The sequence below is a fragment of the Variovorax monticola genome (genome assembly GCF_051216855.1).
Lineage (GTDB): Bacteria > Pseudomonadota > Gammaproteobacteria > Burkholderiales > Burkholderiaceae_C > Variovorax.
Genome location: NZ_JBPJZP010000003.1, coordinates 444,989 through 498,693 on the forward strand (window position 1 = coordinate 444,989; position 53,705 = coordinate 498,693).

Below are 53,705 nucleotides of genomic sequence, written 5' to 3' on the forward strand. Positions count from 1 at the left end.
CCTGGCCAGCGGCGGTTCAGCCCTGGCCGCCGCGCGAGGGCATCAGCGTGTTCGACGGCAGCGTCTCGTCGAGCAGCTTGCGCGCCGTCTCGATGCCCGCCACCGGCAGCAGCTTCGCATCGAGCAGCCCGACCTGCACCAGCACGCTGGCCTGGTCCCAGTAGATGTGCTCGTGGTAGAGCTTGTCGCCGCGGAACTTGATGACTGCGAGCAGCGGCACTTCCACGCGCTTGCCCGTGGGCGCCACGCCCGGCAGCATCCACGGGATCTCGGTGGTGTGAGTGAAGCTGAACAGCATCTCGTCGACCACCTGCGTGGCGCCCACCGTGCGCGAGATCGGCACCAGCGCGGTGTCGGGCGGGTTGCTGTTGACGAAGTGGTTCGTATAGAACGCGTGCAGGTCCCTGTAGCCCACGCCGCCGGTCATGGTGGGGATGTGGTTGACGTAGGGCTCGGCCACCATGGTGCCCATGGTGTCGTCGACGTTGCGGGTGCCGAACTCGTATTCGCAGTGCTTGTCCCACAGCGCCGACAGGTCGTGGTACGGGCCGATGGCGCCCTTCAGCGTGGCGATGCTGCGCTCGTGCGCCATCAGCGCCGAGGGCTTGTGGAAGTGCTCGCCGCCGGTGCGTGCAAAGGCGTGGTCCATGCCGGGGTACACGTACAGCGACACCCCCGGGCGGCCCTTGAGCGTGGCGACGATGCGCTCGCGTGCCTCGCTCGGGCAGAACTTGTCGAGCTCGGCGACGTGCAGCGTCAGCGGGCACTTGATCTTGTCGGCCTCGTCCAGCGCGGCGTCGATGCCCACGCCGTAGTAGCCGACCGCGGCGTCCGCGTCGGTGCGGCAGGCGGCCAGGTAGGCCAGCTTGCCGCCGAGACAGAAGCCGAGCACGCCGACTTTCTTTTCAGGCACTTCGGCGCGGGCGCGCAGCACATCGATGGCGCTCTGCATGTCCTGCATGCCCCTGGCTTCGTCGAAGCCGCCGTAGAGCGCGAAGGCGCGCTGCCAGTCGGCTTCGCTGTAGCCGAGCTCCACGCCGGCCTGCTGGCGCCAGAACAGGTCGGGCACCAGCACCACGTAGCCTTCTTCGGCGTAGTAGTCGGCCACCTCGCGCATGGTGTGGTTCACGCCGAAGATTTCCTGCGCAATCACCAGTCCAGGGCCGCTGCCGCCGGCGGGCAAGGCGAGGTAGCCACTGAAACTGCCGCTGCCGTCCGCGGCTTCGATGAGGATGCGCTGTCCGTGGGCCGATGTCTTTTGCTGCATGGGGTGTTCTCCGGTCGATGGATTGAAACTGCGCGTCCGCGTTCTCACCGGGCGCATTCCGGGTGCCGTGTCGTCACCTGGTAGCAGCCCGAGTGAAAGACCAGCGGTTCGCCGTCGAAGCGGTCGTAGCGCTCGACCTCTCCGATGAAGATCAGGTGGTCGCCGCCATCGTACTGCTTCACGTTGCGGCACACGAACCGCGCGATGGCCCCGTTCAGCAGCGGCACGCCGGCCGCGCCGTCGCAGCAGTCCACGCCGTCGAACTTGTCGGGCTGCGGTGTGGCGAACTGGCGCGACAGGTGGTGCTGGTGCGCCGCCAGCACGTTGATCGCGAAGTGGCTCGCACCGGTGAAGTCTGCCGCGCTGGGCGCGTGGCGCGCAAGGCTCCACAGCACCAGCGGCGGCTCCAGCGAGACCGACGAGAACGAGTTGGCCGTCATGCCCACGCGCCGGCCGTCGGGGGCGCGCGTGGTGACGACCGTGACGCCGGTGCTGAACCGGCCCAGCGCCTTGCGGAAATCCTGCCGGTCGAAGCGCTCGGGCTCGGCCATGGCCATGCTGCGCGTCATGCGGCCTCGGCCCAGGTCTCGATGTAGCGGTCGGCCTCGACGGGGTCGGCGAACCACGGGAAGAAGGTGCGCGGGTCGTCGAAGCCGTTGGCAATGGCGCTGGCCAGCGGCGGCACCGCGCCCGCCGTGCCCAGCAGCTTGAGCATGTGCGCCGGGGGCGGCATGAGCAGCATGTTGGTCCACTGCGTGACCCATTGCGAATAGCCGAACCAGTAGCGGTCGAAGGTCTGCTGCATCCATGCGGTGTCGCCCTCGCCCTCGCCGCGCGCGACGATGCTCTGGAGGTACACGTCGGCGCACTTGGCCGCGTTGTTCGAGCCCTGGCCGGTGATGGGGTCGTTGAGCACCACCACGTCGGCCAGCCCCAGCACCTTGCGGCCCGACGGCAGCGTGGCCACGGGCTTGCGCACTGTCGGTGCGAAGCGCCCCGCAAGGATGCCGTTCTCGTCGGTGAGCGCGATGTCGCGGCAGCGCTCGGCCTCCCACGGCACGAAGGTGTCGAGCACCCACTTGCTGCGCGCCAGATACTCCTGCGGTGTCTTCACGTCGGCCCAGCAATCCATCGGACCGCCGGGCACGCCTTCGAACACCATGATCTCGCAAGGGCCCGAGGTGGTCAGCGCGGGAAACACGAAGTACTCGCCCACGCCGGGAATCAGGTTGAAGCTCACGCGCGAGAAAGGCTCGGCGGGCTTCATGCCCTTCACGTAGGTGAGCGCGAGCGCGCGCTGCGGCGCGTCGAAGCGCGACTTGTGCGCATCGCGCTCGAAGAGCTTCGAGATCTCGCCCTTGCCGCTCGCCACCAGCACGAGGTCGTGGCTGAGGGTGCAGGCCTCCAGCTCGTCGATGCCCGCGTCCTTGAACACCAGCTCGCCGCCCTTGCGCTGGAACTCGGCCATCCACGCCGGGATCTTCACGCGCTGGTCGACCGACTGCGCGCTCGAATGCAGCCGCGCCGCCCAGTCGATGGCCTTGGCGCCCTTCTGCTCGGGGTGCGGCACGGCCAGGCCGATGCCGTCCACCGTGGGGCATTCCTTCGCCCAATGGTCCAGCCCCAGGTCGCACTCGATCTGCAGCGCGGTGTGGAACATGCACTGGCTCGACATCACCTTGCCGCGGCGGATGTCTTCGCCCGTGCGGTTGCTGAATATCGTGACCTCGTAGCCCGCGCCCAGCAGTCCGAGTCCCAGTTGCAGGCCCGACTGGCCCGCGCCGACGATAGCGATACGTTTCATTGCCTTGCTCCTTTTGATCAGTCCATCAGTTGGGGAATGGCCGGTACGGCCTGCTCGGGACCCATGGCGGAGTAGCCGCCGTCCACCGCGTAGTCGGCGCCGGTCACGAAGCTCGCGTGGTCCGAGCACAGGAACAGCACCACCTGCGCCACCTCGTCCGGGTCGCCGACGCGCCCCAGCAGATGAAAGGGCGCGGCCACGCGGTCGGTCTTGGCGCGGTCGCCGCCGCTGAGCCGGTCCATCACGGCCGACCACGTCCAGCCCGGCGAGACGCTGTTCACGCGAATGCGGTCTGGGGCGAGGTCCATCGCCATGTTGCGCGTGAGCTGCGCCATGGCGGCCTTGCTGACCGGGTAGAGCCAGCGCCCCGTCTGCGCCACGCGCGACGAGATGCTCGTGAAATTGACCACCGCACCGCCGCCCGCGGCCACCATGTGCGGATGCACCGCCTGCAGCATGGCCACGGCGCTCGCGACGTTCACGTTGAACGAGCTGAGCCAGTCGGCGCGCGGCGACTTGAAGCCGTCGTCCACGTACGAGCAGGCGAGGTTCACCAGGAAGTGCACGCCGCCGTGGTGCTGCACCGCCTGCGCCACGCAGGCCTCGACCTGCGCGTCGTCGGTGATGTCGGTGCGCACGAAGCGCACGCCGGCGCCAAGGGCATCGGCGAGCGCCTGGCCGTTGGCCTCGTCGATGTCGGCCACGACAACCTTCACGCCGGCCGCGTGCAAGGCCCGCACCACGCCGGTGCCTATCAACGTGGCGCCGCCCGTGACGATGGCGCTCCTGCCTTCGAGTCCCTTGAACATGAGCTTGGCTCTCCTGGGTAGTGAACAGTGGGCTGCAGGCCGGGGCGGCCTGTGGGACGTACGGTAGGCGTGCAGGGGCGGCTGCCGCATCCCGCAAGCGCAGGCGATGTCCCTGCCGCGCAGGTTTTTGGCGAGGGGCGATCCGAATTGTGGGCAGGGATGGTTTTTGCTACGGTGAACCCGACCCACCGTCCGCCATGGAAACCGCTGCCACCATCTCAGGGCTGCCACTGCAGCGCTACCGCCTGTTCGAGAGCCACGACATGGACGAGGCGCGCGAGAGCGTGGCCCGCGTGTTCTGCCCGCACGGCCTGACCATGCTGCAGCCCCGCAGCGAACTCGACGCCTGCCACCACAGCGCACAGCTGCACAGGGACGTGAGCCTCAACTACGTGCAGTACGGCCCCGGCGTGCAGATCGACCCGGGCTACCTGCAGGACTTCTTCCTGTTGCAGATTCCGTTGCGCGGCGGCGCCAGCATCCGCTGCGGCGGCCAGCAGGTCGACGCCTCGTCCCGCCTGGCCTCGCTGCCCTCGCCCACCGAGCCGCTGTCGATGCGCTGGGCCGACGACAGCCCGCACCTCATCGTGCGGCTCGCACGTTCGGCGCTGCTCTCGCGGCTCGAATCGCTGCTGCAGGCGCCCGTGAAGCAGGCGCTGGTGTTCGAGCTGGGCGTGCCGCTCGACAACCCGGCGCTCGCACCGCTGGTGCACTTCATCGACTGCCTGCGGCTCACGCTCGACGCAGGGAATGCGCTGCACGCCGGCGGCCGCCTCGCTGAGCATGCCGAGGAATACCTGATGTCGAGCCTGCTGATGTCGGCGGGCCACAACCATTCGCGCGCGCTCGCGGGCGACACGCAGCGCAAGCTGCTGCCACGCGTGGTGCGCAAGGCGCAGGAGTACATGGCCGCGCACGCCGAGCAGCCGCTGTCGCTGGCCGACGTCTGCGGCGAGGTCGGGTGCAGTGCGCGCGCGCTGCAACTCGCATTTCGTCAGCACGCAGGCGAGGGGCCGATGGAATTCCTGCGCGAGCTGCGGCTGGACCGTGTGCGCGAAGAACTGAAGGCCTCGGCGCACGTGCCAGGCACGGGGGTGCGCGAAGTGGCGCAGAAATACGGCTTTCTGCACCTGGGGCACTTCGCGGCGCAGTACCGCGCACGCTTCGGCGAACGGCCTTCCGAGACACGCGAACGCCTGGTGCCAGGCGCCTGACCGGTCGCGACGGCGAGCGCGGCCGCCATTGCAGTAACACGGCCTCGGCAAAGCCCCGCATCAGCGGGTGACGGCCTACAACCGCCGCCGCAGCCCGATGACCCCACGCATTGGCCGCCCACGTAAGCTGAGCTACAACCACTCAGTAATCCCCGCAACCTGAACCCGAGGAGCGTACCCATGGCAGCCAATGCAAAAGTCACCGGAGATGTCGAATACAGAGCCGGTGACGGCCCCCTGATCCTCATTCCGCAAGGCCCGATCGAAGTGCAACTCGCGCCCGACAGCGCCGTGTTGAGCTGGGGCGATGCCGGCAACATCCAGACGACGGCCATCCCCATTTCGGAATACCAGCGCTATCTTGGCGAAGGCGCGATCCAGCCCGACTGAGGCGGCGCCTCGCGCAAGTCGCGCAAGTGCTGCGCCCATGAAAAAACGGCCCGAAAGGGCCGTTTTCATTGGGTGCATGCGCGGCCACGGGGGCCGCGGCGCATCGCTTACTTCTTCTTGGCAGCGGCCTTCTTGGCGGGTGCTGCTGCCTTCTTGGCAGGCACGGCCTTCTTGGCAGCCGGCTTGGCGGCCGGCTTCGCGACCACGGCCTTGTCGGCCTTGCGCTTGGCAGCCTTCGGGTCGACGGCGGCCTTGAAGGCGGCGCCCGGCACGAACTTCGGCACCTTCTGCGCGGCGATCTTGATCTTGGTACCGGCGCTGGGGTTGAAGCCCGAACGTGCGGCACGCGCGACTTGCTTGAAAGTGCCGAAGCCGACGATCTGCACGGGGTCACCCTTCTTCACTGCGGCAACGATCGAGCCGGTGATGGTCTCGAGGATGCGAGCGGCTTCTGCCTTGCTGACGTTGTGGGCGATTGCGATTTTTTCGACGAGTTCGATGCGGTTCAACTGAGTTCCTAATAGGTTTAATTTCGCCATGTTGCCTATGGCGGCGCAGCACGAATACAAGCTGCAAGCGGGGCGGAGTTTATTCGACTGCGAGAAGGCCTATGTAACGCAGCCACTTAAAGTGGTATCGATGAAGCATTCAGCGGGTGTTTCGTGGGCGTTTTCGGACACATGGCAAGGAGGGAAAGCTCCTTTGCACGCGGGGCCTTCGTGCGCGGTTCGTCTCGTCGGCGGTGCTTCGAGGGCATCGCCACAAGCATCGAGTTAAGGCGCCAACCAAAGTAGGCAAATGAATCGCGGACCGCCCGCGCCTCATCCAACGGCGGCCGCATTAATACGGCTGCTTGCGGACATGACGGTCAAAAGAAAATCAGGAGGATGCGTTGCCGATCGTCGCGATCGCCAACAGCCGATTCCGAAAAGACAAAAGGGTTAGCAGACGAATCTGCTAACCCTTGTCGGAACTGGCGGAGCGGACGGGACTCGAACCCGCGACCCCCGGCGTGACAGGCCGGTATTCTAACCAACTGAACTACCACTCCTGGTAGACAACTTTCACTCGTTTTACCGAGCCAAGTGTTGCCACTTGTGCCTGAATCACTTGCGTGAAACTGGCGACCCTACGGGGATTCGAACCCCGGTAGCCACCGTGAAAGGGTGGTGTCCTAGGCCTCTAGACGATAGGGTCAAAACCTTAGGAACCGTGCTGAGATCAGCACTTATCTTCTTCTCTCGACACTTTATGGTGGAGGTAAACGGGATCGAACCGATGACCTCTTGCATGCCATGCAAGCGCTCTCCCAGCTGAGCTATACCCCCTGTGGGTGTCGAGCCTCGAATTATAGCCCGCTTATCAGGCCTTTTTCAATCTTTCGATAACTTTTTCTTTGGAAAAAATCTCGAGGACTGCATCGAGGGACGGTGTCTGCGATGTTCCCATCACAAGCACACGTACTGGCATCGCAAGCATCGGCATTTTCATGCTGTGCGCTGCGAGCACTTCCTTGATCATAACTGCGATCGAGGCCTTATCCCAGGTCGCCGTCATCAATTTTTCTGTCAATGTTGCAATCGCAGGCTTAACGGCCTCGGTGATGTGCTGTGCGCGGTCGGCTTCGGACACCGTGATGTCTGCGTAGAACGATGCGGCCCAGTCGGCGATGGCCACGGTGGTGTCGCAACGGTCCTTGAAGAGCGTGCAAATCGCAGGCAGGCGCTCATCGGCCACGATGCCGCGCTTTTGCAGCTGCGCAGCCACCAGCGGCGCAAGCTCGTCGCCGCTCTTTGCCTTGATGTACTGCGCATTGACCCACGCCAGCTTTGCCGCGTCCCATTGCGCTGGGCTCTTAGAGAGGTGCGTGCCGTCGAACCAGCTCACCATCTGCTCGCGTGTGAAGAGCTCGTCGTCGCCGTGGCTCCAGCCCAGGCGCGCGAGGTAGTTCAGCATCGCTTCGGGCAGGTAGCCGTTTTCTTCGTAGGCAGTGACGCTCACGGCCCCGCGGCGCTTGGACAGCTTTTGTCCGTCGTCGCCAAGGATCACCGGCACATGGCCGAACTCGGGCAACGGCGCACCGAGCGCGCGGAAGATGTTGATCTGCCAGGGCGTGTTGTTGATGTGCTCGTCGCCGCGGAACACGTGCGTGATGTTCATGTCCCAGTCGTCGACCACCACTGCGAAGTTGTAGGTCGGCACACCGTCGGGCCGCAGGATGATGAGGTCGTCGATCTCGCGGTTGTTGATGGTGATCTCGCCCTTGACGAGGTCGTTCCACGTCACGTCGCCTTCGGGCGGATTGCAGAAGCGCACCACCGGCGGCACGCCTTCGGGCACGGGCGGCAGCACCTTGCCCGGCTGGGGGCGCCAGCGGCGGTCGTACAGGGTCTTCTCGCCGCGCTCGCGTTGCGCTTCGCGCATGGCGTCGAGCTCGGCGGGTGTGCAATAGCAGTGGTAGGCCGTGCCTGCCGCGAGCATCTGCGCAATCACTTCGCGGTAGCGCTCCAGGCGCTGCATCTGGTAGATCGGGCCTTCGTCGTAGTCCAGGCCGAGCCAGTGCATCGACGCCAGGATCTGGTCGGTCGAATCCTGCGTGGAGCGGGCCACGTCGGTGTCTTCGATGCGCAGCACGAACTCGCCGCCGTAGTGGCGTGCATAGGCCCACGAATAAAGCGCGGTGCGGGCCGTGCCCAGGTGGAGAAAACCGGTGGGTGACGGTGCGATGCGGGTTCTAACTTTGCCGGTCATGGGGTCGATTCAGGAATTCAGGGTGCTCAGGCCACGCGCGAGGTCGGCCGTGATGTCGTCGATGTACTCGAGGCCGACCGCGAAACGGATCAGCCCCTGGCCGATGCCCGCAGCCTGGCGCTGCGCTTCGGTGAGCCGCCCGTGCGACGTGGTGCCGGGGTGCGTGATGATGGACTTGGTGTCGCCGAGGTTGGTGGCGATGCTGACCACGCGCGTGCTGTTGATCACGTGGAAGGCATTGGCGCGCGCCGTCTCCGGGTCGTTGCCGACCACGTCGAAAGACACCACCGCCCCGCCCTGCCCCGACTGCTGGCGCATGGCCAGTTCGTGCTGCGGGTGCGAAGCCAGGCCCGGGTAGTGCACGCGTGCCACGCCGGGCTGCGTCTCCAGCCATTTCGCCACAGCCAGCGCATTCGCGCATTGGGCCTGCATGCGGATGCCCAGCGTTTCCATGCCCTTGAGCACGACCCATGCATTGAACGGCGACAGCGCCATGCCGGCGGTGCGCACCACGGGGCCGAACACGTCGACGATGAGCTTGGCCGGCCCGCAGATCGCGCCGGCCATCACGCGGCCCTGGCCGTCGAGGTACTTGGTGCCCGAATGAATGACGAGGTCGGCACCCAGTTCGGTGGGGCGCTGCAGGATCGGCGTGCAGAAGCAGTTGTCGACCGCCAGCAGCGCGCCCGCGCCATGCGCCAGGTCGGCCAGCGCCCGGATGTCGCACACCTCGGTGAGCGGATTGGTCGGCGTTTCGGCGAACAGCAGCCTGGTGTTGGGCTTCAGCGCGGCCTTCCATTCGGCCACGTCGGTCTGCGACACGAAAGTGGTCTCCACGCCGAACTTGGCGAACTCCTTGCCGAACAGGTTCAGCGTGGAGCCGAAGACCGAGCGCGAGCAGATCACGTGGTCGCCGGCCTTCAGCAGGCCCATGCACATCATGAGGATCGCGCCCATGCCGGTCGAGGCGCCGATGGCGGCCTCGGTGCCTTCGAGCGCCGCCAGGCGCTGCTCGAAGCTCGCCACCGTGGGGTTGGACGTGCGCGAATACGTGAAGCCCGCCTCGGTGCCCGCAAAGCGGCGCGCCGAGGTTTCGGCGTCGGGCTGCACGAAGCCGCTCGTGAGGAACAGCGCTTCGGAATGCTCACCGTACTGGCTGGGCGCCAGCCCGCTGCGCAGCGCGAGCGTGTCGCGGTGCAGGCCGGGCGGCAGGGTTCGTTCGTCGGTCACGTCGACATCACTCGCTGAAGTTGGGCAGCGCGAGGCGCGAAGAGTCTTCTTCGGTCTCTTCGATGCGGGGACGGTTGCCGTTCATGCGCGAGATGGCTTCGGTGTCGATGTCGCCGGTCACGTACACGCCGTCGAAGCAAGAGGCGTCGAAGCCGTCGAGCTTCGGGTTGAGCGAGCCGATGGCGCGCTTCATGGCGTCGACGTCCTGGTAGATCAGCGCGTCGCAACCGATCAGCTGGCGAATTTCTTCGATGGTGCGGTCGTGCGCCACCAGTTCGCCCTTGGTCGGCATGTCGATGCCGTAGACGTTGGGGTAGCGCACCGGCGGCGCGGCGCTGGCCAGGTAGACCTTGCGGGCGCCGGCGTCGCGCGCCATCTGCACGATTTCCTGGCTGGTGGTGCCGCGCACGATCGAGTCGTCGACCAGGAGCACGTTGCGGCCCTTGAACTCGCTGGCAATCACGTTGAGCTTCTGGCGCACCGATTTCTTGCGCACGCCCTGCCCCGGCATGATGAAGGTGCGGCCCACGTAGCGGTTCTTCACGAAGCCTTCGCGGTACGGCACGCCCAGCAGGTGCGCGAGTTGCGTGGCGCTCGGGCGGCTCGACTCGGGGATGGGAATGATCACATCGATCTGGTTCGGCGGCACGGTGGACACCACGCGCTTGGCCAGTGTTTCGCCCAGGTTCAGGCGCGCCTGGTAGACCGAGATGCCGTCGAGCACCGAGTCGGGCCGCGCGAGGTACACGAACTCGAAGATGCAGGGGTTGAGCGACGGCGATTCGGCGCACTGCATCGAATGCACCTTGCCCTCGAGGTCGATGAACACCGCCTCGCCCGGCGCGATGTCGCGCTCGAACACATGGCCCGAGCCTTCGAGCGCGACCGATTCGCTGGCCACCATCACGTTGCCGTCGGCGCTGCGCCCCATGCACAGCGGGCGAATGCCGTACGGGTCGCGAAAGGCGAGCAGGCCGTGGCCGGCGATCAGCGACACCACGGCGTACGAGCCGCGCAGGCGCTTGTACATGTTCTTGACCGCAGCGAACACCTCGGCCGGGTGCAGCGGCACGCCGCGCGAGGAGCGCTCCAGTTCGTGCGCCAGCACGTTGAGCAGCACTTCGGAGTCGCTCTCGGTGTTGGTGTGGCGGTGGTCGGTGGAGAACAGCTCCGCGCGCAGGCTGTGCGCGTTGGTCAGGTTGCCGTTGTGCACCAGCACGATGCCGAAGGGCGCGTTCACGTAGAAGGGCTGCGCCTCTTCCTCGCTGTACGCATTGCCGGCGGTCGGGTAGCGGACCTGGCCCAGTCCCACGTTGCCCGGCAAGCCGCGCATGTTGCGCGTGCGGAACACGTCGCGCACCATGCCCTTGGCCTTGTGCATGAAGAACTTGCGCTCGAGCAAGGTGACGATGCCAGCCGCATCCTGGCCGCGATGCTGCAGCAGCAGCAGTGCGTCATAGAGCAGTTGGTTGACGGGTGCGTTGCTGACAACGCCGACGATTCCACACATGAACGATTCCTCTCAGGGCAGGTAGCTTGCCAACTTTTCAGGCAGCGCGGGTTTCAGGCCCTGCAATGCCGCATCGAGAACAACGGCGCTGCGCGATTCGTGCCACCAGGCACTGTCGCTCAACACCAGCAAATGAACAACAACGGCCAGCACGAGCAGGGCTACCGCACCCCGCGCCGCGCCGAACGCCGCTCCCAAAATCCGGTCCACCGGCCGCAGACCCACGACCGTGATCAACTTGCGCGTCAGCGCAGCCACCAGGCCCACGCCGAACGCCACGGCCACGAACACCAGCACGAAGGCCAGCGGATAGCGCCATGCCGCCTGCGGATCGCCGAACGGCAACCATGCCGCCACACCGGAAGCCAGCCACTGGGCGGCGATGAAGGCGGCCACCCAGCCGATCAGCGAAATCACTTCGAACACCAGCCCGCGCATCAGGCCGAGGAGCATCGACACCCCGATGAGCGCGACGGCAATCCAGTCGAGCAAGGCCACGGCGACAGGCGGTGACGCTGGCTTACAACGTGAGGATCGCGGCCGCCAAAGACAAGCCCTTGACCTTCTCGGCGGCGCGGTCGGCTTCGGCACGCGAGGCGAACGGGCCGACACGCACACGCGTGCGCTCGCCGTCGGCCGTCTTGGCCACATGCACATAGGTCTTCAGGCCGGCCCGCTCGAGCTTCTGGCGCACTTCGCGCGCCTTGTCCGCATCGGCGAATGCGCCGACCTGCACCACGAAGCGGCCGGCGGCATCGTCGCTGGCCTTGGGTGCGGCGGCGGCAGCGGTAGCGGTAGCGGGCTTGCCTTCGAGCAGCGCACGGGCACGCGCGCCGTCGTCCGCAGTGGCCGCCGGCTTGGGCTTCGGTTCAGGCTTGGGCTTGGGCTCGGGTTTGGGGTCAGGCTTGTGTTCGGGCTTCGGTTCCGGTTTCGGTTCCGGCTTGGGGTCGGGCTTGCGTTCCACCGGGGCGGCCGGAGCGGGCGTGCTGGCGACCGGCTTGCCGGTGTCGATCACGGTGCCGTCGGCGGACTCGGTGATCATGCCGCCGGCCGACGCCACGCGCGATGCGTTGTCGGGCGCGGCCGGGGCAGTGCTCGTCGCGGGCGCAGGCGCGGCAGGCACGGGCAGCGGCTTGACCTTGTTGCGGTCGGGAATCTCGATCGGAATGTCGACCGACACGGGGCGCGGCTGGGTGTCGAACAGCAGCGGAAAGCCAATCACGCCAAGCAGCACCAGCACCGCGGCGCCAAGCAACCGGTGGCGCGCACGCCGACGCATGGATTCGACACTTTCCGCCGGCACGGCAGCCGGTGCGCTGCGTCCTTCGTTGCCTTGTGGGCCGCGCGTGCGGAACTTGAAAAACGCCATGAAGTTCGATCCCTGGAGGAGTGCAGCGAGGTGTGACCGATGGTGCCGGATGGGTGTGTGGACAGCCGGGCGATCAGCCGCCCGGCAGCAGGTGTTTGCCTTGCAGGCGGGGGGTGCCGTTTTCGAGCACGCCACCCACGGTGAAGAACGATCCGAAGACGACGATTCTATCAGCGGGGTCCGCGCGCTCGATGGCTGCGCGCAACGCGTCCATCGGGCCCGCATGCACGCTGCCGGAGGCATCCGCGCGCGTGTTCTGCGCCTGCCACGCGGCCAGCAGATCGGCGCCCGTGGCCGCGCGCGGCGTGGGCAGATCGGTGAAGTACCAGCGGTCGATCAGCGGCCCGATGCGCGCCAGGATCGGCGCGAGGTCTTTGTCCGCCATGACACCGAACACGCCGTGCGTGGTCGGGTAGAAACCCATGGCGTCGAGGTTCTCGGCCAGCGCGGCCACGGCATGTGCGTTGTGCGCCACGTCGAGCACCAGCGCGGGCTCGCCCGGCACGATCTGGAAGCGGCCCGGCAGCTCGACCATGGCCAGCCCGTTGCGCACGGCCTGTGCGGTGATCGGCAACTGGGGCCGCACCGCTTCGAGCGCCGCGAGCACGCCCGCCGCATTGATGAGCTGGTTGGCGCCGCGCAGCGCCGGATAGGCCAGCCCGCTGTAGCGCCGCCCGCGCCCCGACCAGCCCCACTGCTGCTTGTCGCCCGACACGTTGAAGTCCGTGCCGAAGCGCCACAGGTCGGCGCCGATGGCGTTGGCATGGTCGATCACGCTTTGCGGCGGCATCGGATCGCTCACGATGGCGGGCTTGCCGGCACGCAGGATGCCGGCCTTTTCGAAGCCGATGCTCTCGCGGTCGGGCCCGAGGTAGTCCATGTGGTCCAGGTCGATGCTGGTGATGACCGCGCAGTCGGCGTCGATGATGTTGACCGCGTCGAGCCGCCCGCCCAGGCCAACTTCGAGGATCGCCACGTCGGGCTTTTCCTCTATCATGCAGTGCAGGATGCCGAGCGTCGTGAACTCGAAATAGGTGAGGTTCAATTCGCCCCTTGCCCTTTCCACCACTTCGAAGCTTGCTATCAATTTGGCAGCGTCGACGGCCTCACCCTTGAGCCGCAGCCGCTCCTCGAAGCGCACCAGGTGGGGCGAGGTGAACACCGCCGTGCGGTAGCCCGCGTGCGTCAGGATCGAATCGAGCATGGCGCAGGTCGAGCCCTTGCCGTTGGTGCCCGCCACCGTGATGACGGGGCAGTCGAAGCGCAGGCCGAGGCGCTGGGCCATCTCTTTGGCGCGCTCGAGCCCGAGCTCGATGTTCTTGGGATGGAGTTGCTCGGCGCGAGCGAGCCAGTCGTTAAGGGTTTCCATGGAGGCCGGCATTGTCGCCGACCCGCCGATCGCGGCATCATGGCGTCCATGACAACCCTCTACGGCATCCCGAACTGCGACACCGTCAAGCGCGCCCGCACCTGGCTCGACGAACACGGCGTCGCCTACACCTTCCACGATTTCAAGAAACAGGGCGTGCCCGAGGCCGCGCTCGACCGGTGGCTGAAGCAGCCCGGCTGGGAGGCCTTGGTCAATCGCAAGGGCACCACCTGGCGCAAGCTGGACGAAGCGGCCCGCGAGGCCGTGGTCGACGCTGCGTCTGCCCGCCCGGTGCTGCTGGCCAATCCGAGCCTGATCAAGCGCCCCGTGGTCGACTGGGGCCCGAAAAAAGCCGTCACCACCGGATTCGACGCCGACGCCTGGGCTGTCAACGCCGTGTAAACCCCGGAACCCGCCCGGTCGAAGCGCCTCCAACCGCCATCCGCAGGAGAGACACACCATGAACAAACTCGCTTTTCGCACCCTCGCCGGCCTTTCCGTGGCCGGCGCACTCGCGGCGGGCACCGGCCTCGTGCATGCCCAGCAACAGGGCCAAGTCGCCCAGGCCCGGGTGATTTCGGCCACCCCGATCCGTGAAACCACCGGCAGCGACGTCAGCTACAACGTCACCTACGAATACAACGGGCAGCAGTACACCACCCGCATGAACAGCCGGCCCGGCGCCACCATCCCGATCCAGGCCAGCGGCTACGGCGTGACGACCTCGGCGGTGGCGCCGCAAGCGCAGGTGCAGACCTACCCGGTGGAAGCGAGCAACCGCGGCTATCCGCAGCAGTCCGGCGGTTCGCCTTGGGACAACGTGGTGCCCGAGCCTGGCGTGGTGGTCGGCGCGGGCGGCCCGCCTCCCGTCTATGTGCGCCCGGCGCCGGTGTACGCCCCCGCCCCGGTCTATGTGGACCCCGGCTATGCCTACGGCTACCCGTACGCTGCCCCTTACGCCTACGCACCGGTCGGCATTTCGCTGAACCTGGGCTACTCGCGCGGCTGGGGAGGTGGCGGCTATTACCGCGGAGGCTATGGCGGCTATCGCGGGTACGGCGGCTATCGCGGCGGCGGCTGGCACCGTTGAGCCAGCGGCCGGCCGCACTGGCCGGCCGAGCCCCTAAAATCGAGGACTTTCCAACCCTTGACGGGTGCGCCGCCGGTGCGGTGCGTCCTCGATATGCCGACCGCCATGGCGCCGGCACCACCCAATGACGACGACTACCGACTCAATCCACAGCGCCACAGTGGCCACCAAGGCCAATGTGTACTTCGACGGCAAGTGCGTAAGCCACAACCTCACGCTGGCGGACGGCACCAAGAAATCGGTCGGCGTGATCCTGCCGTCCACCCTCACCTTCAACACCGCCGCGCCTGAAATCATGGAAGGCGCCGGCGGCGCTTGCGAATACCAGCTCGCGGGCACCACCGAATGGGTCGCCTCCGGCCCCGGCCAGAAGTTCAGCATTCCCGGCAACTCCAGCTTCCAGATCCGCGTGAGCGGCGAGCCCTACAGCTACATCTGCCACTTCGGCTGAACCGCGAACCCGCGAACCGGAACCCCCGACATGTCGACCATCCTCCAAAACGTTCCCGCCGGCCAGAAGGTCGGCATCGCCTTCTCGGGCGGCCTGGACACCAGCGCGGCGCTCCACTGGATGCGCAACAAGGGCGCCATTCCCTACGCCTACACCGCCAACCTCGGCCAGCCCGACGAGCCCGACTACGACGAGATCCCGCGCAAGGCGATGCTCTACGGCGCCGAGAACGCCCGCCTGATCGACTGCCGCGTTCAGCTGGCCAACGAAGGCATCGCCGCGCTGCAGGCCGGCGCCTTCCACGTCACCACCGCCGGCGTGACCTACTTCAACACCACGCCGCTGGGCCGCGCGGTGACGGGCACCATGCTGGTGTCGGCCATGAAGGAAGACGACGTCCACATCTGGGGCGACGGCAGCACCTACAAGGGCAACGACATCGAGCGCTTCTATCGCTACGGCCTGCTGACCAACCCGAACCTGAAGATCTACAAGCCCTGGCTCGACCAGGTGTTCATCGACGAACTCGGCGGCCGCACCGAGATGTCCGAGTTCATGCAGAAGGCCGGCTTCGCCTACAAGATGTCGTCCGAGAAGGCCTACTCGACCGACTCGAACATGCTCGGCGCCACGCACGAAGCCAAGGACCTCGAGCACCTGAACAGCGGCATCCAGATCGTGCAGCCCATCATGGGCGTGGCCTTCTGGAAGGACGAGGTCGAAGTCAAGCGCGAAACGGTGTCGGTGCGCTTCGAAGAAGGCGTGCCCGTGGCGCTGAACGGCGTGCGCTACGCGAACCTGGTCGAGCTGATCCTCGAAGCCAACCGCATCGGCGGGCGCCACGGCCTGGGCATGAGCGACCAGATCGAAAACCGCATCATCGAGGCCAAGAGCCGCGGCATCTACGAGGCCCCGGGCCTGGCGCTGCTGTTCATCGCCTACGAGCGCCTGATCACGGGCATTCACAACGAAGACACGATCGAGCAGTACCGCGACAACGGCCGCAAGCTCGGCCGCCTGCTGTACCAGGGCCGCTGGTTCGACCCGCAGGCCATCATGCTGCGCGAGACGGCGCAACGCTGGGTGGCGCGCGCCATCACCGGCGAAGTGACGGTCGAACTGCGCCGCGGCAACGACTACTCGATCATGAACACCGAGTCGGCCAACCTCACGTACAAGCCCGAGCGCCTGAGCATGGAAAAGGTCGAAGGCGCGTTCACGCCGCTGGACCGCATCGGCCAGCTCACCATGCGCAACCTCGACATCGTCGATACGCGCGAGAAGCTGGCGATCTACACCCGCGTCGGCCTGCTGTCGTCGAGCGAAGGCGCCTCGCTGCCCAAGCTGACCAACGACGGCCAGGACAGCTGATCGAGCGCTGATTTCAGCGTCAACGACAACGGGCCCCGCGGGGCCCGTTTTCCATGGCGCCGGCGAAGATCAGTCTCCGCCACCCCCGCCGCCGCAACCACCGCCACAGCCGGAAGAATCGCCACTCGATCCACCGCCGTCGCTCGAACCGCCCCCGCCGTCGCTGCTGCTGCCCGACTCGCTGCCCCCGAAACCCCCCGCATCGCCCGAACTTCCCCCGTCGGACGACGACGATTCGCCGAAGCTGGTGCCGCACTGGGCGTCCGAGCCGATATAGCGCTCCACCGCGCGGCAGTCGGGCACGTAGTGAAAGCCGCCGGCAATCGCGAACTTGACGTCCAGCGCAAACAGCAGCGGCAGCCGCGCCGGGTTGCGCGGGTCGATGCTTTCTTCCTTGCAGGCCCAGTACCAGCTGCGGCGCAGGCCGTCGTTGCGCTTGGGGTCCTTGCCCAGCACCTCGGCCGGGCTGTGATGCAGCATGCCGCCGAAGGCCGCCTTGCACCAGTTCTGGTAGCCCTGCGTGTGCAGGATGAATTCGTGCCACGCCGTGTCGACCACCCTGGAAGGCATGGCGACGAACTTGCGGTCGCTGCGCAGGTGCGCCATGAAGAACTGGCGCAGGCCGCGCAGCACCAGTTCGGCGTCGCGCCGGCTGAGTTGCGGGTGCGCCTCGCGCAGCTTGCCGATGAGAAACGGCGGCAGGCGCGCCTCGCGGATGAACTGGCGCCGCAGGCTGGTCTCCAGGAACTTGAGCACCGCCGAGAACAGCACCGCCACCGCAATCACCGCCACCACCACGCCCAAGCGGTGCGAGCTCAGGAACACGGCCAGCAGCGCAAGGAATGGCACCGCGCGCCTGGCCCACACCAGTGCACCGATGCGCCGACGAAAGTTCAGCTGCAGGAAGTCGAAATCCATGCCGGCGGGATGATCAAGGAGAGGGCGTCAGACCACCACCGGCTCCGGCTCCAGCCGGATGCCGAAGCGCTCGTACACGCTGGTCTGGATGGCCTTGGCCAGGGTCATCACCTCGCCGCCTGTCACCGGGTTCTCGCGGCCGCCGCGGTTCACCAGCACCAGCGCCTGCCGCTCGTACACGCCGGCATTGCCCACCGACTTGCCCTTCCAGCCGCAGGCGTCGATGAGCCAGCCCGCTGCCAGCTTGATGCTGCCGTCGTCCATCGGGTAGTGCACGATCTTGGGGTCGCGCGCGATGATGTCGGCGCACTGCTCGGGCGTGACCGTAGGGTTCTTGAAGAAGCTGCCTGCGTTGCCCAGCACGCGCCAGTCGGGCAGCTTGGCGCGGCGGATGGCGCAGATCCAATCGAACACGTCCTGCGCGCTCGGCGTGAAGTTGCCGGCTTCTTCCATCTTGCGTTCCAGGTCGAAGTAGCCGACCACGGCCTTCCACGGCTTGGGCAGGCGAAAGCGCACTCGGGTGATGACCGCGCGGCCGGCCAGGCCGAAGTCGTTCGGCCCGCTGCGCACGTGCTTGAACACCGAATCGCGGTAGCCGAAGGCGCACTGCGCGGCGTCGAGCGTGAAGCTGCGGCCCGTTTCCAGGTCGTAGGCGTCGAGCGACTCGAAGCGGTCCTGCAGTTCGACCCCGTAGGCGCCGATGTTCTGCACCGGTGCACCGCCCACCGTGCCGGGAATGAGCGCCAGGTTTTCGAGGCCGCTATAGCCGTTGCGCACCATCCATTCGACCGCGTCGTGCCAGACTTCGCCGGCACCGGCCTCGACGATCCAGGCGCGATCGGTCTCCTCGACCAGCCGCAGACCCTTGATCTCGACCTTCAGCACCAGTTGCTTGACGTCCCCGGTAATGACGATGTTGCTGCCGCCTCCCAGCACGAAACGCGGCACTGCACGCCACTGCGCGTCGGCGCGCAACGCGGCCAGGTCGGCCTCTTCGGCAATGCGCACCAGGTGCTGCGCACGCGCGACGATGCCGAAGCTGTTGTAGGGCTGCAGCGGGACATTGGACTCCACGATCATGGGAGAATTGTCGCATCCAGCACCAGTGAATTCAGGAGAGAGTCCATGCCGTCTTTCGATACCGTCTGCGAGCCCAACCTGCCCGAAGTGAAGAACGCGGTCGAGAACACCGCCAAGGAAATCGGCACGCGCTTCGATTTCAAGGGCACCGCCGCCGCGGTCGATCTCAAGGACAAGGAGATCACCATGATCGGTGACGCCGAGTTCCAGCTCGTGCAGGTCGAAGACATCCTGCGCGCCAAGCTCATCAAGCGCAGCGTCGACGTGCGCTTTCTCGACAAGGGCGACGTCCAGAAGATGGGCGGCGACAAGGTCAAGCAGGTCATCAAGGTCAAGAGCGGCATCGAGAGCGAGCAGGCCAAGAAGATCACCCGCATCGTCAAGGACAGCAAGCTCAAGGTGCAGGCCGCGATCCAGGGCGACGCGGTGCGCATCACCGGCGCCAAGCGCGACGACCTGCAGGCCGCCATGGCCCTCATCAAGAAGGACGTGCCCGACATGCCACTGTCCTTCAACAACTTCCGCGACTGAATCCCGCTACATGAAGACACACGCTGCGGCAAAGCGGCTGCTGCTTGCGGCAGTTGCAGCGCAGCTGATGGCTGCCGCCGCCGTGGCGCACGCCGCCGGCTCGGTCACCCTGACCGGCACCATCGGCAGCCGCGCGATCCTGATCGTGAACGGCAAGCCGCCCAAGACCGTGGCGGTCGGCGAGAGCTACCAGGGCGTGAAGCTCGTGTCGCTGCAGGCCGAACAGGCGGTGGTCGAGCTCGAAGGCAAGCGAGTGAACCTGCGCATGGACACGCCCGTCAGCATCGGCGGCGGGGCTGCCACGGGCGGCGGCGGCAGCCGCGTGGTGCTGTCGGCCGACAGCCGCGGTCACTTCATGACGCAGGGCGCCATCAACGGCCGGCCCGTGACCTTCATGCTCGACACGGGTGCGACCACCGTCGCGCTGTCGATGGCCGATGCCCAGCGCATCGGGCTCGACTACAGCAAGGGCCAGCGCGTGCAGATCAACACCGCCAATGGCGTCGCGCCGGGCTTCATGCTGCGGCTGAACTCGGTGCGGGTGGGCGACGTCGAGGTCTACGACATCGACGCCATCGTGTCGCAGCAGGGCATGCCCTACATCCTGCTGGGCAACAGCTTCATCAACCGCTTCTCGATGCGCCGCGACGCGGACCAGATGGTCCTCGAAAAGCGGTTCTGAAGCCCCGGTTTCAGGCCTGCGCGGCCGTCACCACGATCTCGATCTTGTAAGCCGCATTGGCCATCTTGGCCTGCACCGTCGCGCGCGGCGGCGTGTTGCCGGCCGGAATCCAAGCGTCCCACACCTCGTTCATGGCCGTGATGTCGCCGATGTCGGCCAGGAAGATCTGCGTCGAGAGAATGCGCGACTTGTCGCTGCCGGCCTCGGCCAGCAGGCGCTCGACCATGGCGAGCACCTGCGCGGTCTGGCCGCGGATGTCTTGCGCGGTGTCGTCGGGCACCTGGCCTGCAAGATAGACGGTGCCGTTGTGCACGGCGGTTTCGGACAGGCGGGGGCCGACGTGGTGGCGGGTGATGGTGGCCATGGTGTGTTCCTTCAGTTCGATTTTTTCTTGGCGCCGAGCTTCGACTCCGTGCCGGCCGCGAGCCGGCGGATGTTTTCGCGGTGCCGCCAGAACAGCAGCAAGCTCATGATGATGAGCGCAATCAGCACGGTGCGGTCGAGTGGCCATGCGATGTTGCCGCCAATCAGGTAGTAGGCCGGCGCGAAGAAGGCGGCCGCCAGCGACGACAGCGACGAGTAGCGGAAGAACACCGCAATGATCAGCCAGGTTGCGCCGGTCGCCAGCCCCAGCCAGGGCGCGATGCCCACCAGCACCCCCGCCGCAGTCGCCACGCCCTTGCCGCCCTGGAAGCCGAAGAACACCGGGTACAGGTGCCCCAGGAAGGCTGCCAGGCCCGCGAGCGCGGCCACGCCGGCCCCCAGGCCCCACTGCGCGCCGAACTGGTGAACGAGGAACACCGGCACCCAGCCCTTGAGCGCGTCGAGCAGCAGCGTGGCCAGCGCCGCGCCCTTGTTGCCCGAGCGCAGCACGTTGGTGGCGCCGGGGTTCTTGCTGCCGTAGCTGCGCGGGTCGGCCATGCCGAGCGCCTTGCTCACGATGACCGCGAAAGACAGCGAACCGATCAGGTAGGACGCCACGATGGCGATGAGGGAAGGCAAGGTCAAGCTCAAGTCGGCACTCCGCGGGCAGAAAGATGGTTCGTGTCAGGCGCCGGCTATTCTGCCAGCGCACATTGCACGGGCGTGGCGCCCAGCAGCGCCACGCACACCCGCGGATCGATGCCGATCAGGTAGCCGCGCCGCCCGCCGTTGAGCACGATCCGCGGCAGCTCGAGCACTGTCGCCTCTAGGTACACGGGCATCTCGCGCCGCGTGCCGAAGGGCGAGGTGCCGCCCACCATGTAGCCGCTGTGGCGCTGCGCCACCTCGGGCTTGCACGGCTCGACCGACTTGGCGCCGATCTGCCGTGCCAGGTTCTTGGTCGACACGGTGCGGTTGCCGTGCATCAGCACGATGAGCGGCTTGGCGTCCTGGTCCTGCATGACCAGCGTCTTGATGACGGTGAACGGGTCGAGCCCCAGCATCTCGGCGCCACGCTGCGCGCCGCCGTGCTCCACGTACTCGTAGGGATGCTCGGTGAAAGCGACCTTGTGCGCCCGCAACAGCTGCGTTGCGGGCGTTTCGGAAACGTGCGTCTTTTTGCTCACGCCGCCGGGTCGCGGATTTCCAGGCGGATTTTGTCGATCTCGGCCAGGACTTCCGGCGCCAGCGTGGTGCCGTACGCGTCCAGGTCTTCCTCCAGCTGCGCCACCGAGGTCACCCCGATGATGGTGCTCGCGACCTGCCACTTCGTGTAGCAGAAGGCCAGCGCCAGTTGCGTGGGCGTCAGGCCGTTGTCGCGGGCCAGCTGGTTGTAGCGCCTGGCGGCACGCAGCGAATCGGGCTTGCCCCAGCGCTGCTTGCGCACCGACTCGTAGCTCGAGATGCGCGCGCCCTTCGGGGCGTCCGGCCCGTCGATGCCGCTCTGGTCGTACTTGCCCGTGAGCAGGCCGAAGGCCAGCGGCGAGTAGGCCAGCAGCGACACGTTCAGGCGGTGCATGGTCTCGTCCAGGCCGTTTTCGTGGGCTCGGCTCACCAGGCTGTACACGTTCTGCACCGTGGCCACGCGCGGCAGGCCGTGCTGCTCGGCCACGCGCACGAACTCGTGCACGCCGTACGGGGTTTCGTTCGACAGGCCGATGGCGCGCACCTTGCCCGCCTTCACCAGCTTGCCCAGCGCCTCGAGCTGGTCGTGGATCGGGGTCTTGGAGCTTTCCTTCGCCGGTTCGTAGTACATGGCGCCGAACACCGGCACATGGCGCTCGGGCCAGTGGATCTGGTACAGGTCAATGACGTCGGTCTTCAGGCGCTTCAGGCTCGCGTTGCACGAGGCCTCGATGTCGGCGGGCGTCATGCCAGTGCCTTCGCGCACCCAGGGCATGTTGCGCGAGGGGCCGGCCACCTTGGTGGCCAGCACCAGCTTCTCGCGCGCGCCGGGGTTGGCGGCGAACCAGTTGCCGATGATGGTCTCGGTGACGCTGTAGGTTTCCTTGCGGGTGGGCACCGAATACATCTCGGCGGTGTCGATGAAATCGACGCCGCGCTCGAGCGAGCGGCTCAAAATGGCATGGGAGGTGGGCTCGTCCACCTGTTCGCCGAAGGTCATCGTGCCGAGGCAGATCGGGGTGACGTGCAGGTCGCTTTGACCGAGTTGGATCTTTTTCATGCGCGGGATGCTACCGCCCTCCCCGGCAAGCTGCTGGCCGCCGGCGCTAAACCCGAGCGACTCGCCCCCGCGGCTGTCGTGTGGCGGACTGCGCCGGCACAAAGGCCTCCTTATCATCGGTCGCCATGTACCAAGCCATCCGCCCCTCCCGCAGTGAATTCGTGCCCGTGCGCAACCTCAGCTACCACGTGCGCCTCTGGGGGCAGCCCTCCGATGCGCGCCCGCCACTGGTTCTCGTGCACGGCTGGATGGACGTGGCCGCGTCGTGGCAGTTCGTGGTCGACGCCATGGAAGAAGACCGCTTCATCATCGCCCCCGACTGGCGCGGCTTCGGCCTGACCGAGGGCGGCGGCGTCGACAACTACTGGCTCGCCGACTACCTGGCCGACCTCGAATGGCTGCTCGACCACTACGTCGGCGAGGCCGGCGAAGGCGACAACGCACGCCAGATCGACCTCGTCGGCCACAGCATGGGCGGCAACGTCGCCATGCACTACGCCGGCGTGCGCCCCGGGCGCATCCGCCGCCTCGTCAACCTCGAAGGCTTCGGCATGCCCGCGCGCAAGCCCGAGGAAGCGCCCACGCGCTACGGCCAGTGGATCGACGAGCTCAAGCGCCTGCACCGCGGCGAAATGGCGCTGGCCGGCTACCCGGCCGTGGACGGTGTGGCGCGCCGCCTCATGAAGACCAACCCGCGCCTTACGCCCGACAAGGCCAACTGGCTGGCCAGCCACTGGTCGGTGAACCACGGGCAGCCCGGCGGCGGCGAGCGCTGGCAGATCCTGGGCGACGCGGCGCACAAGATCGTCAACGCCCACATCTTCCGCGTCGACGAGACGCTCGCGCTCTATGCACGCATCACCGCGCCGCTGCTGATGGTGGAGGCCTCCGACGACAGCCTGCACGGCTGGTGGAAGAACCGCTACACGCTCGACGAATTCCACGAGCGGCTGAAGTCCGTGCCCACCGCGCGCATCGAGCGGCTGGAAGACGCGGGCCACATGCTGCACCACGACCAGCCGCAGCGCGTGGCGCGGATGATCGAGGACTTCATCGCGGGCTGAAGCGGCTCGGCCGGTTCAGCCGCGGGCCGCCTCGCTGTCGAGGCTCGCCATCTGCGCGGCCGCATAGCGGTCGCCGGCGGCGGCGCCCTTCGGAACCGCGCGTTCGATGGCGGCCAGGTCGTCGGCACCGAGCTTCACGTCGAGCGAGCCCAGCGCTTCTTCGAGCCGCGAGCGCTGCCGCGCACCCACCAGCGGCACGATGTCGTCGCCCTGCGCCGCCACCCATGCAATGGCAATCTGCGCCACCGTCACGCCCCTGGCGTCGGCAATCTTGCGCAGCGCGTCGACCAGCGCCAGGTTGCGGTCCACGTTCTCGCCCTGGAAGCGCGGGCTGTGCGCGCGGAAGTCGGTCGCGCCCGAGCCTTCTTTCTTCCAGTGTCCGCTGATGAGCCCGCGCGACAGCACGCCGTAGGCGGTGATGCCGATACCGAGTTCGCGGCAGGTCGAGAGGATGTCGTCCTCTATGCCGCGCGAGATCAGCGAGTACTCGATCTGCAGGTCGCTGATCGGGTGCACGGCAGCCGCCTTGCGGATGGTCTGCGAGCCCACTTCCGACAGGCCGATGTGGCGCACGTAGCCCGCCTTCACCAGATCGGCGATGGCGCCGACGGTGTCCTCGATCGGCACGTTCGGGTCGAGCCGCGCGGGGCGATAGATGTCCAGGTGGTCCACGCCCAGGCGCTGCAGCGAATAGGTCGCGAAATTCTTCACCGCCGCGGGCCGCGCGTCGTAGCCGATCCAGCCGCCGGCCGGGTCGCGCAGGGCGCCGAACTTCACGCTCACCAGCGCCGCGTCGCGCTGCGAACCCTTCAGGCCCTTGAGCGCCTCGCCGATCAGCATCTCGTTGTGCCCGTTGCCGTAGAAGTCGCCGGTGTCGAGCAGCGTGATGCCCGCGTCCATCGCGGCGTGCAGGGTGGCGATGCTTTCCGCGCGGTCCGACGGGCCGTACATGCCCGACATGCCCATGCAGCCGAGACCGATGGCGGAAACCTTGGGGCCGTTCATGCCCTTGGTGCCGAGTTGACGTGTGTTCATGGCTGGAGTCCTTCAGCAAAGTTCGGTGGGAGCCGCAGGCGTTCTGCTCGCGGCATGGCTGTAGTCTGGAAGGAAGTAGTGCGTTCGATAATCCGTCCAGCACCGCACAGGTTGTGCAACGAACCGCACAATCCGGCCATGACCGATCCCGATCTTTCCGACCTCGGCGCCTTCGTGGCCGTGACGCGGGCGCGCGGCTTCCGCGGTGCGGCCGCCCTGCGCGGCGTGTCGCCCTCCTCGCTCAGCGAGGCCATGCGCCGGCTCGAGGCGCAGCTGGGCATGCGCCTGCTGAACCGCACCACGCGCAGCGTCACGCCCACCGAGGCCGGCCAGCGCCTGCTCGACCGCATCTCGCCGGCGCTGGACGACATCGCGGGCGCGCTGGACACCCTCAACAGCTTTCGCGACAGCCCCACCGGCACGCTGCGGCTGAACGTGCCGACCATCGTCGCGCAGCGCGTGCTGCCGCCGCTGGCCAGCCGCTTTTTAGCGGAGCACCCGGGCATCACGCTCGACATCACGACCAACGACACCTTCATCGACGTGCTCGCGGCGGGCTTCGACGCGGGCATTCGCTACGACGAGAGCATTGCGCGCGACATGATCGCCGTGCCGCTGGGCCCGCGCACGCAGCGCTTCGTGGCCGCGGCGTCGCCCGCCTACCTCGCGAAGCACGGAACGCCCAAGCACCCGACCGACCTGCTGCGGCACGCCTGCATCGGCCACCGCTTTCCGAGCGGCGTGCTCGCGGCCTGGGGCTTCGTGCGCAAGGGCAAGGTCGTGAAGATCACGCCGGTGGGCCCGCTGGTGGCGTCGATGTTCGACCTGGAGCTGCACGCGGCCGAATCAGGCCTGGGCCTGATCTACACCTTCGACGACTACCTGCGCCCCTCCATCGACCGCGGTGTGCTGGTGCCCGTGCTCGAAGACTGGTGGCAAAGCTTTTCGGGCCCGTTCGTGTACTACCCGAGTCGCACGCACATGCCCGCGCCGCTGCGCGCGTTCGTCGACTTTCTGAAGCGCGAAGGTTAGGGCGGCCCGATATTCGGCGAGCGGATATCCAAGCGCGCGAATCTTCGTTCGCGGCGCAGGCACCGCGCCCTAGAGTGCGCAGCTCCCCTGCCTCCCCGGAGTTGCCTGTCATGCGTATTTCTTCGCGCGCGCCCTTGCTGGCGCGCTGGTCCGTGCCTTTGCTGGGCGGCCTTGCCCTCGGCCTGCTGCTCCACGTGTCCGCCCAGGCCGCCGACCTGCGCGTGGGCTTCATGCCCGGCCCCTACCGCGACGCCTTCACCAACGGCATCGAGCCCCAGCTGAAGAAGCTGGGCTACACCGTCAAGTACGTCGAGTTCAGCCAGGGCGTGCAGCCCAACGACGCGGTGGAGCGCGGGCAGATCGACGCCAACATCTTCCAGCACACGCTGTACCTCAACGCCACCAACAAGCAGCAAGGCTTCGACCTGGTGCCTGTGGTGCAGGTGCCCACGCCGCCCATGGGCCTGTACTCGCAGCGCCACAAGTCGCTCGACGCGGTGCCCGACGGCGCCACCGTCACGCTGCCCGCCGACCCGGTGAACGCGGCGCGCGCGCTCAACATCCTGGCGGCCGTCGGCTGGGTCACGCTCAAGCAGGGGGTGAGCCCGCTCGCCGTGTCGGAGCGCGACGTGGTCAACAACCCCAAGCGCCTGAAGCTGGTGCCGCTGGACGCCGCGCAGGCACCGCGTTCGCTGGCCGACAGCGACATCGCCGCCGTGCAAGGCAACTTTGCCGTGGCCTCGGGCCTGAAGCTCACCGAAGCGCTGAAGCTCGAAGACATGACCCTGCCCTACGTGAACGTGGTGGCCGTCAAGCGCGGCAACGAGAACGCGAAGTTCGCCAAAGACATCGCCGCCGCCTACCAGTCGCCCGAGTTCCAGCGCTTCTTCAAGGCCAACCCGACCTGGGCCGGCTACCGCCTGCCCGACTACTTCGCCCAATGAGCGCTTCGAACCACAATCCCAAGCCGCGCCAGCTGCACCTGAACGTCAACATCCTGCATTCGGGCTTCGTGCCCTCGGCCTGGCGCCTGCCCGAGAGCGACCCGTGGGCCTTTGCCGACATCCAGCACTACATCCGCACGGCGCAGATCGCCGAGGCGGGCAAGCTCGACGCGGTGTTCCTCGCGGACAACGCGGCCATCGTCGACCAGGTCCACTTCCGCCCGATCACCGCGCTGGAGCCGACCATCCTGCTGGCCTGCGTGGCCGCGGCCACGACGCACATCGGCCTGATCGCGACCGCGTCGACCAGCTACAACGAGCCCTACAACATCGCCCGCCGCTTCGCCACGCTCGACCATGTGAGCGGCGGCCGCGCGGGCTGGAACGTGGTGACCACGGCCGACCTGCCCTCGGCGCGCAACTTCGGGCTGGACGCCACGCCCGACCATGCGAAGCGCTACGCGCGCGCCTCGGAGTTCACCGACATCGTGAAGGCGCTGTGGGACAGCTGGGAAGACGACGCCTTCATCGGCGACAAGGCCACGGGCCGCTTCATCGACCCGGCCAAGGTGCACGCCATTGCGCACCGCGGCGAGCACTTCGCGGTGCAGGGCCCGCTGAACCTGCCGCGCGCGCCGCAGGGCCATCCGGTGCTGGTGCAGGCCGGCGCCTCGGCCGACGGGCGCGAATTGGCCTCGCGCCATGCGGAGGCGGTGTTCTCGGCCTCGCAGTCGTTCGAGGAATCGCTGGCGTACGCGCGCGCGCTGAAGACCCGCGCGGCCGAACTGGGCCGCGGCCCCGACGCGGTGAAGGTGCTTGCGGGCCTGACCACCATCGTCGGCAGCACGGAGGCTGAAGCGCGCCGCCGCCGCGACGAGCTGGTCGACCTGATTCCGTGGGAATACAGCCTCACGCGCATCGCCGGCACGCTGGGCATCACGCCCGACCGGCTGAAGCTCGACGAACGCCTGCCTGACGACCTGCCCTTGCCCGGCAATGGCAACGGCAACCACACGTTTTTCAACGCGGTGGTGGCGGCAGGCCGTACCCATGGCTACACGGTGCGGCAACTGATTCGCGAACTGGCGGGCGGCGGCGGACACCGCGTGATCGTGGGCACGCCGGAGCAGATCGCGGACGACATCGAACACTGGTTCAAGGCCGGTGCGGCGGACGGGTTCAACCTGATGCCCGATGCGCTGCCGCATGGGCTGCAGGACTTTGTCGACGGCGTGGTGCCGATCCTGCAGAAGCGCGGGCTCTTCCGCACGGAGTACGAAGGGCGCACGTTGCGCGATCACCTCGGGCTGGCACGGCCCGGTGGGCGAGTGGCGCATCGGCTGGCGGCTTGACTTGTGTTTCTCCCTCCCCCGCTGGGGGAGGGCCGGGGTGGGGGCATGCGGCCTTCACGCATGCACGGCTTTTGCAAGCGCCGTCGTGCCCCCATCCCAGCCTTCCCCCGGAAGGGGAAGGAGCAACACGGGGTCCGGAGCGCTGGTTTTTGTCTTTCTCCCTCCCCCGCTGGGGGAGGGTCGGGGTGGGGGCTCGCGGCCTTCGCGCATGCACGGCTTATGCAGGTGCCGTCGTGCCCCCATCCCAGCCTTCCCCCGGAAGGGGAAGGAGCAACACGGGGCCTGGAGCGCCGGTTTTTGTCTTTCTCCCTCCCCTCCCGGGGGAGGGTTGGGGTGGGGGCACGCGGCCTTCGCGAACGCAGGGCTTTTGCAAGCGCCGCTAGCCCCCATCCCAGCCTTCCCCCACAGGGGGAAGGAGCAATACATACGAAGGGCGGCCCTGCTTCAATCGTCGTCGGCGTCGTTCCCAGTCATGGACAGAACTTCCTCGACAAAGGCTCCGAACAGAGGCAACGAAGCAGGCAAGGCGTCGAAAGACTGCGCCTCACCGGCATCGAAGAAATGCGGCTTGCCAGACGGCACCGACACCCACTCGCCGGCCTCCACCAACAGCCCCAGATAGCCATCAGTCACCGGCAGATAGAACAGGCCGGCGCTGTCGAGCACCTGCTGCCCCTTCTTCTTGCCTCGCCCCCAGCTCACGCCCTGCCCGGCCAGATGTTCGGTGATCCAGCCGTCGCACACGTGGGTGTCGCGCCAGCTTCCTTGGGCATCGAATACGGCCAGAACGGGCATGGGGAGCATCCTTTGTCAGGAAAAGAGAAAGAAAGCGTTATTGCAGGAAGCTGGGCTTGGCGTAGCCCTGGAACTTGCTGTCGACCACGGCCTTGAATTCCTTCGAACGGTAGGCCTCGGTGATGTCCTTGGCCCACTGCGTGTTCTTGTCGGCCGTCTTCACGGCGACCACATTCAGGTAGTAGTCGGGCGTCTTCTCGAGCACCACGGCGTCGGTGAGCTTCAGGCCCGACGAGATCGCGAAGTTGCCGTTGACGATGGCGTACTCGGTGTCGCCCAGCGAGCGCGGCAGCTGCGCGGCTTCCAGCGGGATGAACTTCAGCTTCTTCGGGTTCTCGGCCACGTCCTTTTCAGACGCACGGATCGGGTCCACGCCGGCCTTGATGGTGACCAGCTTGTTCTGCTCCAGCAGCACCAGCGCGCGCGCCAGGTTGCTCGGATCGTTCGGCAGCGTCACGCGGTCGCCTTCCTTGGCTTCGGCCAGCGTCTTGCGCTTGGTCGAGTACACGCCCATGGGCGCGATCGGGCCCTGCACCAGCTCGGTGATGTCCAGCTTCTGGTCGGCGGCGAACTTCTTCAGGTAGACCTGGTGCTGGAAGAAATTGGCGTCGAGCGAGCCCTGGGCCAGCGCCAGGTTGGGCTGCACGTAGTCGTTGAACTCGACCACCTTCACGGTGTAGCCCTTCTTCTCGAGCAGGGGCACGATGCCTTGCTTGAGTTGGTCGGTGTTGGAGCCGGCGGTGCCGCCGATCACCAGGTTCTTCTTGGCGGGGTCTTGCGCATGGGCCTGCAGCGAGAGGCCGCCGAACGACAACGCAGCCAGCGAGAGGGCAAGAACGGAACGGCGCAGGAAAACGGTCTTCATGAGATGGAGAGAAATATCTAGAGAGGAAAAAAGATCAACGCTTGTCCAGCCTGCGTGCCGTGGTGTTGCCCACGAACTGCAGGATCTGTACCAGCACCACCAGCAGCGCCACGGTGAGCACCATCACATCGGTCTGGAAACGGTAGTAGCCGTAGCGGATGGCCAGGTCGCCGATGCCACCGCCGCCCACCACGCCGGCCACCGCCGAGTAAGACAGAAAGCTCACGGCCAGCACCGTCAGCGCCAGCACCAGGCCCGAGCGGGCCTCCACCAGCAGCACGCGCCAGACGATCTGCAGCTCCGAGGCGCCCATGGCATGCGCCGCCTCGATCACGCCGCGCGGCACTTCGCGCAGGCACTGGTCGACCAGGCGCGCCAGGTACGGAATGGCGGCGAACGACAGCGGCACCGCCGCGGCTAGCGGCCCGATCGAGGTGCCCGCGATCACCCGCGTGAACGGCACCAGCGCCACCAGCAGGATGATGAAAGGAAAGGAACGCACCGTGTTCACGATCCAGTTGAGCACCAGGAACGCGGGCTTGTTCTCCAGCGACTGGCCTGGGCCCAGCAGGAACAGCAGGATGCCCAGCGGCCCGCCGATGAGCACCGCGGCCGTCAGGCCGATGGCCAGCATCATGAAAGTCTGGCCGGTGGCGATCCACAGCTCGGGGAGGATGGGGGCGATGTTCTCAAACATAAGCGGGCTCCTTGGCCTGAAGGTCCGGCGCGCCGCGCAGGGCCGCAGCTTCGCGCGACTCGCGCGCATCTCTTTCACGGCGGCGCACCAGCTCGTCGATTTCGCGGCCCAGCGCGGTCTGGCGCTCGGCCTTGGGCGCGTCTTCGACGGCGAACTGCTCCACCAGCCGGCCCTTCTCCAGAATGGCCACGTTGCGGCACAGCACCTCGACCACCGACAGCTCGTGCGTGACGATGACGATGGTCACGCCGATCTTCTGGTTGATGTCGCGCAGCGTTTCCAGCAGCGAGCGCGTGGTTTCGGAGTCGAGCGCCGAGGTGGGCTCGTCGCACAGCAGCACCTGCGGGCGCGGCGCCAGCGCGCGGGCAATGGCCACGCGCTGCTTCTGCCCACCCGAGAGTTGCGCCGGGTAGGTGTCGATCTTCTCGGCCAGGCCGACCAGGTCGAGGCACTCGCGCACCCGTGTGTCGATCTCGGCCTTGGAATGGCGGCCGTGGATCTTCAGCGGAAAGGCCACGTTGTCGAACACCGTGGCGTTCTGCAGCAGGTTGAACTGCTGAAAGATCATGCCGATGTTCTGGCGCGTGTCGCGCAGTTCGCGGCGCGAGAGCGTGGTCAGGTCGCGCCCGCCCACCAGCACCTGGCCCGAATCGGGCCGCTCCAGCAGGTTGATGAGGCGCAGCAGCGTCGACTTGCCCGCGCCGCTCTTGCCGATCAGGCCGAACACGTCGCCCTGGTGGATCTCGAGCGACAGCGACTGCACGGCGTCGAACACCTCGCCGCTGGGCAGTGCGAATGACTTCTGCACGGATTGAAGACGGATGACGGGCGCCGCGCTGTCGCGGCCCGCGTCGGACGAAGGATGGCTCATTGGGAAGAAGCGCGTCCGGCGAGAAAGCCGTACGCGAAGGTTCGCGAAAAAGGTGCCGAGTATGAAAACAAAAGCGGCAAAAGGGAACGACGAAAAAGGAGGGTGTTTATATCGCAATGTGCATATCGAAACCCGAGCGCGGACCATGCACGCCATATCGATATGCCTATTCGTTCGTTCCCAAACGCGTCACGCCCTGTCACATTCGCGCCTTCATTTTTTGCTTTCTGTTTTTTCAGCGCCACCATGCACACCACTTTCCGTCGCCGCACCGCCCTTGTCGCCACCCTGGCGGCCGCTCTTTTCTCCGGCAGCGCCGCCTTTGCGCAAGACAAGAACACCCTGAAGGTCGGCGTGTCCGTCGGCAGCGGCGAGCAGATCTTCGAAGTGGTCAAGAAGGTTGCCGCCAAGGACGGCCTGACCATCCAGCTCGTGGTGTTCAACGACTACCAGCTGCCCAACGCGGCCCTGGCTTCGGGCGACCTGGACGCCAACGCCTTCCAGCACCAGCCCTTCCTGGACAACCAGAACAAGTCGCGCGGCTTCGACATCGTGCCCGTGGGCCTGACCATCACCGCGCCGCTGGGCTTCTATTCGCGCAAGCTCAAGTCGATCGACCAACTGCCCGACGGCGCCGCCGTCGGCATCCAGAACGACCCGTCGAACGGCAACCGCGCCTTGCTGCTGCTGCAGCAGGCCGGCCTGATCACGCTGAAGCCCGAGGCCGTGAAGAACAACACCGCCACCCCGCTGGACGTGGTGAGCAACCCCAAGAAGCTGAAGCTGGTGGCGCTGGACGCCGCCCAGCTGCCGCGCTCGCTGGACGACCTGACCATTGCCGCCATCAACAACGACTACGCCGGAAAAGCCGGCCTCACACTCGAGAAGGACGCCGTGATCAAGGAAGCCCCCAAGGGCCCCTACGCCAACATCATCGCCGTGCGCCGCGCCGACAAGGACAAGCCCTGGGCCAAGCGCATGGTCGCGGCTTACCAGTCGCCCGAGGTGAAGAGCTTCATCGAGACGCAGTTCAAGGGGTCGCTGGTTCCGGCGTTCTGAGTCCGGTCTTTGGCTTTCTCCTTCCTCCAGAGGGGGAAGGAACAATAAAGGGGCGCTTCCAGGCGGGTTCGCGGACCGTGAGAAAATGTCGGGTTCCCCCGAACACCAACCTCCACAGTCAGGACACCCCATGGACGCAGAACAAATCAACCAAATCGGCGCAATGCTCGCGGACCTGAGCGTCCGCACGGTCGATTTACGGAGGTATCTTTGACTACGATGCCAAAGCTGAACGACTGAGGACAGTCAACGCATCGCTCGAAGATCCGAACGTCTGGAACGACCCCAAGAAGGCCCAGGAACTAGGTAAAGAGAAGAAGTCGCTCGACGACGTGGTCGTCACGCTCGACAAGCTCACCAACGGCCTGTCCGACAACACCGAGCTCTTCGAAATGTCGAAGGCCGACGGCGACATGGACGGCCTGCAGGCCATTTCCGACGACGCCGACACGCTCGAAGCCGACATCAAGCAGCTCGAATTCCGCCGGATGTTCAACAACCCGGCCGACCCGCTCAACGCTTTTGTCGACATCCAGGCCGGCGCCGGTGGCACCGAGGCTTGCGACTGGGCCAGCATGCTGCTGCGCCAGTACCTGAAGTACGCCGAGCGCAAGGGCTTCAAGACGCAGATCGAAGACGAAACCCCGGGCGACACCGCCGGCATCAAGGGCGCGACCATCAAGGTCGAGGGCGACTATGCCTTCGGCTTGCTGCGCACCGAGACCGGCGTGCACCGCCTGGTGCGCAAGTCGCCGTTCGACTCGTCGGGCGGGCGCCACACCAGCTTTGCCAGCATCTTCGTGTACCCGGAAATCGACGATTCGATCGAGATCGACATCAACCCTTCCGACGTGCGCACCGACACCTTCCGTGCCAGCGGCGCGGGCGGCCAGCACATCAACAAGACCGACTCGGCCGTGCGCCTCACGCACATTCCGACCGGCATCGTCGTGCAGTGCCAGGACGGCCGAAGCCAGCACAGCAACCGCGACGTGGCGTGGAAGCGCCTGCGCTCGCGGCTGTACGACTTCGAGATGCGCAAGCGCCAGGAAGAGCAGCAAAAGCTCGAGGACAGCAAGACCGACGTGGGCTGGGGCCACCAGATCCGCAGCTACGTGCTGGACAACAGCCGCATCAAGGACCTGCGGACCAACGTCGAAGTCTCGGCCACGCAGAAGGTGCTGGACGGCGACCTCGATGTGTTCATCGAAGCCTCTTTGAAGCAAGGCGTGTAAACCGAATGAGCCTCACGAGCCCGAAACACGGCAAGGTCGAAGCCTTCATCTTCGACATGGACGGCACCATGATCGACTCCATGCCCTGGCATGCGCGCTCGTGGGTCGAGTTCGTGGAACGCCACGGCCTGAAACTCGACGTGAGCGACATCCTCGCGCGCACCACGGGCCGCACCGGCACCGAGTGCATGCGCGAGCTGTTCGAGCGAGAACTTTCCGACGACGAGTGCCAGGCCCTGGTGCACGAGAAGGAAGAAATCTACCGCGCCATGTTCAGCGACAACTTCACCGAAGTGGCGGGCTTCACCGCCTTTGCCAGGGCGGCCGTTGCGCGCGGGCTCAAGGTGGCGGTGGGCACGGCCGGCGACAGGCACAACATCGAGTTCGCCATGTCGCGCCTGAAGATGGAGCCGTTGCCGCTGGCCATCGTGGGCGGCGACGAAGGCTTCAGCGGCAAGCCCACACCCGCCATCTTCCTGGAAGCCGCGCGGCGCATCGGCATTGCGCCCCAACGCTGCATCGTCTTCGAGGACGCCCCCTTCGGCATCGAGGCCGCGCGCCGCGGCGGCATGCGTGCCGTGGCCGTGTGCAGCACCCATACCGCCGCCGAGCTTGCCGGCCCCCATGTGATTGCCGCGGTTCGCGACTACGACGAACTCGCCCACTCGAAATTTCTGGAGACACTCGATGATGCTGCGTGACGCTCAAGGGCAACCGATTGCCATTCGCCGCGAAGACTATGCCGCCCCGGCGTACTGGATCGACACCGTCGACCTCACCTTCGACCTCGACCCCGCCAAGACCCGCGTGCTCAACCGCATGCAGATGCGCCGCAACCCCGAGGTGCCGGCGCAGCCGCTGCGCCTGGACGGCGACGAGCTGAACCTGGCGCGCGTGCTGGTCAACGGCCAGGGCGCGTCGTTCCGCATGGAAGGCGACCAGCTCGTCCTGGACGGCCTGCCGTCCGCGGAAGAAGGAGCCTTCGAGCTCGAGATCTTCACCACCTGCTGCCCCGTCAAGAACACCAAGCTGATGGGCCTGTTCGTGAGCGAGGACACCTTCTTCACGCAGTGCGAGGCCGAGGGCTTCCGCCGCATCACCTATTTCCTGGACCGCCCGGACGTGATGGCGATGTACACCGTCACGCTGCGCGCCGCCAAGGCCGCGTACCCGGTGCTGCTGTCCAACGGCAACCTGGTCGACCAGGGTGAGCTGCCCGAGGGCCGCCACTTCGCCAAGTGGGTCGACCCCTTCAAGAAACCCGCCTACCTGTTCGCCCTGGTGGCGGGCAAGCTGGTGGCGCGCGAGCAGCGCATCAAGGCGCGCAACGGCCGCGACCACCTGCTGCAGGTGTACGTGCGCGCCGGCGACCTCGACAAGACCGAGCACGCGATGAATTCGCTCATCAACTCCGTGCTGTGGGACGAGGCCCGCTTCGGCCTGCCGCTGGACCTGGACCGCTTCATGATCGTGGCGACCAGCGACTTCAACATGGGCGCCATGGAGAACAAGGGCCTGAACATCTTCAACACGAAGTACGTTCTGGCCAACCAGGCCACCGCCACCGACGCCGACTACAGCAACATCGAAAGCGTGGTCGGCCACGAGTACTTCCACAACTGGAGCGGCGACCGCGTGACCTGCCGCGACTGGTTCCAGCTGTCGCTGAAAGAAGGCCTCACCGTCTTCCGCGACCAGGAGTTCAGCCAGGACCTGTGCGCCGACGCCTCGGCCCGCGCCGTGAAGCGCATCGAAGACGTGCGCGTGTTGCGCACGTCCCAGTTCCCCGAAGACGCGGGCCCCATGGCCCACCCGGTGCGGCCCGACAGCTACATCGAGATCAGCAACTTCTACACCGTCACCATCTACGAAAAGGGCGCCGAAGTCGTCCGCATGATGCAGACGCTGGTCGGGCGCAAGGGCTTCGAGAAGGGCATCACGCTCTACTTCGAACGCTTCGACGGTCAGGCCGTGACCTGCGACGACTTCGCGCAGGCCATTGCCGACGCCAACCCCGAATCGGAACTGGCCCGCCTGCTGCCCCAGTTCAAGCGCTGGTACAGCCAGGCCGGCACGCCCCGCCTGGCCGCGCACGGCGTGTACGACGCGCAGAACCGCAGCTACACCCTGAGCGTGGTGCAAAGCTGCCCGCCCACCCCCGGCCAGCCGACCAAGGAACCCTTCGTCATTCCGCTGAACGTGGGCCTGCTCGACGCAGCCGGCCGCGAGCTGCCGCTGCAGCTCGAAGGCGAAAGCGAAGTCACCCGCGGCACACGCACCCTGGTGCTGTCGCGCGCCGGTGAACAGATTACCTTCGTCGGCCTGGACGCCGAGCCCGTGCCTTCCATCCTGCGTGGCTTCAGCGCGCCGGTGGTGCTCGACTTTGCGTACACCGACGCCCAGCTGCTGACCCTGCTGGCCAACGACCCCGACCCGTTCAACCGCTGGGAAGCCGGCCAGCGCCTGGGCCTGCGCGCCGCGCTGCAAGGCATTGCCGCCCCGGCCACCGACACCGCCCCGGTGCTGAACGACGCCTACATCGGCGCCATGCGCAGCGTGCTGGCCAACCCGCAGCTCGACGCCGCCTTCAAGGAACTGGTGCTCACGCTGCCGTCGGAGACCTACATTGCCGAGCAGCTCGACGTGGTCGACCCGCAGCGCGTGCACGGGGTACGCGAAGCCATGCGCGCCCAGCTGGCCACCGCCCTCTTCGCCGACTGGGAGCAGGTGTACGAAGACAACAAGGACACCGGCGCCTACAGCCCCGACCCCAAGTCGTCGGGCCGCCGCGCGCTGGCCGGCATGGCGCTGAACTTCCTGTGCCTGGCGGCGCGCGCCTCTGGCGACGCGGTGTGGCCGGGCAAGACGCTGCAGCGCTTCAAGGACGCGGGCAACATGACCGACCGCTTCAACGCGCTCAACGCGCTCGTGTCGTCGGGCCACAGCCTGGCGGCACCGGCGCTCGCGCGCTTTCATGCCATCTTCAAGGACGAGGCGCTGGTCATCGACAAGTGGTTCTCGCTGCAGGCCGGCGCCAGCGACCGGGGCGGCGACATCCTGCCGCTGGTGAAGCAGCTGATGAAGCACCCCGACTTTTCGCTGAAAAACCCCAACCGCGCGCGCAGCGTGATCTTCGCGTTCTGCAGCGCCAACCCCGGTGCGTTCCACCGCCCCGACGCGGCCGGCTACGTGTTCTGGAGCGAGCGCGTGATAGAGCTGGACGCCATCAACCCCCAGGTGGCGGCCCGCCTTGCGCGCGCGCTCGACCGCTGGAGCAAGCTGGCCGAGCCCTACCGCAGCGCCGCACGCGAAGCCATCGCACGCATTGCTGCCAAGCCCGACCTGAGCAAGGACACGCATGAAGTCGTGACCCGCGCCCTGGCCGGCAACTAAGCAAGAGACTGAAGAACAGAAAGCATATGGCTCAACAAAAGATTTCCCTCACCCGCTACCTCGTCGAACAACAGCGCGCCGGCGGCCTCATTCCGGGCCAGCTGCGCCTGCTGCTCGAAGTGGTGGCCCGCGCCTGCAAGAGCATCAGCCAGGCCGTGAACAAGGGCGCGCTGGGCGGCGTGCTGGGCACGGCCGAAAGCGAGAACGTGCAGGGCGAGATCCAGAAGAAGCTGGACATCATTGCCAACGAAGTGCTCATCGAGGCCAACGAATGGGGCGGCCACCTGGCGGCCATGGCCAGCGAGGAGATGGAAACCATCCACGTGGTGCCCAACCGCTACCCGCAGGGCGAATACCTGTTGATGTTCGACCCGCTGGACGGCAGCAGCAACATCGACGTGAACGTGAGCATCGGCACCATCTTCAGCGTGCTGAAGAAGCCCGACGACCATCCCGGCGTGCGGGAAAGCGACTTTCTGCAGCCCGGCACCCAGCAGGTGGCCGCCGGCTACTGCATCTACGGCCCGCAGACCACCCTGGTGCTGACCGTGGGCAACGGCGTGGCCATGTTCACGCTCGACCGCGAGCAAGGCAGCTTCGTGCTCACGCAGGAAGACATCCAGATTCCGGCCGACACCAAGGAATTTGCCATCAACATGAGCAACATGCGCCACTGGGACGAGCCCGTGAAGCGCTACATCGACGAGTGCCTGGCCGGCAAGGAAGGCCCGCGCGGCAAGGACTTCAACATGCGCTGGATTGCCAGCATGGTGGCCGACGTGCACCGCATCCTGATGCGCGGCGGCGTGTTCATGTACCCGTGGGACAAGCGCGAGCCCGAGAAGGCCGGCAAGCTGCGCCTGATGTACGAGGCCAACCCCATGAGCTGGCTGGTCGAGCAGGCCGGCGGCGCCGCCACCAACGGCAAGCAGCGCATTCTTGACCTGCAGCCCACGAAACTGCACGAGCGCGTGAGCGTGCTGTTAGGTTCGCGTAACGAAGTTGAGCGTTTGACGCAGTACCACGCCGAGAAGGCGTGATTTGTTGGCTATAATCTGAGGCTTCGCCGGTGTAGCTCAGTCGGTAGAGCAGCTCATTCGTAATGAGAAGGTCGGGTGTTCGATTCATCTCTCCGGCACCAATCGCAGTTAAGAAAGCCCGCTATCAAAAAGATAGCGGGCTTTTTTGCTTTTTGACGCCATGTAGCCGCTATATAGGCAGTTCAGCGTTTCCCGCGTATGTGCGCATAGTTGTCCGCCCAGCCGGCAAAGCGTCCGCTTCGGTTCGAACACGCCGCAAAGCGAGACCTATGATCGCGCTTATGGGCATCAACCTTTCATTGCTAGGCGCGAAGCTGGTCAAGTATCGGGGCCAGCTTAAAGAGACCACCGCTGAGGTGGCCGCGTTAACGGGCATCGAGCCTATCCGGCTCGCCTCGATCGAGGCCGGGACCGTGGAGCCGACTGGCGATGAGGTCTTGATCCTCGCTGATCACTTTCAGTGCGACTTCAAGTTCTTTATCTCGAACGAACGAGTCGCCCCCTTTGAACAGACCGAGACGCTCTACCGTGCGCACGGCCAGGACTTCACCAAGAGCGATAGGCGAGCGGTGCAGGAGTTCCTGTACCTGTGCGAAACGGAGGGGTTCTTGCTGGCGGAGTTGGGGCGCTCTCGTGCTGAGTTCGTGTTTTCGCCTACGGGCACCTTCATGAAGGCGCACGGTGAAGAGGCTGCCCGCGCTCTACGAACGGCGCACGGCTACAGTGACAGAGAGGTTCCACACGACGTGTATGCAGAGATTCGCAAGGCCGGAGTTCACCTTTTTCGACGGCGTTTGGGCAATTCCAACATCTCCGGCTTGTTCGTCAAGCACCCCGTCGCGGGCAAGTGCGCGCTTGTGAACTACAGCGAGGACATCTACCGCCAGCGCTTCAGCGCGGCGCACGAGATGGCCCACGCGATTTTCGACGCAGACCAAGTTGCGAGCGTGACGTACGAGAGGTCAAGCGGAGGGGATTTACGCGAGGTGCGGGCGAACCGCTTTGCTTCCTGCTTCCTCATGCCGCCCGCGTTCCTGGCTGGGCTGCCGTCTCCGAGCCAATGGACTGACGCAGTTGCAATCGACTGGGCCAACAAACTGCGCGTTAGTTGTCACGCGCTCGGAATCGCGCTGCGTGCAGCGAATCTCGTCAACGAGGAGCGTAGCCAACAGATTCAGCGTTTGAGGGTGCCCAAAGATGCCAAGCTCGACCCCGAGTTACCGGAGGGCCTGAGCGCCGCTCAGCGCGAACGCAAGGCTCACTTGCTTCAACTCGGCTTGTCGGACTTCTATGTAGGGTTGTGCTTCGATGCCTTGAAGGAGGGGGTCATCAGCGTGGGGCGCTTATCGGAGGCGTTGTTAAGCAGCCGGGCCGAACTCGCCAGTCTGGCCTCGCTGTACGGACGGAGTTTGAATGCCCATTGACCCGTCAAAGTTCCACCTAGTCAACGTGGTCGACACCTGCGCCGTGTGGAATGTTCTGTCCTCCTTGCGCCTCTACAACGCCTCCAAGGAAGCTCGGTGCGAGTTCTGCATCACGGACTTCGTCCGCTACGAGTGTCTGGTCAAGCCTCGAACCGCCCCCGACGCGGCAGGCCAAACGCTCATGTCCCGGCTGATTGCAGAGCAAAGCCGTGGGGCATTTAAGTCGCATGCCTGCTCGATTGATGACCTGCAGGCGGTGGATGTGCTGGAGCGGCGGAAGCGCTTGGGCAAGGGAGAGCTGTCGTCGATCGCTTTCGCCATGAAGATTCGGCAGGCGGTCCTCACCGATGACCAAAAGGCTCGCAGGCTGGCCTCCGACGCCGGGCACGCACTGGTTCAGACGACTCCGCACCTGCTTTCGTGGCTGATCTTCATTGGCCGCCTCGGTGACTCTGACACGGCAATCGTGATCGAGCAGCATGTGGCACTGGATCAAGACCTTGCTCCTCATCTTCAACGCGCATACATCATGGCGCTCGAATGCAAACTGAACAGTCAACCGCGAGCTGGTGATGTGTAGTCCCGAAAAAACTTCGGCCGATGTCAGGCGAGGTCGCGCTGCGACGAGACCCGCTTGCCAATGCTTCAGCCAGTACCTTCGGCGGTAGCTCCCCGCTTTCGTACCCGCCTTTGGCGCATCCCCACAAGGCGTATCAGATGGCCTTGCACTAAAGAGACGGCGTGACGAAGCAACGGCATTCCGGGCCATCGAGTGCGCAGCTCATGGTTTGGCTCAAGGCCGAGGCCAAAAAGCGCCGCTGCAGAAGCGGGCCGCATCATCAAGAACACCTACCGCACGCTGATGACGCGCGGCATGAAAGGGTGTTACGTCTACTGCAGCGACGAAGAGACCGCGAGCTACTTTCGAGACCGGCTGTCACCCGGTGCGCTTGCTGCGGTCGTCGAGCTATGAAGAACATCAGCGGCGGGCGGCAAGGCTCGCCGGCTGATGGTTTCGCTCAGGCTCGTGGCTGATCCATCGCGTTGAGCTTTCTCACAAGCTCCTGGGCAAGCCGTGCGATGTCGTTCGCCAGATCGGACGCGATCCACATGATGTTGTCCCGGTGCCGCTCCCCTATTCCTTCGAACCACTCGCTCCAGTCCCCGTAGCAGCAACTCAGCAGAGATTGCATTTGGGTCAACTTGTTCTCAAGAATGTCCAACGCGTCCGGCCCGTGGGGGGTGTCGTCGGATGAGGGCGTGTTGTGCCCGGCGATAATTTGATCAGCCATTTGATGTGCTTGCTTTCGAAAGTTACTGCACGTTGAGTGGTCAGACGGTCATGGTGTTAGCGCACCTTGGCCGTCGCCTTTTGTGCCTCACATCGACATCGCCGCGGTGTGCTTCGATGTCCCGCCGTGAGGCGCGGCGGTCATCAAATGTAGGGAGAGAAGCGCCGCATGGGAAGCCTCGGCGCGGTGAACAAATTCGCATCCGCGCAATTTGCCCGCATCCAGAAACCAAATTGAAATGGCCGTCTTCGGCAACGAGAAATCGACATGCAAGACCCGCACATCACCCCCCTCATCACGTCTCGCCCACCGGCCTGCTCCGCGCGCAGGCATGCCACTTTCACATTCGCCGCAGGCATCGCCCTCGCCTTCGCGCTCACCGCCTCGCTCGCGGCCGCGAAGACCCTGCCCTACGACCCCGCCATCGTCACGCTGCAAGGCACGCTGGTCTCCGGCGGCGGCATGACACCCGACGGCGCGAAGCTCAAGTTCCCGGCGATCCGGCTCAGCCAGCCGATCGCCGTTCCGCAAGACGAGCCGCGCGACTGGCCCGCCGAACAAGGCGTGGTGCTGCTGCACATGGCGCTCGACGACAAGAACATGGCGGCGTTCAAGCGCCTGAAGGGAAAGCCGGTGAAGGTCACCGGCACGCTCTTTCACGCGGACAACGGCAACCACCAGACGAGCGTGCTGGTCTCTCCTGTGTCGATCACGCCCGGCAAGTAGCGCCGTGCAGAGCGCCTGGTACCTGGCCTCGCGCTGCGCCAGGCCGAGGCGCCAGCGGCAGTTGTGCACCGTGATGGCGATGCGGGCTGCCAGATCGGCCTGGCGAAGTCGTGCCGGTTCTTTTCGCAGCCCTCGCGCCGAGAATGCGAGCTTCCGCAGCAGCAACGCCCCTCACACATGCCCATGCCATGCCCATGCCAAAGACCTTCTTTCATCGCATCGCCAGTGCGGCTCTCGTTCATTCGACGGGCAAGAAATGCGCCCCGTGAACAAGCCGATGCTGCAGCGCATCTACCTGCTGCTGGTGGCCTTGGTGGTGCTCGTCGGTTGCTGGGTCGCGCCCATCGACACACCGGCGCGCGAGCAGGTCAACGACGGGCTCAAGCGCGCCTTGACCACCTTCGCCGCCGCGCGCGCGCTGGGCGCGGTGGTGTCGGTGGCGCAGGGCACGCAGGTCGATGCCACGCCGGGGGGCGTCGGTGTGAGCTTTGCGCCGGGCCAGGCGCTGAAGCCGCTGAACGAGCTCATCGAGCAGTTCGCGGCCATCATGCTGGCGGCCAGCGTGTCGTTCGGCATTCAGCTGCTGCTGCTGAACATCGGCGCGCACCAGTTCATGTCGTGGCTGGTCAGCGGCGTGGCGCTGGCGTGGGTCGCGTGGCGCTGGCGGCGGGGGCGCTCGCCGCGCTGGCTGCAGTCGCTGCTGATCGGCCTGCTGCTGGTGCGCTTCGCGGTGCCGCTGAGCGCGGTGGCGAACGAAGGGCTCTATCGCGCGTTCATGGCCGGCGACTACCAGGTGGCGCTGTCGGGCATCGAGAAGTCGCCCACCGCCGTGGTCGACGCCACGCAGGAGGCGCCCGTGGCACAGGAAGGCTGGCGCGACCGCATCGAGCGCTGGCTGCCGAAGCTGCCCAACCTGAAGGCCACCTACGACCAGATCTTGAAGTCGGCCTCCGACTGGGCCGAGCGCATCGTGAAGCTCATTGCGCTGTTCGTGCTGCAGACCATCGTGCTGCCGCTGGTGTTTCTGTTCATGGCGTGGCGGCTGGCGCGGACGGCGATACGCGAGCCGGCCGTCAAGCCGCTGCCAGCGTAGCGGCGCGCGTGAGCAGGTAGCTCTGGTGCATGACGTTGTCGACGAAATACGGCGCGGCCATCGCGTCGAATTCTTCGCGCAGCGCGGCCAGCTTGTGCGGATCGGCGGCAAGGCTTTCGACGAGCTTCTGCATCGGGCCGATCGAGCGCTCCATGAACATGCGGAAGTGGTCGATGCTCAGCGCCGGGTAGTTCATGGTGCCGCGCTCGAAGAAGGGCGCCCCAAAATGCGGGCCCAGGCGCTCGGCGATCACGGCCGGGTTGCCCCATTGCGGCGGCGGCGATGCGCCTGCCGGTGGCGGCGGCGAATTGCGGCCCACGAAGGCGAACATGCGCCCCACGAAATGCTCGGGCGGCCAGGTGGCGAAGGCCACGCGCCCGCCGGGCTTGAGCACGCGCCGCATCTCGGCAATGGCCACTTCGGCACGCGGCGCGAACATGTGGCCGAACTGGCTCAGCACCACGTCGAACGAGGCGTCGGGGTACGGCAGCTGCTCGGCATCGCCCTCGGTCCACACGATGTCTTCGTGCCTGGACATGCGGGCGTTGTCGCGCGCCAGTTCGAGCAGCTCGGGCGTGAGGTCCAGCCCCGTGACCCTGGCGCCGTGGCGCGCCGCGGTGATGGCCACGACGCCCGTGCCCGTGCCCACGTCGAGCACCGCCTCGCCCTTGGCAATCTGCGCGAAGCGCACGAGGTGGCCGGCCACGGGCGGCGTGAACATGGCGGTCGGCGCAAAGGTCGACCACATCTGGCGTTGCCGGTTCTTGAACTCTGCGAACGGATCGGTGGACATGCAGCCCTCCATGCCGGCCGCGAAGCTGCGGACGTGGGCGGACTGTAGACCTCGGGCGCCCGGGGGCATAGCCACCCGCGCGAAAGAAGCGTAACGCGATGCCGCTGCAGCGCCCGACTCACGCCCCCGCCAGCGCGACGGCATCGGCGCCCGCCGGGATTCGCATCGGCGCCGCCAGGTCGGTCACCGCGCGCCATACGGCCTCGGCGACGTCCTGCGCGTGCGTGACGGGTGTCGCGGTGTCGCGCACCGCAGCGAACACGCGCTGCCTGAAGTCCGCATAGGCTTCGTGCACGCTGTCGCCCATCCGCTGGCGCGCGTTGTCGCCGAAGCTCGTGCCGGGAGCGCGGCCCGGCAGCACCAGGCGCATGCGGACGTCGAAGGGCGCCAGTTCCAGGGCGAGCGACTCCGTGAACGCATTCACCGCCGCCTTGCTGCCGGTGTAGACCGACAGCAGCGGCAGGGGCATCAGCGTGACACTCGACGTGACATTGACGACGACACCCGATCGCCGCTGCCGGAACTGCGGCAACACGGCCTGCGTCATCGCGATGGTGCCGAGCGTGTTGGTCTCGAACACCTCGCGGGCACCGGCCAACGCCATGCCTTCCAGCGGTGCCAGCAGGCCGACGCCGGCGTTGTTGACCAGCGCGTCGATCGGCCCGGCCGCCTCGATACAGCGTTGCACGCTCTGCGCGTCGGTCACGTCGAGCGGCAGCACACGAAGCCGCTCCGAGCGGGGCAGCAGGTCGTCGCGCGGCGTGCGCATGGTCGCGACGACATGCCAGCCCTTGTCGAGGAAGAAGCGCGCCGTCTCGAGGCCGAAGCCGGAAGAGCAACCTGTGATCAGGACGGTGGAAGTGGTGGACATCGGGTAACTCCGTTGGGTTGACGATGCCCCGACGATACGGACCGCAAGCAGGACTTACTACACTCGCAAGTCCATTCATTTGTCGAGAGAGTCCAGCATGGTCGACCCGTTGGCGGAAGTGGTGGCGTTGCTGCGCCCGGAGGCGCCGTTCTCGAAGCTCGTCGTCGCGTCGGCCCCCTGGGCGGTGCGCCGCACCGAAACGGGCCGGCCTTTCTACTTCGTGGTGCTCGAAGGCAGCTGCCACCTGACCGTCGACGGCCCGGCGCACAGCGACACCCTCACGCTGAACGCGGGCGACTTCGCGCTGATCCCCGCCGCGCGCAGTTTCGCGACGTCCAGCCTTGACCGGCAGCCGCCGCGCGAAGGAGAGGCCGTCGCCACGCCGATCGTGCAGATGCCTGGCGGTGCCCGCGTGGGCGACCCGAACGGCACGGTGGACGTGCGCATGCGGGTCGGCAACTGCGTGTTCGGCTCACCGGACGCGGCGCTGCTGGTGTCGCTGCTGCCGCAGTGGCTGCACGTGCGCGGCGAGCCGCGCCTGTCGACACTGGTGCAGCTGGTTGGCGAGGAGTCTCGCGCCGACCGGCCGGCGCGCGAGATCGTGATGGCCCGCCTGCTGGAGGTGCTGCTGATCGAGGCTTTTCGGTCGTCGGCCGGCACCGCGGCGTCCGCGGGCCTGGTGCGCGCCCTGGCCGACACGAAGCTCGCGTTGGCGCTGCGGCGCATGCACGAGCGCCCTTCAGACGCATGGACCGTGGCGCAGCTCTCGCAAGAAGCAGGCATGTCGCGCTCGGCCTTCTTCGCGCGCTTCAGCCGCGCGGTGGGTATCGCACCGATGGAGTACCTGCTGGCATGGCGCATGGCGCTCGCCAGGCAGCTGCTGCGGCAGCGCGAGCTGGCGATTTCCGAGATCGCCGAGCGCGTGGGCTACAGCTCGGTCAGCACCTTCGGCGTGGCGTTCACGCGGCATGTGGGCGTGCCGCCCGGGCGCTATTCGAGGAACGGGATCGACGCTGTACCGCCCTAGCAGCACCGCCCCTTGCCCGCCCCGTACCGCGCCTCCAGCCGCTCGCGGAAGAAGGCCTCGTAGCTCATGGGCGCCTGGTCGGGGTGCGTGGCGGCGATGTGCGTCAGGTAGACGTCGTAGTCGGGCAGCCCGACCATGAGCCGCAGCGACTGCTTGATCGAGCGCGCAATGTAGCGCCCCGCTTCCGGCAATGCGAGGCCCATGGCGTCAGTGCGCCGCCGACGAGGCCGCGCCCATCGGCTCGAACGGCGTCTCGTGCGTGGTCGGCCGGTGGGCCGCGCGTGCCGCCAGGCTGGCCTTGATGCTGTAGACCAGCACGCTCAGCACCACGAACATGAAGAGCGCGCACAGCGCGGCGTCGAGCCGGTCGTTGAACACGATGCGCGACATGGCCTCGGGCGTCTTGGCCGGCGCCACCAGCACGCCGTTGGCGATGCCTTCGGTGTACCGGGCCGCGTGCGCGAGAAAGCCGATCTTCGGGTCGGCCGAAAAAATCTTCTGCCAGCCCGCCGTGAGCGTGCAGGCCAGCAGCCATGCGGCCGGCGCCGCCGCCACCCACGCATAGCGCTCGCGCTTCATGCGGAACAGCACCACCACGCCCAGCAGCAGCGCCACCGCGGCCAGCATCTGGTTGGAGATGCCGAAGAGCGGCCACAGCGTGTTGATGCCGCCCAGCGGATCGACCACGCCCTGGTACAGAAAGTAGCCCCATGCCGCCACGCACAGGCCGGTGGCGACCAGGTTGGCCGGCAGCGAATCGGTGCGCTTGAGCGCGGGCACGAAGCTGCCCAGCAGGTCCTGCAGCATGAAGCGGCCGGCGCGGGTGCCGGCGTCCACCGCGGTGAGGATGAACAGCGCCTCGAACAGGATCGCGAAGTGGTACCAGAAGGCCATCATGGCCTGCCCGCCGATCACCTGGTGGAGGATGTGGGCCATGCCCACCGCCAGCGTGGGCGCGCCGCCCGCGCGGCCGAGGATGGTGGTTTCGCCCACGTCCTTCGCGGTCTGCAGCAGCATCTCGGGCGTGATCACGAAGCCCCAGCTCGACACCGTGGCCGCCACCTGCTGCGCCGTGGTGCCGACCAGCGCGCCGGGGCTGTTCATCGCAAAGTAGACGCCCGGCTCGATGCACGAGGCCGCCACCAGCGCCATCACCGCCACGAACGACTCGGCCAGCATGCCGCCGTAGCCGATGAAGCGCGCATGGCGCTCGTTGTCGAGCATCTTGGGCGTGGTGCCCGAAGAAATGAGCGCATGAAAGCCCGACACCGCGCCGCACGCGATGGTGATGAACAGGAACGGGAACAGGCTGCCCGACCACACCGGGCCGTTGCCCTGCGCAAACTGCGTGACGGCCGGCATCTGCAGCGTGGGCATCACGAACATGATGCCGATGGCCAGCGCGATGATGGTGCCGATCTTCAAAAAGGTCGACAGGTAGTCGCGCGGCGCCAGCAGCAGCCACACCGGCAGGCTCGCGGCCACGAAGCCGTAGCCCACCAGCATCCAGGTGAGCGCCTTGCCGTCGAAGGTGAAGAGCGGCGCCCACTCGGCGCTCTGGCTCACGGCCTGGCCGCCGAAGATGGCCAGCATCAGCAGCACGAAGCCGATGAGCGACACCTCGCCGATGCGCCCCGGGCGAATGAACCGCAGGTACACGCCCATGAACAGCGCCACCGGCACCGTCGCGGCCACCGTGAAGGTGCCCCAAGGCGATTCGGCCAGCGCCTTCACCACGATGAGGGCCAGCACCGCCAGGATGATGATCATGATCATGAAGGTGCCGAACAGCGCGATCATGCCGGGCACCACGCCCATCTCCTGCTTGACGAGGTCGCCCAGAGAGCGGCCGTCGCGCCGCGTGGAGATGAAGAGAATGATGAAGTCCTGCACCGCGCCGGCGAACACCACGCCCGCCAGGATCCACAGCAGGCCGGGCAGGTAGCCCATCTGCGCGGCGAGCACCGGGCCCACCAGCGGGCCTGCCCCCGCGATGGCCGCGAAGTGGTGGCCGAACAGCACGTTCTTGTCGGTCGGCACGTAGTCCAGCCCGTCGTTGTGGCGGTGCGCGGGCGTCTTGCGGTTGCCGTCCAGGCCCAGCACCTTTTCGGCGATGAACAGGCTGTAGTAGCGGTAGGCAATGAGGTAGGTGCAGATCGCGGCGGCCACCACCCAGAGGGCGTTGACGCTTTCACCACGGGTCAGGGCCACGGTGCCGAGCGCGAATGCGCCGACCACGGCCACGACCAGCCACACCAGGTGGCGGCGGATGCTGTGCATGCGGTTGTCTCCAAGATTGAACCCGCAGAGTCTTCCCGGGCTGGAGCCGATGCGCATCCGTCGAACCGCGCGTTGCGTGTGCGTGGCTTTGCGTAATGGAAAACCCGCATCGTGCGCAAACCGCCACGCGTTTCAATGCCTCAGTGCCTACACGCGCGAACCACGCCAGACCGGAAGATGTTCTCCTGTCGCCAGGGAGCAAGAGAAATCAACGCAAGCTACACACCCCCACGCTGCTGCATTGCCGGCGGCGGGCCGGCCGGCATGGTGCTGGGCCTGCTGCTGGCACGCGCCGGCGTCCACGTCGTGGTGCTGGAAAAGCACCTCGACTTTCTGCGCGACTTTCGCGGGGACACGGTGCATCCGTCGACGCTGGAAATCCTGCACGAGCTGGACCTGCTCGACGCCTTTCTTCAGCGTCCGCACGACCGTGTCGATGAACTGCGCGCCACCTTCGAAGGACAGGGCTTTCCAGTTGCCGACTTCACCCACCTGCCCTCGCACAGCAAGTTTCTCGTGCTCATGCCGCAGTGGGAGTTTCTGGACTTCATGTGCGAGGAGGCGCGGCGCTACCCGGGCTTCGAGCTGTGGACCGACGCCGAGGCCGTCGGCCTGCTGCAGGACAACGGGCGCGTCAACGGTGTGAGGGTGCGGCGAGGCGGGCGCGCAGGCAAGCCGCAGGACGTCGAGCTGCACGCCTCGCTGGTGGTGGCGGCCGACGGCCGGCATTCCACGCTGCGCGACGCCGCGGCCCTGCCGCACATCAGCTACGGCGCGCCCATCGACGTGCTGTGGATGCGCATTCCCAAGCAGCCCGGCGACCCCGAGGCCACCGCGGGCCACATTGCCGGCGGGCACTTCCTGGTGACGCTGAACCGTGGCGACTACTGGCAATGCGCCTTCGTCATTCCCAAGGGCGGGCACGAGGCGCTGAAGGCGCGCGGCATCGACGCGTTTCACGCAGAAATCGCCAAGGTCGCACCCTTCATGCGCGACCGGCTGCTGCAGGCGCTGCCCGACTGGAACGCAGTGAAGCTGCTCGAAGTGACGGTCGACCGGCTCGAGTCATGGTCGTGCAAAGGCATGCTGTGCATCGGCGACGCAGCGCACGCCATGTCGCCGGTGGGGGGCGTGGGCATCAACCTGGCCGTGCAGGACGCCGTGGCCGCCGCCAACCTGCTGGCCGCCTCGCTTGCAGGCACGGCCACCGACAAGCAGATCGACACCCTGCTGCCCCAGTTGCAGCGCCGCAGGGAGTGGCCCGTGCGCGTGACGCAGGCGGTGCAGCGGCTGGTGCAAGACCGCGTGCTGCTGCCGGTGCTGGGCGGCAAGGTCGACACCAAGGCGGGGCATGTGCCGTGGCCGTTGCGGCTGCTGTCACGCTGGCCGTTGCTGCGCAGGCTGCCCGCGCGCGCGGTGGGCCTCGGTGTGCGGCCGGAGCACGTGCAGTCGCCGCGGGCCTGAGCGATTTTTTTACGGCTTGTTTACGCGCACGCGTGAACATTCGATGCCGTTTTTATGCCGCGCTTCAGACACTCGATGCCTTGCAATTTCATGAGTGATTCATGGACATCGTGTGCTTGGCCGTCATCGCGGCCGTGTGGGTCATTTCAGCCGAAACGCTGGTGCGCGTTCGCAAGCTCGACGGTTCGGGCCGGCGCGCTGCCAAGGCCTGACATGTCGTTGAACGCAACGCTCTGGTATCGCGCGGCGGCATGGGCCCGGCAGGCACAGGCACGGCCCGACATGACGCTGTTCTGGTCGTGCTGCGGCACGCCCGCGCTGGGCGAGCAGACCGTGCTCGGGCGGCATGGCGGACGTGGTGTGCTCGTCGCTTCATGCAGCCATTGCGGGGCGGAGTGGCTGAGCCTGTCGCAGTCGGAGCACACCAGCGACTGGCAGCCTTTGACGCGCAACGCGGCGCCTCTCGTGCGGCCGGCATGCAAGCCGGCCCGCTCCATCGACGAGCGGATCGCATGGCGCCGAAGGAAGCAGCGCGATCTGGAAGACTGAAGACGCAGCGGGTTGCGCGGCCGGTCGGTCAATGCGCGCCATCGCGCGACGCGATCAGGCGCCGGGCCTGCGCGCTTGCTGCGGCTGGCGCGACCAGTAGACCCCGTCGAGCCTGTCGAGCCGCACTTCGCCACCGCTCGACGGCGCATGCACGAAGCGCCCGCCGCCCACGTAGATGCCCGCGTGCGAGGGCGTGGAAGAACCGAAGAGCACCAGGTCGCCGGTGCGCAAGTCCGACATGTCCACCGGACGCCCGAAAGCGGACATGCGGGCGACCGTGCGCGGCGGCGATTGCCCCACGCTGTTGAAGTACACGTAGCCGATGAGCCCGCTGCAGTCGAAGCCGCCGTCGGGCGTGTTGCCGCCGTAGCGGTACGGCGTGCCGACGAGGCCGAGCGCGTGAATGGCGATGCTGTTCGATTGTTCGTCCGTCAGCGGAATGCCGGTGACGACGGGCACCTGCCCTTGCCCCTGCCGCGGCCTGGGTCCCGTAGGGCTGGCGCAGCCGACGATCAACATGCAGGCCATGATCGGCAGCACCCTGAAGAGCCGCTGCTGCAGCATGCGAAAAGATGACCGGGGAGAGAGTGCGTCTTGCATGGCGGAAGGCGGGTCTGTGGGCGTTCGCGGACTCTATCGCGGAACGCAGCGCCACCGTGAAGACAAGCCCTGAAAGCGAAACGCCCTTCGCGGCCGATGCGGTTGCACCGGGGCCGCCGAAGGGCGTCTTGCACACGAGGGTGCTTTTTACGCGGCGGGAGCGACGTTGACCGCGTCCTTCAGCGCCTTGCCGGCGGTGAACTTGGGCGCCTTGCTGGCCTTGATGGTCATCGGCTCGCCGGTCGACGGGTTGCGGCCGGTGCGCTCGGGGCGTGCGGCCACCGAGAAGGCGCCGAAGCCGATCAGTTGCACCGTGTCGCCGCCGGCCAGGGCGCGCGACAGGTTGTCGAGGGCGGAGTCCAGAGCGCGGGCGGCATCGACCTTGCTGAGGTTGGTGTCGGTGGCGATGGCGGCGATGAGTTCGGTCTTGTTCAAAACGGGGGATTCCTTTTTCAGTGAAACGGTGGGGAAAGTACGCAGCGCGAAATCGCTGCGAGGGGACGAACTTTAAACGCCCTGCCGGGGCGATCTGGATTCGCAGGGGGTTCGAATTTGAAACATCGTGATCGAAGCCGGTTCCCCCTGCCAGTGCCGGGTGTCCTCTGTTCGTGTAGGCGTTCGAGACATACCGACGCATCCGTTCCATGCGTATTGACGATCGTGCGGCGCCGCGTTTATAGTCGCCGCCGCAGCCCGCCATGGCGCTGCCGTAAGCGTTACCGTCATCCAACGCGTCCTTTGTCGAGAGGATCCCAGTGGGGAATATCTCGATCCATAAAGACGCGCATTGGCATGACATCACTCTTCACACCCGTATCCGTTCGCCCGCTCGGGACCCCCTCTGCTTTCACCGGCCTCGTGCCCGTGGTGCTCGCGGTGTTCCTGGGCTTTCTTGCAATCAGCGTTCCGCTGGCCGCGCTGGCACTCGAGGTGCGCGATCACCTCGGGTTCGGTGCGCTCACCGTAGGCTGGGTCATCGGCGCCCAGTCGCTGGCCACCTTGCTGACCCGCCACCAGGCGGGCACCCTGTGCGACCAGCGCGGGCCCCGCGCGGCCGTGCTTCTCGGGCTTCCACTGACCGCCTGCTCGGGCCTGGCCTATGCCCTGTCGAGCATGTTGCCCATCGACCCCGTTGCCAAGCTGGCCGTGCTGCTGCTCGGGCGGCTGGTGGCGGGCTTCGGCGAGAGCCTGTTCCTGACCGGCCTGATGAGCTGGGGCATCGCGCGCATGGGCGCCGAGCGCACCGGCAAGGTCATGTCGTGGACGGGCATTGCGATCTACGCCGCGCTCGGGCTCGGCGCACCGCTGGGGCTGGCCGTGCAAGCGCACTGGGGCTTTGCCGGCGTCGGCGCTCTTGCGGTGCCGACGCCGATGCTGGCCTGGGTCATCGCCGTGCGGCTGCCGGCTGTTCCCGCTGCAGGTGGGCATCGCGTGGCCTTCCATCGCGTGCTCGGCCTCATCTGGCGACCGGGCCTGGTGCTGGCGCTGGCGACCGTGCCTTACGCCGCGATGGCGGCCTTCCTGACGCTCGACTACGCGGCGCACGGCTGGCCGCACGCCGGCACGGCGCTGCTGGGCTTCGGTGCCGCCTATGTCGTCGTGCGCCTCGTCGGCTCGGGCCTTCCCGACCGCTTCGGCGCAACGAAAGTCGCCGTGGGTTCATTGGCCTTCGAGGCCGTGGGGCAGGTGCTGATCTGGTGCGCACCCGCGCCGGGAATGGCCGTGCTCGGAGCGACGTTGACCGGGCTCGGCTTCTCGCTCGTGTTCCCGGCGATGGGCGTCATCGCCACGCGGTCCGCTCCGCCTGAACAGCGCGGCCGTGCGGTGGGCAACTTCATCGCCTTCGCCGACATCGCGCTGGGCGTGACCGGCCCGGCGGTCGGTTTCGCGACGCAATGGTTCGGCATTCCGACGGCCTTTCTCGTCGGGGCCGGCGCGACCTGCGCAGCGTTGTGCCTGCTGCCGTCTTTGCGCATCGGCAGAGGGTGAGGCGAGCGGGCCAGACAGGGCGTGGCCTCGGCACTCGCCAGTGGTGCGACGAGTGCTTTCCCACACTCCAGAGTGCACGCAATCAACCGCCCTGCCCGAACTCCCGCGCATGCTCCACCGCGTACTTGATGAGCTCCGCCTGCCCCTCGATGCCCAGCCGCCGCTTGATGCTCTGGCGGTGCGCCTCCACCGTGCGCACGCTCAACGACAGGTCGCGCGCAATCTGCTTGCTCGACTCGCCCCGCCCCAGCGCCGAAAGAATCTGGCTTTCGCGCGGGGTGAGCAAGGGCCTCGGCGCCTGCGTGCGGAACAGCTTCTTCGACACGGCCGGGCTCAGGAAGGTGCCGCCTGCCGACACGGCCTCGATGGCCGCGACGATCTCCGCCGCCGGCGCGTCTTTCAGCACATAGCCGCGCGCGCCCACCTGCAAGGCCTTCTGCACGTACTCGGGGTTGTCGTACATGCTGAGCATCACGATGTGCGTGGCGGGCCGGCGTTGCAGCAGCAGCGCAGCCAGGTCGATGCCGTTCATGTCCTTCATGCCGACGTCCATTAGCATCAGGTCGGGCTGCACGCTGTCGATCTGCGCAAGCGCCTCGGCCGCGTTGCCGGCCTCGCCGACGATCTCCAGGTTGGGCATGGAGCCCAGCCGCGCGCGCAGGCCGTCGCGCACCAGCGGGTGGTCGTCGACCAGAAAGAGGCGCACCGTGTTCGTCATGCGGACACCGCCGCCTCGGCCCGCGCATTGCGCACCGGCACCTCGGCCTCGATGGCGGTGCGCCCGTCGTTGGAGCACACGACGAGCTTGCCGCCGATGGCCTCCATGCGCTCGCGCATGTTGCGCAGGCCGATGCCGCGGCGCGGGTCGAGCTGCACGGCGTCGATGTCGAAGCCGGTGCCGTCGTCGCTCACTTCGAGCCGCACGCCCTCTTCTTCGTCGAAGTTCAGCTCGATGTTCACGTGCTGCGCCTGCGCGTGCTTGCGCACGTTGGTCAGCGCTTCCTGCGTCAGGCGAAAGAGCGCGGTCTTCACCTCGGGCTGCAGCTCGAAGGCTTCGCCGCCGATCATCATCGACGCGTCGACGGCGCCCTCTTCACGGAACTCGTCGACCAGCCGTTCCAGCGCGGCGGGCAGGCCCAGCGTGTCGAGCAAGGCGGGGCGCAGGCGGTGCGAGATGCGGCGCACCTCGATGAGCGAATCGTTCAACCGTTGCAGCGCCTTGCCCAGCGCGGGCGGCGTGCCTTGGTGCTGCCGGTCGAGCTGCTCGACGGCCGACTCGATCAGCAGCTTGGCCGACACCAGCGTCTGGCTGGTGCCGTCGTGCAGCTCGCGCGCGAGGTGGCCGCGCTCTTCTTCCTGCGACTGCACCACGCGCCGCGCCAACAGGCGCAGCTTGGCCTCGGCGGTGCGGTGCTCGCTGAGGTTCAGCAGCAGCCCCGCGGCGCTGACCGTGCCCAGGCACAGCGCGGCAATGCCGGCGATCCACAGCAGCGTGGCGGTGACGTTGGCGTTCATCTGCCGGTCGAGCGTGTCCATGGTCGACTGGATGTCGTCCAGGTACAGGCCGGTGCCGACCATCCAGTTCCAGCGCGGCATGGCGGTGACGTAGCCGAGCTTGGGCGCCATCTGCGCGCTGGAGGGCTTGCGCCATTCGTACTCGACGTAGCCGCCGCCGTTGTCCTTGGCGCCCTTGATGAGCTCCTGGATGGTGAAGCGGCCGCGCGAATCCTTCAGCTCCCAGAGGTTCCGCCCGACCAACTCGGGCTGGCGC

Annotated in this window: 57 protein-coding genes and 4 tRNA genes (1 of these 61 cut by a window edge); 27 read left to right on the top strand and 34 right to left on the bottom strand. The window is 66.8% G+C overall.

Annotated elements, in window-relative coordinates; translation table 11 throughout:
- Positions 1-16: 16 nt before the first annotated feature.
- From ACSFA5_RS13215 to ACSFA5_RS13230, 4 genes are read right to left on the bottom strand one after another with little or no spacing between them, the layout of a single operon-like run.
- Positions 17-1,267 carry a dienelactone hydrolase family protein gene (locus ACSFA5_RS13215; protein WP_435444493.1) on the bottom strand — a complete coding sequence of 417 codons (1,251 nt, stop codon included), beginning with the start codon at positions 1,265-1,267 and terminating at the stop codon, positions 17-19.
- Between the two features lie 44 nt (positions 1,268-1,311).
- Positions 1,312-1,836, bottom strand: a complete 525-nt coding sequence (locus ACSFA5_RS13220; RefSeq protein WP_435444494.1) for a flavin reductase family protein — start codon at positions 1,834-1,836, stop codon at positions 1,312-1,314.
- Positions 1,833-3,071 carry a styrene monooxygenase/indole monooxygenase family protein gene (locus ACSFA5_RS13225; RefSeq protein ID WP_435444495.1) on the bottom strand — a complete coding sequence of 413 codons (1,239 nt, stop codon included), beginning with the start codon at positions 3,069-3,071 and terminating at the stop codon, positions 1,833-1,835. The genes ACSFA5_RS13220 and ACSFA5_RS13225 overlap by 4 nt, the downstream gene beginning before the upstream one ends.
- A gap of 17 nt (positions 3,072-3,088) precedes the next feature.
- A complete protein-coding gene (locus ACSFA5_RS13230; protein ID WP_435444496.1) occupies positions 3,089-3,880 on the bottom strand; it encodes an SDR family oxidoreductase in 792 nt (263 codons plus the stop codon).
- Positions 3,881-4,077: 197 nt separating this feature from the next.
- Between ACSFA5_RS13230 and ACSFA5_RS13235 the strand changes: the two genes are divergently transcribed.
- On the top strand, positions 4,078-5,094 hold the full coding sequence (locus ACSFA5_RS13235; RefSeq protein ID WP_435444497.1) for an AraC family transcriptional regulator: 1,017 nt from the start codon (positions 4,078-4,080) through the stop codon (positions 5,092-5,094).
- A 180-nt stretch (positions 5,095-5,274) separates the two neighbouring features.
- Positions 5,275-5,484: a hypothetical protein gene (locus ACSFA5_RS13240; protein WP_435444498.1), complete on the top strand. Its 210-nt coding sequence runs from the start codon at positions 5,275-5,277 to the stop codon at positions 5,482-5,484.
- 107 nt (positions 5,485-5,591) lie between these two features.
- Here ACSFA5_RS13240 and ACSFA5_RS13245 read toward each other — a convergent pair whose 3' ends face one another.
- The 10 genes from ACSFA5_RS13245 to folC all read right to left on the bottom strand — a co-directional run bounded on the left by ACSFA5_RS13245 (position 5,592) and on the right by folC (position 13,725).
- Complete coding sequence (locus tag ACSFA5_RS13245; RefSeq protein ID WP_435444759.1) at positions 5,592-5,993, bottom strand: HU family DNA-binding protein; 402 nt, start codon at positions 5,991-5,993, stop codon at positions 5,592-5,594.
- Positions 5,994-6,458: 465 nt separating this feature from the next.
- Positions 6,459-6,535: transfer RNA gene (locus ACSFA5_RS13250), tRNA-Asp, on the bottom strand.
- A 70-nt stretch (positions 6,536-6,605) separates the two neighbouring features.
- Positions 6,606-6,681, bottom strand: a tRNA-Glu gene (locus ACSFA5_RS13255).
- A 55-nt stretch (positions 6,682-6,736) separates the two neighbouring features.
- Positions 6,737-6,812 (bottom strand) — tRNA-Ala (locus tag ACSFA5_RS13260).
- A gap of 34 nt (positions 6,813-6,846) precedes the next feature.
- Complete coding sequence (gene gltX / locus ACSFA5_RS13265) at positions 6,847-8,235, bottom strand: glutamate--tRNA ligase (protein WP_435444499.1); 1,389 nt, start codon at positions 8,233-8,235, stop codon at positions 6,847-6,849.
- Positions 8,236-8,244: 9 nt separating this feature from the next.
- Entirely contained in the window at positions 8,245-9,465 is a 1,221-nt protein-coding gene (locus tag ACSFA5_RS13270) for an O-succinylhomoserine sulfhydrylase (protein WP_435444500.1), read from the bottom strand.
- Between the two features lie 7 nt (positions 9,466-9,472).
- Entirely contained in the window at positions 9,473-10,975 is a 1,503-nt protein-coding gene (purF, locus tag ACSFA5_RS13275) for an amidophosphoribosyltransferase (protein WP_435444501.1), read from the bottom strand.
- A 12-nt stretch (positions 10,976-10,987) separates the two neighbouring features.
- Positions 10,988-11,473, bottom strand: a complete 486-nt coding sequence (locus ACSFA5_RS13280; protein WP_435444502.1) for a CvpA family protein — start codon at positions 11,471-11,473, stop codon at positions 10,988-10,990.
- A 22-nt stretch (positions 11,474-11,495) separates the two neighbouring features.
- The gene (locus ACSFA5_RS13285) at positions 11,496-12,344 is read right to left on the bottom strand and encodes an SPOR domain-containing protein (RefSeq protein WP_435444503.1); all 849 of its coding nucleotides are present in this window, start codon (positions 12,342-12,344) and stop codon (positions 11,496-11,498) included.
- A gap of 73 nt (positions 12,345-12,417) precedes the next feature.
- On the bottom strand, positions 12,418-13,725 hold the full coding sequence (folC, locus tag ACSFA5_RS13290; RefSeq protein WP_435444504.1) for a bifunctional tetrahydrofolate synthase/dihydrofolate synthase: 1,308 nt from the start codon (positions 13,723-13,725) through the stop codon (positions 12,418-12,420).
- Positions 13,726-13,761: 36 nt separating this feature from the next.
- Here folC and ACSFA5_RS13295 point away from each other — a divergent pair, with 36 nt between their 5' ends.
- From ACSFA5_RS13295 to argG, 4 genes are all read left to right on the top strand, one after another.
- On the top strand, positions 13,762-14,115 hold the full coding sequence (locus tag ACSFA5_RS13295) for an ArsC family reductase (protein WP_435444505.1): 354 nt from the start codon (positions 13,762-13,764) through the stop codon (positions 14,113-14,115).
- Positions 14,116-14,173: 58 nt separating this feature from the next.
- Positions 14,174-14,803, top strand: a complete 630-nt coding sequence (locus tag ACSFA5_RS13300) for a hypothetical protein (RefSeq protein WP_435444506.1) — start codon at positions 14,174-14,176, stop codon at positions 14,801-14,803.
- A 124-nt stretch (positions 14,804-14,927) separates the two neighbouring features.
- The gene (ppnP, locus tag ACSFA5_RS13305) at positions 14,928-15,254 is read left to right on the top strand and encodes a pyrimidine/purine nucleoside phosphorylase (protein ID WP_435444507.1); all 327 of its coding nucleotides are present in this window, start codon (positions 14,928-14,930) and stop codon (positions 15,252-15,254) included.
- A gap of 30 nt (positions 15,255-15,284) precedes the next feature.
- The gene (gene argG, locus ACSFA5_RS13310; protein WP_435444508.1) at positions 15,285-16,625 is read left to right on the top strand and encodes an argininosuccinate synthase; all 1,341 of its coding nucleotides are present in this window, start codon (positions 15,285-15,287) and stop codon (positions 16,623-16,625) included.
- A 69-nt stretch (positions 16,626-16,694) separates the two neighbouring features.
- Here argG and ACSFA5_RS13315 read toward each other — a convergent pair whose 3' ends face one another.
- Together ACSFA5_RS13315 and murB are read right to left on the bottom strand one after the other, a co-directional pair.
- A complete protein-coding gene (locus tag ACSFA5_RS13315) occupies positions 16,695-17,543 on the bottom strand; it encodes a glycine-rich domain-containing protein (RefSeq protein WP_435444509.1) in 849 nt (282 codons plus the stop codon).
- Between the two features lie 27 nt (positions 17,544-17,570).
- Positions 17,571-18,623: a UDP-N-acetylmuramate dehydrogenase gene (gene murB, locus ACSFA5_RS13320; RefSeq protein ID WP_435444510.1), complete on the bottom strand. Its 1,053-nt coding sequence runs from the start codon at positions 18,621-18,623 to the stop codon at positions 17,571-17,573.
- Between the two features lie 45 nt (positions 18,624-18,668).
- Between murB and ACSFA5_RS13325 the strand changes: the two genes are divergently transcribed.
- Both ACSFA5_RS13325 and ACSFA5_RS13330 read left to right on the top strand, forming a co-directional pair.
- Positions 18,669-19,154 (top strand): YajQ family cyclic di-GMP-binding protein, encoded by a 486-nt coding sequence (locus ACSFA5_RS13325; RefSeq protein ID WP_435444511.1) that lies wholly within the window; start codon positions 18,669-18,671, stop codon positions 19,152-19,154.
- Between the two features lie 10 nt (positions 19,155-19,164).
- On the top strand, positions 19,165-19,836 hold the full coding sequence (locus tag ACSFA5_RS13330) for a retropepsin-like aspartic protease family protein (RefSeq protein ID WP_435444512.1): 672 nt from the start codon (positions 19,165-19,167) through the stop codon (positions 19,834-19,836).
- 10 nt (positions 19,837-19,846) lie between these two features.
- Here the strand turns inward: ACSFA5_RS13330 and ACSFA5_RS13335 are convergent, their stop codons facing one another.
- From ACSFA5_RS13335 to ACSFA5_RS13350, 4 genes are read right to left on the bottom strand one after another with little or no spacing between them, the layout of a single operon-like run.
- Positions 19,847-20,200 carry a RidA family protein gene (locus ACSFA5_RS13335; RefSeq protein ID WP_435444513.1) on the bottom strand — a complete coding sequence of 118 codons (354 nt, stop codon included), beginning with the start codon at positions 20,198-20,200 and terminating at the stop codon, positions 19,847-19,849.
- A gap of 11 nt (positions 20,201-20,211) precedes the next feature.
- Positions 20,212-20,850 (bottom strand): glycerol-3-phosphate 1-O-acyltransferase PlsY, encoded by a 639-nt coding sequence (gene plsY, locus ACSFA5_RS13340; RefSeq protein WP_435444514.1) that lies wholly within the window; start codon positions 20,848-20,850, stop codon positions 20,212-20,214.
- A 44-nt stretch (positions 20,851-20,894) separates the two neighbouring features.
- Complete coding sequence (locus ACSFA5_RS13345) at positions 20,895-21,386, bottom strand: aminoacyl-tRNA deacylase (protein WP_435444515.1); 492 nt, start codon at positions 21,384-21,386, stop codon at positions 20,895-20,897.
- Positions 21,383-22,444: an aldo/keto reductase gene (locus ACSFA5_RS13350; protein WP_435444516.1), complete on the bottom strand. Its 1,062-nt coding sequence runs from the start codon at positions 22,442-22,444 to the stop codon at positions 21,383-21,385. The genes ACSFA5_RS13345 and ACSFA5_RS13350 overlap by 4 nt, the downstream gene beginning before the upstream one ends.
- A gap of 125 nt (positions 22,445-22,569) precedes the next feature.
- On the opposite strand from ACSFA5_RS13350, the gene ACSFA5_RS13355 reads away from it, so the two are divergent.
- A complete protein-coding gene (locus tag ACSFA5_RS13355) occupies positions 22,570-23,508 on the top strand; it encodes an alpha/beta fold hydrolase (protein ID WP_435444517.1) in 939 nt (312 codons plus the stop codon).
- A gap of 15 nt (positions 23,509-23,523) precedes the next feature.
- Here the strand turns inward: ACSFA5_RS13355 and ACSFA5_RS13360 are convergent, their stop codons facing one another.
- A complete protein-coding gene (locus tag ACSFA5_RS13360; RefSeq protein ID WP_435444518.1) occupies positions 23,524-24,543 on the bottom strand; it encodes an aldo/keto reductase in 1,020 nt (339 codons plus the stop codon).
- Positions 24,544-24,681: 138 nt separating this feature from the next.
- Here ACSFA5_RS13360 and ACSFA5_RS13365 point away from each other — a divergent pair, with 138 nt between their 5' ends.
- The 3 genes from ACSFA5_RS13365 (at position 24,682) to ACSFA5_RS13375 (ending at position 27,871) form a co-directional block, all read left to right on the top strand.
- Complete coding sequence (locus ACSFA5_RS13365; protein ID WP_435444519.1) at positions 24,682-25,575, top strand: LysR family transcriptional regulator; 894 nt, start codon at positions 24,682-24,684, stop codon at positions 25,573-25,575.
- Between the two features lie 110 nt (positions 25,576-25,685).
- Complete coding sequence (locus tag ACSFA5_RS13370) at positions 25,686-26,519, top strand: MetQ/NlpA family ABC transporter substrate-binding protein (protein ID WP_435444520.1); 834 nt, start codon at positions 25,686-25,688, stop codon at positions 26,517-26,519.
- Positions 26,516-27,871: an LLM class flavin-dependent oxidoreductase gene (locus tag ACSFA5_RS13375; RefSeq protein WP_435444521.1), complete on the top strand. Its 1,356-nt coding sequence runs from the start codon at positions 26,516-26,518 to the stop codon at positions 27,869-27,871. The genes ACSFA5_RS13370 and ACSFA5_RS13375 overlap by 4 nt, the downstream gene beginning before the upstream one ends.
- Before the next feature lie 444 nt (positions 27,872-28,315).
- Here ACSFA5_RS13375 and ACSFA5_RS13380 read toward each other — a convergent pair whose 3' ends face one another.
- From ACSFA5_RS13380 to ACSFA5_RS13395, 4 genes are read right to left on the bottom strand one after another with little or no spacing between them, the layout of a single operon-like run.
- Complete coding sequence (locus ACSFA5_RS13380) at positions 28,316-28,666, bottom strand: hypothetical protein (RefSeq protein WP_435444522.1); 351 nt, start codon at positions 28,664-28,666, stop codon at positions 28,316-28,318.
- Positions 28,667-28,703: 37 nt separating this feature from the next.
- Complete coding sequence (locus tag ACSFA5_RS13385; protein ID WP_435444523.1) at positions 28,704-29,531, bottom strand: MetQ/NlpA family ABC transporter substrate-binding protein; 828 nt, start codon at positions 29,529-29,531, stop codon at positions 28,704-28,706.
- 34 nt (positions 29,532-29,565) lie between these two features.
- A complete protein-coding gene (locus ACSFA5_RS13390) occupies positions 29,566-30,228 on the bottom strand; it encodes a methionine ABC transporter permease (RefSeq protein WP_435444524.1) in 663 nt (220 codons plus the stop codon).
- Positions 30,221-31,099, bottom strand: a complete 879-nt coding sequence (locus ACSFA5_RS13395) for a methionine ABC transporter ATP-binding protein (protein WP_435444525.1) — start codon at positions 31,097-31,099, stop codon at positions 30,221-30,223. Before ACSFA5_RS13395 ends, ACSFA5_RS13390 begins: the two co-directional genes overlap by 8 nt.
- Before the next feature lie 246 nt (positions 31,100-31,345).
- On the opposite strand from ACSFA5_RS13395, the gene ACSFA5_RS13400 reads away from it, so the two are divergent.
- The 9 genes from ACSFA5_RS13400 (at position 31,346) to ACSFA5_RS13440 (ending at position 40,223) form a co-directional block, all read left to right on the top strand.
- Positions 31,346-32,158: a MetQ/NlpA family ABC transporter substrate-binding protein gene (locus tag ACSFA5_RS13400; RefSeq protein ID WP_435444526.1), complete on the top strand. Its 813-nt coding sequence runs from the start codon at positions 31,346-31,348 to the stop codon at positions 32,156-32,158.
- A gap of 130 nt (positions 32,159-32,288) precedes the next feature.
- A protein-coding gene (prfB, locus tag ACSFA5_RS13405) for a peptide chain release factor 2 (protein ID WP_435444527.1) occupies positions 32,289-33,393 on the top strand; the annotation gives its coding sequence in 2 pieces (ribosomal slippage) (positions 32,289-32,369 and positions 32,371-33,393; 1,104 coding nt in all).
- A 5-nt stretch (positions 33,394-33,398) separates the two neighbouring features.
- Positions 33,399-34,094 (top strand): HAD family hydrolase, encoded by a 696-nt coding sequence (locus ACSFA5_RS13410; protein WP_435444528.1) that lies wholly within the window; start codon positions 33,399-33,401, stop codon positions 34,092-34,094.
- Positions 34,081-36,786, top strand: a complete 2,706-nt coding sequence (gene pepN, locus ACSFA5_RS13415; RefSeq protein WP_435444529.1) for an aminopeptidase N — start codon at positions 34,081-34,083, stop codon at positions 36,784-36,786. The genes ACSFA5_RS13410 and pepN overlap by 14 nt, the downstream gene beginning before the upstream one ends.
- Before the next feature lie 26 nt (positions 36,787-36,812).
- Entirely contained in the window at positions 36,813-37,826 is a 1,014-nt protein-coding gene (locus tag ACSFA5_RS13420; RefSeq protein WP_435444530.1) for a class 1 fructose-bisphosphatase, read from the top strand.
- 25 nt (positions 37,827-37,851) lie between these two features.
- A tRNA-Thr gene (locus ACSFA5_RS13425) sits at positions 37,852-37,927 on the top strand.
- 180 nt (positions 37,928-38,107) lie between these two features.
- Positions 38,108-39,250, top strand: coding sequence for an ImmA/IrrE family metallo-endopeptidase (locus tag ACSFA5_RS13430; protein ID WP_435444531.1), 1,143 nt, complete (start codon positions 38,108-38,110; stop codon positions 39,248-39,250).
- Complete coding sequence (locus tag ACSFA5_RS13435) at positions 39,240-39,830, top strand: PIN domain-containing protein (protein WP_435444532.1); 591 nt, start codon at positions 39,240-39,242, stop codon at positions 39,828-39,830. The genes ACSFA5_RS13430 and ACSFA5_RS13435 overlap by 11 nt, the downstream gene beginning before the upstream one ends.
- 192 nt (positions 39,831-40,022) lie before the next feature.
- Positions 40,023-40,223, top strand: coding sequence for a DNA/RNA helicase domain-containing protein (locus ACSFA5_RS13440; RefSeq protein ID WP_435444533.1), 201 nt, complete (start codon positions 40,023-40,025; stop codon positions 40,221-40,223).
- Positions 40,224-40,269: 46 nt separating this feature from the next.
- Here the strand turns inward: ACSFA5_RS13440 and ACSFA5_RS13445 are convergent, their stop codons facing one another.
- Positions 40,270-40,542 carry a hypothetical protein gene (locus ACSFA5_RS13445; protein ID WP_435444534.1) on the bottom strand — a complete coding sequence of 91 codons (273 nt, stop codon included), beginning with the start codon at positions 40,540-40,542 and terminating at the stop codon, positions 40,270-40,272.
- A 267-nt stretch (positions 40,543-40,809) separates the two neighbouring features.
- Here ACSFA5_RS13445 and ACSFA5_RS13450 point away from each other — a divergent pair, with 267 nt between their 5' ends.
- Positions 40,810-41,268, top strand: coding sequence for a DUF4431 domain-containing protein (locus tag ACSFA5_RS13450; protein ID WP_435444535.1), 459 nt, complete (start codon positions 40,810-40,812; stop codon positions 41,266-41,268).
- A 265-nt stretch (positions 41,269-41,533) separates the two neighbouring features.
- Entirely contained in the window at positions 41,534-42,361 is an 828-nt protein-coding gene (locus ACSFA5_RS13455; RefSeq protein ID WP_435444536.1) for a hypothetical protein, read from the top strand.
- On the opposite strand, the gene ACSFA5_RS13460 is transcribed toward ACSFA5_RS13455, so the two are convergent.
- Both ACSFA5_RS13460 and ACSFA5_RS13465 read right to left on the bottom strand, forming a co-directional pair.
- Positions 42,342-43,154: a class I SAM-dependent methyltransferase gene (locus ACSFA5_RS13460; protein WP_435444537.1), complete on the bottom strand. Its 813-nt coding sequence runs from the start codon at positions 43,152-43,154 to the stop codon at positions 42,342-42,344. The two genes, ACSFA5_RS13455 and ACSFA5_RS13460, sit on opposite strands and share 20 nt — an antisense overlap.
- A gap of 118 nt (positions 43,155-43,272) precedes the next feature.
- Positions 43,273-44,025, bottom strand: a complete 753-nt coding sequence (locus tag ACSFA5_RS13465) for an SDR family oxidoreductase (protein WP_435444538.1) — start codon at positions 44,023-44,025, stop codon at positions 43,273-43,275.
- A 97-nt stretch (positions 44,026-44,122) separates the two neighbouring features.
- Here ACSFA5_RS13465 and ACSFA5_RS13470 point away from each other — a divergent pair, with 97 nt between their 5' ends.
- Positions 44,123-45,052 carry an AraC family transcriptional regulator gene (locus tag ACSFA5_RS13470; protein WP_435444539.1) on the top strand — a complete coding sequence of 310 codons (930 nt, stop codon included), beginning with the start codon at positions 44,123-44,125 and terminating at the stop codon, positions 45,050-45,052.
- Here the strand turns inward: ACSFA5_RS13470 and ACSFA5_RS13475 are convergent.
- The gene (locus ACSFA5_RS13475; RefSeq protein WP_435444540.1) at positions 45,049-45,255 is read right to left on the bottom strand and encodes a YbdD/YjiX family protein; all 207 of its coding nucleotides are present in this window, start codon (positions 45,253-45,255) and stop codon (positions 45,049-45,051) included. The two genes, ACSFA5_RS13470 and ACSFA5_RS13475, sit on opposite strands and share 4 nt — an antisense overlap.
- A gap of 4 nt (positions 45,256-45,259) precedes the next feature.
- Positions 45,260-47,332 carry a carbon starvation CstA family protein gene (locus tag ACSFA5_RS13480; protein ID WP_435444541.1) on the bottom strand — a complete coding sequence of 691 codons (2,073 nt, stop codon included), beginning with the start codon at positions 47,330-47,332 and terminating at the stop codon, positions 45,260-45,262.
- A gap of 177 nt (positions 47,333-47,509) precedes the next feature.
- On the opposite strand from ACSFA5_RS13480, the gene ACSFA5_RS13485 reads away from it, so the two are divergent.
- Positions 47,510-48,796, top strand: a complete 1,287-nt coding sequence (locus tag ACSFA5_RS13485; RefSeq protein WP_435444542.1) for an FAD-dependent oxidoreductase — start codon at positions 47,510-47,512, stop codon at positions 48,794-48,796.
- A gap of 213 nt (positions 48,797-49,009) precedes the next feature.
- Complete coding sequence (locus ACSFA5_RS13490; RefSeq protein WP_435444543.1) at positions 49,010-49,345, top strand: hypothetical protein; 336 nt, start codon at positions 49,010-49,012, stop codon at positions 49,343-49,345.
- A gap of 54 nt (positions 49,346-49,399) precedes the next feature.
- Here ACSFA5_RS13490 and ACSFA5_RS13495 read toward each other — a convergent pair whose 3' ends face one another.
- Complete coding sequence (locus ACSFA5_RS13495) at positions 49,400-49,945, bottom strand: C40 family peptidase (RefSeq protein ID WP_435444544.1); 546 nt, start codon at positions 49,943-49,945, stop codon at positions 49,400-49,402.
- 147 nt (positions 49,946-50,092) lie between these two features.
- Positions 50,093-50,380, bottom strand: a complete 288-nt coding sequence (locus ACSFA5_RS13500) for an HU family DNA-binding protein (RefSeq protein WP_435444545.1) — start codon at positions 50,378-50,380, stop codon at positions 50,093-50,095.
- Between the two features lie 357 nt (positions 50,381-50,737).
- Between ACSFA5_RS13500 and ACSFA5_RS13505 the strand changes: the two genes are divergently transcribed.
- Entirely contained in the window at positions 50,738-51,934 is a 1,197-nt protein-coding gene (locus ACSFA5_RS13505; RefSeq protein WP_435444546.1) for an MFS transporter, read from the top strand.
- 82 nt (positions 51,935-52,016) lie between these two features.
- Here ACSFA5_RS13505 and ACSFA5_RS13510 read toward each other — a convergent pair whose 3' ends face one another.
- Positions 52,017-52,652, bottom strand: a complete 636-nt coding sequence (locus ACSFA5_RS13510; protein ID WP_435444547.1) for a response regulator — start codon at positions 52,650-52,652, stop codon at positions 52,017-52,019.
- Positions 52,649-53,705 carry the 3' portion of a cache domain-containing protein gene (locus tag ACSFA5_RS13515; protein WP_435444548.1) on the bottom strand. The gene runs 326 nt beyond the window's last position, so only the last 1,057 of its 1,383 coding nucleotides appear in the window; its start codon lies off the right edge, out of view; it ends in the stop codon at positions 52,649-52,651. The genes ACSFA5_RS13510 and ACSFA5_RS13515 overlap by 4 nt, the downstream gene beginning before the upstream one ends.

Bases quoted from the DNA above. Each gene is read 5' to 3' on its own strand.
- ACSFA5_RS13215 (WP_435444493.1), bottom strand. From the start codon at position 1,267: ATGCAGCAAAAGACATCGGCCCACGGACAGCGCATCCTCATCGAAGCC.
- ACSFA5_RS13285 (WP_435444503.1), bottom strand. From the start codon at position 12,344: ATGGCGTTTTTCAAGTTCCGCACGCGCGGCCCACAAGGCAACGAAGGA.
- ACSFA5_RS13460 (WP_435444537.1), bottom strand. From the start codon at position 43,154: ATGTCCACCGATCCGTTCGCAGAGTTCAAGAACCGGCAACGCCAGATG.
- ACSFA5_RS13300 (WP_435444506.1), top strand. From the start codon at position 14,174: ATGAACAAACTCGCTTTTCGCACCCTCGCCGGCCTTTCCGTGGCCGGC.
- ACSFA5_RS13395 (WP_435444525.1), bottom strand. From the start codon at position 31,099: ATGAGCCATCCTTCGTCCGACGCGGGCCGCGACAGCGCGGCGCCCGTC.
- ACSFA5_RS13450 (WP_435444535.1), top strand. From the start codon at position 40,810: ATGCAAGACCCGCACATCACCCCCCTCATCACGTCTCGCCCACCGGCC.
- pepN (WP_435444529.1), top strand. From the start codon at position 34,081: ATGATGCTGCGTGACGCTCAAGGGCAACCGATTGCCATTCGCCGCGAA.
- ACSFA5_RS13370 (WP_435444520.1), top strand. From the start codon at position 25,686: ATGCGTATTTCTTCGCGCGCGCCCTTGCTGGCGCGCTGGTCCGTGCCT.
- ACSFA5_RS13470 (WP_435444539.1), top strand. From the start codon at position 44,123: ATGGTCGACCCGTTGGCGGAAGTGGTGGCGTTGCTGCGCCCGGAGGCG.
- ACSFA5_RS13480 (WP_435444541.1), bottom strand. From the start codon at position 47,332: ATGCACAGCATCCGCCGCCACCTGGTGTGGCTGGTCGTGGCCGTGGTC.
- ACSFA5_RS13365 (WP_435444519.1), top strand. From the start codon at position 24,682: ATGACCGATCCCGATCTTTCCGACCTCGGCGCCTTCGTGGCCGTGACG.
- ACSFA5_RS13315 (WP_435444509.1), bottom strand. From the start codon at position 17,543: ATGGATTTCGACTTCCTGCAGCTGAACTTTCGTCGGCGCATCGGTGCA.
- ACSFA5_RS13360 (WP_435444518.1), bottom strand. From the start codon at position 24,543: ATGAACACACGTCAACTCGGCACCAAGGGCATGAACGGCCCCAAGGTT.
- ACSFA5_RS13390 (WP_435444524.1), bottom strand. From the start codon at position 30,228: ATGTTTGAGAACATCGCCCCCATCCTCCCCGAGCTGTGGATCGCCACC.
- ACSFA5_RS13235 (WP_435444497.1), top strand. From the start codon at position 4,078: ATGGAAACCGCTGCCACCATCTCAGGGCTGCCACTGCAGCGCTACCGC.
- purF (WP_435444501.1), bottom strand. From the start codon at position 10,975: ATGTGTGGAATCGTCGGCGTTGTCAGCAACGCACCCGTCAACCAACTG.
- ACSFA5_RS13335 (WP_435444513.1), bottom strand. From the start codon at position 20,200: ATGGCCACCATCACCCGCCACCACGTCGGCCCCCGCCTGTCCGAAACC.
- ACSFA5_RS13325 (WP_435444511.1), top strand. From the start codon at position 18,669: ATGCCGTCTTTCGATACCGTCTGCGAGCCCAACCTGCCCGAAGTGAAG.
- ACSFA5_RS13485 (WP_435444542.1), top strand. From the start codon at position 47,510: ATGTTCTCCTGTCGCCAGGGAGCAAGAGAAATCAACGCAAGCTACACA.
- ACSFA5_RS13475 (WP_435444540.1), bottom strand. From the start codon at position 45,255: ATGGGCCTCGCATTGCCGGAAGCGGGGCGCTACATTGCGCGCTCGATC.
- ACSFA5_RS13330 (WP_435444512.1), top strand. From the start codon at position 19,165: ATGAAGACACACGCTGCGGCAAAGCGGCTGCTGCTTGCGGCAGTTGCA.
- folC (WP_435444504.1), bottom strand. From the start codon at position 13,725: ATGCCGGCCTCCATGGAAACCCTTAACGACTGGCTCGCTCGCGCCGAG.
- murB (WP_435444510.1), bottom strand. From the start codon at position 18,623: ATGATCGTGGAGTCCAATGTCCCGCTGCAGCCCTACAACAGCTTCGGC.
- ACSFA5_RS13445 (WP_435444534.1), bottom strand. From the start codon at position 40,542: ATGGCTGATCAAATTATCGCCGGGCACAACACGCCCTCATCCGACGAC.
- ACSFA5_RS13385 (WP_435444523.1), bottom strand. From the start codon at position 29,531: ATGAAGACCGTTTTCCTGCGCCGTTCCGTTCTTGCCCTCTCGCTGGCT.
- ACSFA5_RS13510 (WP_435444547.1), bottom strand. From the start codon at position 52,652: ATGACGAACACGGTGCGCCTCTTTCTGGTCGACGACCACCCGCTGGTG.
- ACSFA5_RS13400 (WP_435444526.1), top strand. From the start codon at position 31,346: ATGCACACCACTTTCCGTCGCCGCACCGCCCTTGTCGCCACCCTGGCG.
- ACSFA5_RS13295 (WP_435444505.1), top strand. From the start codon at position 13,762: ATGACAACCCTCTACGGCATCCCGAACTGCGACACCGTCAAGCGCGCC.
- ACSFA5_RS13495 (WP_435444544.1), bottom strand. From the start codon at position 49,945: ATGCAAGACGCACTCTCTCCCCGGTCATCTTTTCGCATGCTGCAGCAG.
- ACSFA5_RS13505 (WP_435444546.1), top strand. From the start codon at position 50,738: ATGACATCACTCTTCACACCCGTATCCGTTCGCCCGCTCGGGACCCCC.
- ACSFA5_RS13380 (WP_435444522.1), bottom strand. From the start codon at position 28,666: ATGCCCGTTCTGGCCGTATTCGATGCCCAAGGAAGCTGGCGCGACACC.
- ACSFA5_RS13430 (WP_435444531.1), top strand. From the start codon at position 38,108: ATGGGCATCAACCTTTCATTGCTAGGCGCGAAGCTGGTCAAGTATCGG.
- ACSFA5_RS13355 (WP_435444517.1), top strand. From the start codon at position 22,570: ATGTACCAAGCCATCCGCCCCTCCCGCAGTGAATTCGTGCCCGTGCGC.
- ACSFA5_RS13410 (WP_435444528.1), top strand. From the start codon at position 33,399: ATGAGCCTCACGAGCCCGAAACACGGCAAGGTCGAAGCCTTCATCTTC.
- ACSFA5_RS13350 (WP_435444516.1), bottom strand. From the start codon at position 22,444: ATGAAAAAGATCCAACTCGGTCAAAGCGACCTGCACGTCACCCCGATC.
- ACSFA5_RS13225 (WP_435444495.1), bottom strand. From the start codon at position 3,071: ATGAAACGTATCGCTATCGTCGGCGCGGGCCAGTCGGGCCTGCAACTG.
- ACSFA5_RS13375 (WP_435444521.1), top strand. From the start codon at position 26,516: ATGAGCGCTTCGAACCACAATCCCAAGCCGCGCCAGCTGCACCTGAAC.
- gltX (WP_435444499.1), bottom strand. From the start codon at position 8,235: ATGACCGGCAAAGTTAGAACCCGCATCGCACCGTCACCCACCGGTTTT.
- ACSFA5_RS13490 (WP_435444543.1), top strand. From the start codon at position 49,010: ATGTCGTTGAACGCAACGCTCTGGTATCGCGCGGCGGCATGGGCCCGG.
- ACSFA5_RS13240 (WP_435444498.1), top strand. From the start codon at position 5,275: ATGGCAGCCAATGCAAAAGTCACCGGAGATGTCGAATACAGAGCCGGT.
- ACSFA5_RS13465 (WP_435444538.1), bottom strand. From the start codon at position 44,025: ATGTCCACCACTTCCACCGTCCTGATCACAGGTTGCTCTTCCGGCTTC.
- ACSFA5_RS13230 (WP_435444496.1), bottom strand. From the start codon at position 3,880: ATGTTCAAGGGACTCGAAGGCAGGAGCGCCATCGTCACGGGCGGCGCC.
- ppnP (WP_435444507.1), top strand. From the start codon at position 14,928: ATGACGACGACTACCGACTCAATCCACAGCGCCACAGTGGCCACCAAG.
- ACSFA5_RS13220 (WP_435444494.1), bottom strand. From the start codon at position 1,836: ATGACGCGCAGCATGGCCATGGCCGAGCCCGAGCGCTTCGACCGGCAG.
- ACSFA5_RS13435 (WP_435444532.1), top strand. From the start codon at position 39,240: ATGCCCATTGACCCGTCAAAGTTCCACCTAGTCAACGTGGTCGACACC.
- argG (WP_435444508.1), top strand. From the start codon at position 15,285: ATGTCGACCATCCTCCAAAACGTTCCCGCCGGCCAGAAGGTCGGCATC.
- ACSFA5_RS13420 (WP_435444530.1), top strand. From the start codon at position 36,813: ATGGCTCAACAAAAGATTTCCCTCACCCGCTACCTCGTCGAACAACAG.